The following is a 57149-nucleotide window of genomic DNA, read 5'->3' on the forward strand; positions in this document are numbered from 1 at the left end:
GCAGCGTCGCCGTCGGCGACCATGTGGCGCATCAGCTCGGCATCGTCGGCCATCAAACGGTTCCGTGTGCGATGGTCCAGCAAGATTCTGGCGTGGGTTTCCGCCATGGCTCCGACCTGCTCGGCCAGCGTGTTCTTCTTGGCCATGGCGGAAGCGACCTCTCGATAAAACCGCTGCGCACCGAATTCGATCGCGGCGTCGATGAGCACGTTGCGGTCTTCGAAGTACCGGTACACCGTGCCCCGCGACACGTTGGCTTTCCGCGCGACGTCCTGCACGCTGGTGCGCTCGATGCCGAGCTGGGTGAAGCATTCGTTCGCCGCCTCGAGGATCTGGTCCCGGCGATCGAATTCCCCGTCCGACTCCAGATCGGACGGGGCCGGTTTCGTCGACATGTCGCTCCATGCTACGCGACAAATTCGCGCCTGGTGTTCCATTCAGAGGCTCAAACGTAGCCGGACGGCGGCCGCAAAGTAGTCATTGCAACACATGGCGTACGTCTGTTTAGTATGGCTGTCACCGGCGGTGACGCCAGAAACGAGGGCAGCGCGTGGAGCTTGGTGTGGCGGGACGCAACTTCGTTCTCGTCGGCGGGACGACCGGGATCGGGTTCGCCGCCGCCGAGGAGCTCGCCGCCAATGGTGCCAACGTGGCGCTGCTGGCTCGGAATCCAGAGCGCGCCCGAGCGCGGGCCGAGCAGTTGACCGCAGACTACGGGGTGGGTGCGGTCGGGATCGCCGTCGACGCCGCCGCTTCCGGTGATGGGGTGGATCGCGCCATCGACCGCGCGGCCGCAAGCCTGGGCCCCTTGCGCGGTCTGGCGGTCACCGCGGGACCGATGAAGCAGCAGGGGCCGTTCCTCGAACACGGTGACGAGTCGTGGGACTGGTATTACCAGTTGATTCTCATGGGAACAGTGCGGTCCTGCCGCGCCGTCATCCCGCACCTGCAACGCAACGGCGGCGGAACCATCGTGACGACGGCCGCGTATTCCGTTCGTGCGCCGAAGGTTCTGATTCCGCCGTACAACGCGCTGAAGGCTGCGGTGTTGACGCTGTCAAAGATCCTGGCGAAAACGCATGGGCCCGACGGCATCCGGGTGAACACCGTGTGCCCGGGACTGTTCGACACCGAGGTGAACGACTTCATCCGCGCCAAGCGGGCAGAACAATACGGGGTGGCGCTAGAGGACGCGATCTACACGCACCTGGCCAGCAACCCGGACTGGAACATGCGTGTCGCCCTCGGCCGTGGCGGTCGTCCCGAAGAAGCGGGCGAGCTGATCGCGTTCCTGCTCAGTGACAGGGCAGGGTTCATGACGGGCGCGGCCGTCAACATCGACGGCGGCACGGACTTCTGACGCTCTTCAGATCCCGATCTCGTCGGCGAGCAGCTTCCGGTGATACGAGGCGTCGCCCAGCAGATGTCCCGACGATTGAGCACGCTTGAAGTACAGATGGGCAGGATGCTCCCAGGTGAACCCGATGCCGCCGTGGACCTGGATGTTGGCGGCAGCGGCCCGGGCATACGCCTCCGAACTGCAGGCCTTCGCCAACGACGCCACCGCCGGCAATTCGGGCGAGCGTTTGGCCGCGGCCTGCACCGCGTAATAGGCCGCCCCGCGAGCACATTCGACATCGAGGAAGATATCGGCGCACTTGTGGCGGATGGCCTGGAATGAGCCGATGGGCTTGCCGAACTGCCTGCGGGTCTTCGCGTAGGCGACGGCCATCTCGAGACATCGTTGCGCGCCGCCGACCTGTTCGGCGGCCAGCGCGGCAGCGCCGAGCGCGAGGGTCGAGCGCAACACCGCCTCCGCGCCGCCCGAATGACCGACGAGCGACGCCGGCGTAGCACTGAATTCGATGCGGGCTTGTCTTCGGGTCTGGTCCAGGGTGGACAGTGCGCGGCGGGTGACGCTGTCGAAGCGGTCGACGGCGAACAGCGACAATCCGGAGTCGGTATGGGCGGCCACGAACAGCAGATCGGCGCTGCAGCCGTCGAGGACATAGGTTTTGGCTCCATCCACCACCCAGCCGCGGGCCGTTTCTCGCGCCCGCGTGCGGATCGCCACGGCCTCCCAGCGGCCCGACTCCTCGGTGACCGCCAGGCTCGCGATCGTGGCGCCGGATGCGATTCCCGGCAGGTATCGCCGCTGGGCCGCGTCGTCGCCCGAACCGAGGAGCGCGCTCGACGCCAGCACCGCCGACGCGAAGTACGGGCAGGGCACCAGGGCCCGCCCGAGCTCCTCGGCGACGACGCCGAGTTCGACAAAAGTGAAGCCCTGCCCGCCGAATTCCTCGGGGATCGCGAGCCCCACCAGGCCCAGCTCGTCGGACATCTGCACCCACAGCGAGGGGTTGTAGCCCAGCGGTGATTCCATCTGGCGGCGCACCTGCGCCTCGTCGGCCTTGCTCTCGAAGAAGGAACGCACGATGCGGCGCAACTCGTTCTGCTCATCGGTGAATCCGAATCTTATTTCCTGGCTTGACATCTCAAGACTCCGCAGTCCCGCGCCCGGTCGGGCTGACGCGCGGTGCTTGGACACCCCGGCGCAAAGTGCGCAACCACTCACCGACGGCGGCGGGGGCTGGGACCGGTGCGTCGAATCGTCCGGGATTGGCGGCCCAGAACTCTTCCCACGAGGGAAACGCGTCGTGGAACGAGCCGTCCTGGCCGGAGCTGCCGGGCCAACGCACCTTCTGTGGACCGACAGGCGGGTCGGTGATGTCGCTCCGGTACCAGAACAGCGGGGTGCGGCGCGCGAAATACCAATGGCCGGCCCGCCGTTCGTAGCGGTCCAGATAGGCAAGCATCTCGATGAACCACGCGGTCTCGGTTTCCAAGTCGTTGCGCGAGTAGACAAGTCCGCTGGCCGTGTCGGCATCGTGGACGTCGATGACATGGCCGAGGACACCGTGCGCGCTGCCCAGCAGCGTCGGACGCACCTCTGAGTCGTACCATTGGCGCATCGCGTCGCGGCCACGGCGTTTGCCCGGCACCCCGACGTCGTCGACGAAAAGATTTGCCAGGGAATCGAAGTCACGCATGTCCAGCGCCACCGCGTACCGTGCCGCCAGCTGACGAATCTCCTCGATGGCCTCCAGTCGTGCGACCCGCGCCTCCAACGTGGTCATGCCAGCTCCCCCGAGGTGACAAGCTGCACCAGCCGGGGCTTATCGATCTTGTTCGTGGTGGTGTACGGCAGCCGGTCGGCGTCGGGGAGGATCACCCACCGCTTGGGGATCTTGTACGCGGCCAGTTCCTTTCGGCACGCCGCGATGAGCTCGTCTTGTGAGGTGTGCCGCCCTTGATTGAGCACGACGACGGCGCAGACGACGGCGCCCTTGTCCGCGTCCGGAACGCCGGCGACATAGGCGATCCGGACGCCGTCGACGCCGCAGATCACCGCCTCCACCTCCACCGGTGCGACGTTGGCGCCCGAGGTCTTGATCATGTCGTCGGTGCGCCCGGCGAAATACAGGAACCCGTCATCATCGAGGTATCCGGCATCCTTCGTGTGATACCAGCCGTCGGCGTCGAACAGCTCGCCGTGCTGCCGTCCGACCATGCCGCGCATCATGGCCGTTCCCCGCACGCAGATTTCCCCGACCATCCCGTTGGGCACCTGTACGCCCGACTCGTCGATAACCTTGTGCTGATAACCGGGTGCGGATACTCCGAGCGAACCGCGCTTGGTTTCGGGCACCGGTTCGTGTGGGGGCCACCAGGTGTGCGAACTGCAGGTTTCGGTCATCCCAAGCTGTGTGACCAGCAGCGACGGGTCCACCGCGCGCAGTTCCGGCGGTAACAGGACCTGGTGGTATCCCGCGCGCAGACTTGACAGATCGGTGGACGAGAAGTCGGGATGATTCGCCAGTGACCGGCCCACGTGGGGGAATCCCGTTGCGTAGGTGGCCCGTTCGGATTCGAGCAGGCGCAGCACGTCGCCTGCGTCGAACTTGTGCTCGGTGAGAATGGTGGCGCCGGTCTGCATCGGTCCGAGCAGGCCGAAGACCAGCCCGGCAACCCAGAAGAACACCATCGGGATGTAGACCCGGTCGTCGGGCTTCCACTCGTGCTGCGTGGCGACGAAGCGAGAGTGTGTGATCGCGGTGCCGTGTGTGTGGATCACGCCCTTCGGGTCCGAGGTGCTTCCCGATGTGTAGATGACGACCAGGTCGTCGGACGGGCGGACGGTGGATTCGCATGCGCGCAGAAACGCCTCGGACACCGGCTCCGGCCACGTGGAAGGCCACCGCCGATCGGTGTCGCCCAGGGCGAAGATGTTGCGTAACTGAGGTACTCGTTCGATGGCGAGGGGTTCGTTTCCTACCGAAGGATCGCCGGTGGCCTCCGTGATCCGCGCCAGCATGTCCTTGCCGAGCAGCGAGTCGACCGATAGCAGGGTGTGGATATCGGCGTCGCGAAGCAGCCACCTCAACTCTGTCGGCTGAAAGAAGGTGTTGATCGGCACCGCGACCGCGCCGATCCGGGTGGCCGCCAGGAAGGCGGTCGCGAAGTCGGGCCCGTTGGGCGCCAGGATGCCGACCCGAACGCCTTTGGTGACGCCCGCCGCGAGCAGCCGCCGCGCCATCTCGGCAGACCTAATATCGGCTTGCCCGTACGTGATTCGCTCGATCGTCCCCGGACCGGCCGAGCTGACGACGAAGTCGTTGTCGCCGTACGCCCCGACCAGGCTGGCCAGCATCGACGGGACGACGGGTGCATACGGCAGCGGGTCGTAGCTGAACGTTCGTGCGGATTCACCCATGGCGCGTCATTCCACGACCCACCGCGGTTCCCGCTTCTCCGCGAACGCGAGCATCCCTTCCCGGTAGTCGGGATGGGTCAGCTGGTGTTGCAGCACATAGCGGTACGCGACGTCGTTGGCCGCGCGCAGCCCGACGTCGAGGCTGCTCCACATCGCCTTGATCGACGCCTGGACCGTCGCCGGCGAGAGTTTCGCGATGTCCAAGGCGATTTCGCGCGCCCGCTGTTGCAGCCGGTCGGCGGGAACGACCTCGTTGATCAGACCGACCTCGTAACCCCGCTGCGCGCTGATCCGGCCCTGCTTGGTCATCAGCCCGAGCTGCATCACCATCGACAGCGGCATCCTGCGTAACAGCACCGCGGGCTCGAGCGCGAACACGTTGCCCACGGCCAGATGCGTGTCGATCAGCTCCGCGTGTTCGGCCGCGATGATGAGGTCGGCGTCGGCGACCTGATGCAGCCCACCGCCGACGACCATCCCGTTGAGGGCGCAGATTACCGGTTTCCACACGTTGTGGTGCAGCCGCGAGCCGGGAACCTTGTTGCGGATGCCGCCCTCGGCCGTTGCCCGGATGTCCTGGCCCGCGGAGAATGCGCGGTCGCCGGCCCCGGTGATGATGGCCACCCGAATGTTGGGGTCCTCCCGCACCCGAGCCCACGCTAGGCCGAGTTCGGTGCGGGTCAGGTCGTCGGTGGCGTTGAGCCGCTCCGGTCGGTTGATCGTGATGGTGGCGACCTGCTCGCTGACGTCGAACAGGATTCTCTTCAGTTCCACGACATCCCCTGGCATCGATTCGTAGCAGTAAACACTACATCAGCATCTGTCTTGTCGTTCCGCATCGACGTCATGGCATCCACTGCCCACCCGACACCGAAATCAGCTGGCCGGTGACGTGTTTGGCGGCGGGTGAACACAAAAATGCCACCACGCTGGCGACATCCTCCGGCTCCCCGATGTTTCCGGTCAACGTCGTCAGGCGCATCTGTGCCAGCTCGTCGGACGTCTTGCGCGACAACAGCCACGGTGTCGCGGTAGTGCCAACGACGACGGTGTTGACCCGGATGGCGTGCTGACCGAGCTGAACGGCCATCAGCCGGCTCAACCCCTCAACTCCGGCCTTGGCGGCCGCATAGGCCGGCGGCCCGGTGCGCACCCCGTGGGCCGACACCGAGCTGACGTTAACAATGGCCCCACCGCCGTGGGCCACCATCTGCCGTGCGACGACCTGTGCCATCACGAAGGTGCCCTTGAGATTGACGTCGACAATGCGGTCCCAGTCCTCGTCCGTCTGCTCGAGAAACGTTCCGGGCAGCGTCATTCCCGCGTTGTTGACCAAGGCTCGAACGGGCCCGTGCCGCTCCGCCAATCCCTCCAGCGCTTCCTCGACCGCCCCACGGTCGGTGATCGACAGGTTCATCGGGACAAGCAATCCCGCCCTCGCCTCGTCTGTATCGTTCGCGCGTCCAATGGCCTTCGCATTCACATCGATCGCCGCGACCCGGTGTCCGCCGCAAATCAGTGCGGCCACAATGGATTCCCCGATGCCTCGCGCTCCCCCGGTGACCACCGCGAGGGGACGTGAGTCACCCGACACGCTGCTCACTCCCCCGCCCCGGTCCGGCAGCCGTGCCGGCGCGCTCGATCCCGGCGATCGAGGGCCGCACAAGCTCCACGGATTCGGTCATCAGTTGCGACAAGTCACCCTGGCCACCGGCGGCGACCCATGAATCGATCGCGGCGCGGTTGGCGGCGTTGATGAGAGCGGCGGCCAGCCGGGGGCGCAAGTCCGCTTGGACGTCGCTCCCCAGCCAGCGCGCGACCTCGGTGGTGAGCTGATCGATCCAGTCCTCGTTGATCCGCAGCATCGTCGCGCGCAGCGCCGGCAGGCTGTGATACATCCGCGCGCGGACCAGGAACATGTCGGGCTGCTCGACGATCGCCTGCGCCACGGCCGTCGACGTTTCGGCGAGGGCGTCCCACAGGGAGTCGGATCGCGCGGCGCGGAAGCGGCGGATCGCCTCCTGTAGCCGCTCCGCATAGCCGTCGAACAGGATGTCTTCCTTGTTCGCGAAGTGATGAAAGAACGTGCGCGGCGCGACCCCGGCGACCGCCGAAATCTGGTCGACGGTGGTCGCCTCGTAACCCTGGGTGGCGAACAGCTCGATCGCCGCATGGATGAGTGCCTGTCGGTTGCGCAACCCGCGGGCCCGTCGTTGGTCCATGCTCATACCCCTGCCAGCGTGGCGGTTCCGGAGCTCAGGGCGACGGCGTCGCCCTGCAGCGTCCGGAAGCGCACCGAATCTTCGGTTCGCCAGATCTCCGTCCGCAGCGGCGCATCGAGCTTCACCTGCTTAGAGAACCGGCAGGCCAAGGATGTCAGCGACCGCGGATCCCCGTCGCCGATCCGGCCGATCACCGCCCGGGCGGCGAATCCCAGCGTGCACAACCCATGCAGGAATACGTCGTCGAAGCCGTACTTGCGGGCCGCATCCGGGTCGATGTGCAGCTGGTTGCGGTCGCCCGAGAGCCGGTAGAGGGCGGCCTGCTCGGGCCGGACGACGTCGTCGAACACAGCGTCCGGTGGCCCGTCGGGATCCGGTTCGGCAGCGGGCCCACGCTCACCGCCAAATCCCCCCGCACCGAGGACCATGGTTTGGGATTTGGCGACGAACACGGTCCCGTCCTGGTCGGCGCCGCGGCTGGTCAATTCGACGGCGGCGTGTTTGCCCTTGTCCCACACGGCCGACACCTCCGCCTGCACGCACACTTCCCCACTGGCACCGATCGGCCGGCGCATTTCCAGCGACTGCGCCGAGTGCACGATCGGATACGTCCCCAGGTCGAGCACACCGCGCAGGTCCTTGACGGCCCACCAGTTCGCCACCAACGCAAACGTTGGCAGCACATCCGGACCGCAGGCCTCGTTGAGCATCCGCAGCTCGGCCGGCGGGCGGGCGCCCACGCCCAGCGCGTAGAGGATCACGTCAGTGTCGTCCCAGCGAAAGGTGCTCGGCGGCAGTGCAGTTCCGACCGCAGAGTCGAACGGCGCCACGGAACCTCCTACTAGACGGATTGACGATATGTGTTCAATCGTGCAGTATTGTCGCAGTCAGTGCAACTACTTTTCGAAGCGGACAACGGGAGGGACCGACATGAGGTTCGGCGTGTTCATCCTCGGCGACAAGCCCAACCACCTCAGCGAGCGGGAGGTGCTGGCCAACGTGCTGGAGGAGGCGCGCTGGGCGGAGGAACTCGGTTACGACGAGATCTGGCTGGCCGAACACCACTTCTCCCCCTACGGCATGCTCCCGGACCTGCCGCAGGTGGCGACGGCCATCGCCGCGCAGACCGAACGCATCCGCATCGGTACCGCGTGCATGGTGGCGCCCTTCCACGAGCCGATCCAGTTGGCCGAACGGATCGCCTTGGTCGACGTCCTGTCCGGCGGGCGCTTCGACGCCGGCTTCGGGCGCGGCTATCAGGCCCACGAGTTCAAGGGCTTCGGCATCTCGATGGAGGAGGCCACCGGGCGATACCAGGAGTGTGTGGAAATAGTCAGCCGCCTCCTGACCGAAGAAAGCGTCAGCTTCCAGGGCAAGTACTTCCAGGTCCAGGACGTCACGATTTACCCGCGGCCCGCGCAACAGCCGATCCCCGTGTGGGGCACCGTGATGAAGACGCCGTCGAGCTTCGAGTGGCTCGCCGAGAAGGGTTTCGGCGCGATCATCGGCAACCCCTATCAGGTCGACCCGGATTTGCAGGGGGCCCTGGACATCTACCTGAAGGTGCAATCCGAAAAAGGGCTCGACGCGGCCACCGGTAACGTGTGGGCGCTGCTCAATGCCTTCTGCCACCAGGACGACGCATTCGCCCGCAGTTACCCGCGTGAGAGCGTCGAGCTCTCCATTCAGACCCATCGCAAGTACTCGAGCCCGTTCGAGCGCGGCGGGGAGATACCGGCCGACTACAAGGCCTACTCGGACTGGTTCGACAAGCACGACAAGCAGAGCTACGAACAGGTCCTGAATTCCCACCTCACGCTGATGGGTGACCCGGACCGCATCATCGGCAAGATGCGCACGGTCATCGACATGGGCTGGCGGAACATCATTTTGCGGATGTCGCGCGGCGGCGCAATGGAGCGCACAAAAGTCTACGAGTCGATGAAGTTGTTCGCCCAAGAGGTGATCCCTGCGGCGACCGAGCTCGCGGCAGCCGCGGCTTGAGTCAGCAACTCGCCGACCGCATCCGCGCGGTGCTCGCCCTCGACCCGCGGGCGCCCGCGATCGAGCATGAGGGCCGGTGGGTGGATTGGCAGGCGTTGTCGGACATCGCCGCGGGCGCTCAAACGTCTTTGAGGCGAGCAGGTTTGGGGGAGGGATCCTCCGTCGGGCTGGTGCTGCGCAATCATCCCGCGATGGTCGGGGCCCTGCTCGGCGTGCTGCTGACCGACGGTTGCGTAGTCACGATCAATCCGGCACAGGGCGACGCCGGGCTCTGCGCGGACATCCGCGGGCTGCGGTTGCCCGCGGTGGTGGCCGTGCAGACCGATTGGGAGCGTCCAGGAATCGTCGACGCCGCCGCCGGGGCCCTGGGTGTTGCGCTGTCAAATGACATGGCCGGCGCCACCCTGGTGGCCGGGCTGGAACATCCCGGACCGGGCCCCTTCCGCCCGCCCGGTGACGGCATCGCCGTCGAGATGCTGACGAGTGGCACCACCGGCCCGCCCAAGCGGATACCGCTGTCCTACAGCTCCTTTGAGCACACCGTCGCGGCGGCGAGCGCGCATTACCGTGCTGGCGCCGGGCAGGACCCGGAACCGAGACTGCGTTCGGGTATCGCCATCGTCTCCTCGCCGCTGGTGCATATGTCCGGGCTGTTCCGCACGCTGCTCAACATCTGCGAGGGACGAAAGATCGCGCTCCTGGAGCGATTCCGGGTTCCCGACTTCGTGGATCTGCTACTCCGGCACCGACCGAAGGCCGTGAGCCTGGTGCCGTCGGCGATGGCGATGGTGCTCGACGCCGGGGTGGATCCGGAAGCGTTCTCGAGCGTCGAGGTGGTGACCTCGGGCACCGCACATCTGCCGGTCGACGTCCAGACGAGGTTCGAGTGCCGCTACGGCGTCGCGGTGCTGCCGTCCTACGGGGCAACGGAATTCGCCGGCGGGGTGGCCGGTTGGAACCTCGCTCTGCACCGGCAATGGGCGACCGCCAAACGCGGAAGCGTGGGGCGCCCGCAACGCGGCCGGGAGATCCGAGTCATGTCCCTCGAGGACGACACCGAGATGCCGCCCGGCGAGCAGGGCCGCATCGAGGTACGCACCGAAGGTGGGGACTGGGTGCGGACCACCGACCTCGGCCGGGTCGACGCCGACGGGTTTGTGTTCATCGACGGCCGCACGGACGACGTCATCATTCGCGGCGGTTTCAAGGTCAATCCGGACGACATCGTCGGCGTGCTCCGTAACCATCCGGCTGTCCGCGATGCTGGGGTCACCGGCCTGCCCGATGAACGGCTCGGCCGGGTGCCGGTCGCGGCGGTCGAGTTGACCGACGGCGGCCGCGCCACGGCGGACGAGCTGCTCGCGTACGTGCGTGAACGATTGAGCCGTTACTACGTCCCCGCCCGCCTGATTATCGTCGAGGAGTTGCCCCGCACGCCGTCGCTCAAGGTCAGCCAACCCGCGCTGCGCGAACTCTTCGAAGGGACAGCAAGTTGACGACACGTGGTGTGGCTGCCATTGCCGGTGTGGCCGATGAGGTTTCGGCGAGCGGGGTGATCGACGTTCCGCTGCGAGAGCTCGAGGCGCGCGTGATCACCGCCGCCCTGGCCGACGCGGGCCTGTCGCTACGTGACGTCGACGGGCTGTGCACCTGCACCGGCGGAACGCTCATGCACTCGGTCGAGCTCGCCGAGTACCTAGGAATAGCGCCACGCTTCACCGACGCGACGCAGACCGGCGGCGCCAGCTACGGGTTGTACGTCGAGCACGCCGCCGCGCCGATCGCGGCCGGCGAGGCGGAGACGGTGGTGATCGTCTACGCGTCGACGCCGCGCGCCGCGCGCAAGCGTGGCGAAAAAGGCCTCGGGGTCTTCGCAACCCCCGAGCGGCTGGAATGGGAGACGCCCTTCGGGGTCATGCTCCCGATCAGCGCCTACGCGCTGGCGGCCAATCGGCACATGGCGACCTACGGGACGACGCCCGAGCAGCTGGCACAGATCGCCGTCGACACCCGGCGGTGGGCGGCAATGAACGAGCGGGCTCACCTGCGCGAGGCGATCAGCGTGCGGGACGTCCTTGAGTCCGGCTTCGTCGCCGAACCGCTGCACAAGCTGGAGTGCTGCCTGGTCACCGACGGCGCCGCGGCGCTGGTAGTCACCAGCGCCGAGCGTGCCCGCGACCTGGCCAGGCCGCCGGCCTTCGTCCTGGGTGCGGCGTCGGCGGCCTCGCACGCGATGATCTCTCAAATGCCCGATCTCACCGTCACGCCCGGGGCGGTGTCCGGGCCGGCCGCCTTCCGCGCCGCGGGCCTCACCCCGGCCGACATCGACGTGGTCGAGCTGTACGACTCGTTCACGATCACCGTGTTGCTGGCGCTCGAAGACTTGGGCTTCTGCGGCAAGGGCGAAGGGGGTCCGTTTGTCGAGGACGGCGCATTGGGACCCGGAGGGACCCTGCCCGGTCAGACCTCCGGCGGCGGGCTCTCCTACACCCACCCCGGCGCGTTCGGGGCCTTCCTGCTCGTCGAGGCAACGCGCCAGTTGCGCGGCGAAAGCGGCGAACGGCAGGTTTCGGACGCGAAAACGGCTGTGGCACATGGCACCGGCGGGGTGCTCTCGGCCACCTCGACGGTCATCTTGGGAACGGAGGCGACGCTGTGACCGATACGCTGCCGGTCCCGGAGCCCAGCCCGGTGTCCGCGCCCTTCTGGGACGCGGCCCGGCGGCGCGAGTTGACGGTCCAACGATGCGAATCGTGCGCGCGGCTCGTCTGGTACCCACGGTTCGTCTGCCCGCACTGCGGCGGCTCATCGCTGGTGTGGGAAAAGTTGAGCGGCGACGGCGTCGTCTACGCGGTCAGCGTCCACCACCGCGCCGCTCTCCCCGCCCTCGCCGACAAGGTGCCCTACTCGGTGGTGCTCGTCGATTTGGACGAGGGGGTCCGCATGATGTCGAACGTGTTCGGTCCCCCACCCGCGGTCGGCGACCGCGTCACCGTGGCGTGGGTGCCGCTCGAGGACGGCCGCAACCTCCCTGTCTTCGAGCCGAAGTGAGTCCCGACACCGCGCTGCGGCGCGCCCGCGAAGAGCTCGTGCTCCGGCACGTCGCGGCCGAGAATGCGCGCGACCTGGAGGCGGCGATGGCCACCTTCACCCATCCCCGTTACGAGATCATCCCTGCCGGAACCGTTTTCGACGGCGACGAGGCGGTCCGCGCGATGCTGTTGCAACAGTGGGCGGATCTCCCTATGCTGCGATATGCCGCGGAGGCGATCTACCACGGCGACAACGGTTTGGTCGTGGAAACCCGAACGACCGCGCCCGGCACACCGCTCGACATGTTGAGCATCAACATCTTCGGGTTCCGGGGGCCCGATCTTGTCTTGGAACGGTGTTATTTCGACCGGATGCTGCTCGCTGCGCAGCTCGAGTCGATCCGCACGCCCTAGGCGTCGACAGCGTCACGGACCGCGCGGACGAGTGCGGGGATGTCACGGTCCCGGTGGGCGGAGGGCAAGGGCCAGTGCGTCATCCGCAGGTCGGTCACGCCGGCGTTCGCCAGCGAGGCCGCTTCCGCGGCGGCCGCCGACAGGTCGGGCCGGTCATCGGCACTCGTCTGGATGCGCAGCGTCCCGACAACACCGAACCCGTCCGGGTCGCCGCCGGCGCGCTCGACCGCGGCGCGCATTCGACTTATTCCCCCGGCGACATCCCGCGCGTCCGGGCCCCACGGGATCCAGCCCCGTCCAAAACGAGCGAGCCGGCGAGCGACGGCTCGGTTCACCGTCCCGCTCACCCAGACCGGCACCCCGCCGGGCTGAACGGGTTTGGGCATCTGGTGTATCCGCTCGAAACTCAAATCGGCGGAGTGGTAGCTCACCTCGTTCTCCCGCCACAACCGCTGGCATACCTCGAGCGTCTGGTCCAGGATCGGCCCGCGCCGGTCGAAGTCCACCCCGGCTGCGTCGTATTCCTCACGCTGCCAGCCGACGCCCACCCCGACATCGAGGCGGCCATCGGACAGCACGTCCATCGTCGCCAGGGTTTTCGCAAGGACCGCGGCCGGGCGCAGCGCGGCGAGCAGAACGTTTGTGCCCAGCCGGATTCGCTCCGTCCTCGCCGCCAGGTACGTCAACGTCGTGAGCGGTTCCAGCCAGTGCCCGTCCGGCCCGGTCGGTTGGCGACCGCCTACGGTTCCGCCCGTCCGTGGATCCGCGTACGCGTCCATGTTCATGCCGAACGCGACGTGCTCCGACACCAGCAGGCGGTCGAATCCAGCGCCCTCCAACAGCTGCGCCCATTCGGTGAGGTGATTCCAATTGGACGGCGCCGCCGCCGAGTACGACGGAATCCCCATGGAAAGCTGGATCGATGCTGTCAACTGACTCCTCCGATCGACGCGCGCCGGTCTTCGGTGGCATCGACGACGACCCTGCGGTGTGCGATCCGCCACCGCCCCTCGGCGTCGATTACATACTCGTCCAGATAGCGGATGTGCATGACGTGGTTGCGACCGTCCTGCTCGTCAACGCGAAAGTGATTGGCGGTGCAGTAGATTTCGCCTACCGCAGATCCCCCCTCGATGACGTACAGGCCCTGGGCTATGAGGTGAGCCGTCCGCGCCCAGCGGGCGACGATGCCGATGACTCGCTGGATCTCGTCGTGACCGGTCAGCGTTCCGGGTTCGCGCCCCGGTCTTTCGACGAGCATCGAAGCGTCGGGCGTGAACACCGCCAGGAGCGCGTCGCGATCTCGGCGATCGACCGCCGCCGCGTACCTGCGGGACAGCGCTTCGAGTTCCGCATGGGGAACCGCCCGCGAGATATCCATCTGCTTCCCGTGCCGGCCGGACAGAGACCCGTCGACGATACCCCCCAGAGGTTGTCGGGTCAGCGGCCGGCGGTTTCGGTGCGCGCCTCGTCGGAGGGTCGTGCGCCGAAGCGGGGCACGGTGACGAGCCCACTGCCGTGTGCCTGGTTGACGGCACGCTGCAGCGGTACCAGCAACGGCACGAAGATGAGTTGGTCGGCGATCATCGGCGTCAGCAGGCGGTTGTGCACGAAGCCGAATGAGCTCCTGGTGATCGGGTCGGCCCAGCCGATGGTCCCGCCCAGACCGGCATGCCCGAAACCCCGCAGCAGGCCCGGCACTGGTGAACCGTGGTAGCCCAGGTGAAAGGACATCGGGAAGAAGACGTTCAGGTCCGGCCGAAAACTGCGCCTGCCAGTCAGCGACGTGACCAATTCCTCGGACAGGAATCGCTGCCCATCGATGCTTCCGCCGTTGGTGAGCGCCCCGTACATCTTGGCCAGCCCCCGTGCGGTCACCACGGCATTTACCGCGGGCATCTCGCTGTCCAGCAACGCCATGTCGCCCTGCAGCAGGGAGGTAATGCCGGGCACGTAGGTCGCACCAAGCGGGCCCGGAACCGGCAGTTTGGCGATCATGGAGATCAGCCGGCCGATGACCGGACCGCCCGAGAAGCGTTGGGGGAACATGGTTTGTGCGGCCTTCGTGGGCCCGTCGGCGGGCGGGCGCCCCAGGTGGATACCGTCCGTGTCCAGGGGTCCCGCGATCTCCGTGCGGAACAGCTCCCGCATGCCCTTGCCGGTGATCGCGCGGGCCAACCCGGATGCCAACCATCCGAAGGTGAACGCGTGATACGCCGCGCGCCCGGCGAGGCGATCGACCGGCGCCGCGGCGAGCCGCTCTTCCATGAACCGGTGATCGAGCAACTGCTCGGTGGTAATGGTCCCGAGCCGGGACAGGCCCGTCGTGTGCCGCATCATGTCGCGCACCGTGATATCGGACTTACCGTTGGCGCCGAACTCGGGCCAGTACTGCGCGATCGGGGCGTCGTACGACAGCAATCCACGGTCGACGAGCCGGTGCAGGACCGTCGATGCCACGCCCTTGCCGGCGGAGAAGACCATCGCGCCGGTGTCCGCCGACCAGGGCACCCGTCCGTCGCGATCGGACCAGCCGGTCCACACGTCGACGACGGGTTCCCCATCCACATACACGGACAGCGCGCCACCGCCATACCGTGGGCCGGGAAACAGCTTGGCAAACGTTCTTACTGCGCAGGCAAATCGGGGGTCGGCGGCACCGTGGACATGGGCGGGCAGACCGTCACCGGCCCGCAGGGCTGGTCGCTCGGGCATGGCAGTTGGAGTTCCCCTCGATAGTCAAGCGAGTCGCCCATCGGACGACTGAACAGATATCGTCATATTGTATTGTATGCTCGTCGGCGGAGTCCGCATGCGAAGGAGGGGTGATGGCCACGCAGGTAGACAGCCGAACCCGGGCTTTGAGCAGCGAACGGGCCGTCGAGTTGTACCGCCTCATGAGCAAGGTGCGCCACAGCGACCAGCGCGTGCGAAAAGGCCTGTCTTCCGGTGAGATCGCGATGAGCTACTGGCCGGTCGACGGCCAGGAAGCGATGTCCGCCGGGGCCGCGCTGGCGCTGTCGAGCACCGACCAACTCGTCACCACCTATCGCGGACTCGGCGACGTGGTGGCCAAGGGCATCGACCTGCCCGGGTACTTCGCCGAGATTTTGGGCCGTGGCACCGGCCTGTCGAAGGGCAAGGCCGGCGCCATGGGCATCTATGACCCCGAGCACGGCATCGCGTGGACCACCGGCATCGTCGGCGCGGGCCCCCTGATCGCGAACGGGATTGCACTGGCGGAGTCCATCAAGGGCAGTGATCGCGTCGTATTGGTGAGCTTCGGCGACGGGGCGACCAGCATCGGCTACGTCCACGAGGCCATGAACATGGCGGCCCTGTGGGCGCTTCCGGTCGTGTTCTTCTGCCAGAACAACGCGTGGGCCGAATGCACGCCGGTGGCGGGTTACACCCGCTCGGCGCGGCTGTCCGACCGGGCCGCAGGCTACGCGATGCCCGGCGTCACGGTCGACGGCACGGACCCGCACGCGGTTTACCGGGCCGTGGCCGACGCCGCCGAGCGCGCACGGTCCGGGGCTGGCCCGTCGTTCGTCGAAGCCGTCGCCTACCGGCTCCAGGGGCACTACTTCGGCGACCAGATGGTCTACGCCGACCCCGACGAACTGGCCGCAAAGCGCGCCGACCCGCCCTTCGCGAGGTATCGGCGGCGGCTCATCGAAGAGGGTCTGGCCCAAGAAGCCGACCTGGACCGCATCGACGCGGATCTGATCGCAGAGATTGACGCGGCCTTCGCCGCCGCCCGCGACGCCGACCCCCCCGATGCCGATGAATTGACCCGCGACGTCTTCGCCGGGCACGGCATCGAGCTCGCGCCACCGGTGACAGAGCGGGCCGCTATTCCCGAGGGTGACACCGAGACCCTCGGCCTCGTGCAGGCGATTCACCGCACGCTGGACCGCGCGATGGCGGCCGACGATTCGATCGTGCTGCTCGGCGAGGACATCGCCGACCCGTCGGGCGGCATGTTCAAGATCACCGCCGGGCTGTCCACCAAGTACGGCGCCGACCGGGTGCGTGACACCCCGATCGCGGAGTCCTCGATCATCGGCGCCGCGGTGGGTGCGGCCCTGGGCGGGCTGCGGCCGGTGGCGGAGCTCATGTTCGTGGACTTCCTCGGCGTGGCCATGGATCAGATTGCCAACCACGCCGCCAAGATCCGGTACATGTCCGGCGGCCGGCAGGGCGCACCGATGGTCATCCGCGCCATGATGGGGACAGCGGCCGGCCCGCAGCACTCGCAAGCGTTCGAGGCGTGGGCGATGCACACACCCGGCATCAAGGTCGTCTGGCCCAGCACCGCCGCCGACGCGGTCGGGCTGCTCAACGCCTGCCTCGGAGAAGACGATCCCTGTTTATTAATCGAGTCGATGAAGCTCTACTACGGCGGCGGCAAGGGACCCGTGCCGACGGCCGACTACGTGATCCCGCTCGGGCAGGCCGACGTCAAACGCGCCGGCACCGACGTAACGATCTGCACCTACGGCAGCCTGGTGCACGCCGCGCTCGCAGCCGCCGAACAGCTTGCCGCCGAAGGGGTTTCGGTCGAGGTGGTCGACCTGCGCACCCTGGTGCCGTTGGATCTGGCCACCGTCCTCGAATCCGTCCGCAAAACCCGTCGCCTGGTCGTCGCCCACGAGTCCGTCGGGTTCTGCGGGCCGGGAGCCGAAATCGCGGCGGCCGTCGGGACGGAGCTTTTCGGCGTGCTGGCTAGCCCCATTCAGCGCGTGGCCGGAACGTACACGCCCGTGCCGCGGGCGGCGACGCTGGAAGCCGCCTGCCGCCCCGACGCCGCACGCCTCGTCGAAGCCATCAGGAGGATCGTGTGACGGAGGTGCGGATGCCGAAACCGGGCGACGCGATCACCGAAGCGGAGGTCACCGAGATCTACGTCGCGGACGGCGCCCACGTCTCCGAGGGGGATCCCCTCTACCAGATCGCCACCGACAAGGTCGAGATGGACATCGAAGCGCCGGCCAGTGGCATCGTCACCTGGAAGGTCAGCGCCGGGACGACCTACGACGTCGGCGAACTGCTCGCCGTGATCGAGGCGCGGTGAGCGCGCTACCGGCTTCCGTCGACGTCGACCTCGGTGCCGCCGAGCTCGACGGGCGCATCGACGGCGACACCCTGACCGTCACCATCAACCGGCCGGAGAAGAAGAACGCCGTCACCGCCGACGGCTATCACGGGATCAAACGGGCCGCGATGATCGTCGCCGACGAACCGGACCTGAACTTCCTGGTGATCACCGGGACCGGCGATGTCTTCTGCGCGGGCGGCGATATGAACGCCGTGGAGAATCCGGATCGCACCTGGGATGCGTTCACCGAGTCCTACGACGGCACGCCATTCGAAACGCTCGGTAAGATACCGAAACTCGTCGTCTGCGCCGTCAACGGCATCGCCATGGGTGGCGGCTTGGTGATGACGTTGTTTGCCGACCTCGTCGTCGCGTCCGACCGTGCCCGGTTCCGGGTCCCCGACCTGACCCGCGGCGTGTACGAGGCGTTCGTCGCCGCCCGCCTGCCGCAACGACTGGGCACGCTGAGGGCCAATCACCTGATCTACGGCAATGATTGGATCGATGCGGCCGAGGCCGAGCGTCTCGGGCTGGTCGGCAATGTCGTGGCGCACGACAGCCTGGGGTCTCAGGTCGATGCGTTGCTCGAGCGAGTCCGAAAGACTGGCCCCGTCGCCCGCGCGGCCGTCAAACGCGAGATGGCACGCGCGCTGCCGCCCGTCGACGTGACCGGTTACTGGTCGTCGATCGGAACCGCCGAACAAATCGAGGCCTTTACGGCGTTCCTGCAGAAGCGATCGCCGGATTGGGCGGTCAGCCATGACCGCGACGCGTTCGTTCAGACCAGACGATCGGCGTGGCTGGCGCCGCGCGAGGATGGCTGACCGCCCATGACCGAGCTACCGCAGGGCACGTCGGAGTTGACCGGGTGCGAGGAGATCCTCGTGGCCGCCGACGGTCCCGTCCGGATCGTGACGCTGAACAACCCTGACGACGCCAACGCGGTCAACAATAGAATGCACACCGCATTCACCAGACTATGGGCGGATCTCGCTGAGGATCCCGAAGCGCGCGCGGTGCTCATCACCGGAACGGGCGACTACTTCTCCGCCGGTGGAAACCTGGTGGAGTGGTTGGAAACTCACGTGAACAACCCGGTGACACGCCGCGCCGGGATGCGGGACGCCCGGCGCATCGTGCGCGACATGATCGACTTCCCGCTGCCCGTGGTCGCCGCCGTCAACGGGCCCGCGGTCGGTTTCGGGTGCAGCATCGCGGTGTTGTGCGACATCGTCCTGATGTCCGACCGGGCGTTCTTCGCCGACACCCATGTCGCGAGCGGGCTGGTGGCCGGCGATGGCGGGTCGGTGCTGTGGCCGTTGCTGATGAGCCTGTTGAAGGCCAAGGAGTACCTGATGCTCGGCGAACGCATCAAGGCCGACAAGGCGGTCGAGTTGGGCTTGGCCAACCGAGTCGTGCCGCACGCGGAGATCAAGCAGGAGGGGCTGTCGATTGCACACCGGCTGGCCGCGTTGCCACCACGGGCCGTGCAGGACACGAAGCGGACGTTGAACCTGCACGCCCAGCGGGCGATCACCGGCATCCTCGAATACGGGATCTCCGCAGAGACTGAGTGTTTCACCACCCCCGAGCATCGCGCCGCCATCGACAAGTTTCTCGGCCGAGGGTGACTGTGAGCGATCCGCTGATTCGCCGCGAAGAACAAGACGGCATCGCCGTCCTTTTCCTTAACCGGCCACACCAACGCAACGCCCTGTGTTACGAATCCTGGACCGAGCTGTCGATCGCGCTCGGCGGGGTTGTCGCGTATGGCGATCGCGGCGTAGTCCTGGCCGGCGCGGGCGACTTTTTCAGCGCCGGAGGAGATTTGAAGACCGGGCCGGCACGCGGCAGCGGTCCGCTGGGGCCGGCGGCCCGCGTCGAACACGCCCAACGGGTAATGGAGCAACTCAAGGCGGTTCCCGTACCGACCATCGCAGCAGTCGAGGGCGCCGCCGTTGGCCTCGGCTGGAGCCTGGCGCTGTCTTGCGACCTAGTCGTATGTGCTTCCGATGCATTTTTTGCCGCCCCGTTCGTCGCGCGAGCGGTGGTGCCCGACGGCGGATTGGCCTGGCGCTTAACCCAGCAGCTGGGCCGCAACCGCGCCGCTTCGTTACTGCTACGGGGAACACGACTGCCGGCCACCCAGGCCGAACAGCTTGGGCTGGTGACCGAGATCGTTGAACCCGGATCCGCCGTCAGCCGCGCGCTGTCGATCGCTGACGAACTTTCTCAGGCCGACGCGGGCGCGATCGAAATGACCAAGCGGCTGATCAATTCGGCCGAGGCGGCTCAGCTCGCCGCGTTTCATCCGCTCGAGCTGGCGATGGCGACCGTGGCGCAACAACGTTCGGCGGCCGCCGAAGGACGAGCCGCCTACTCCTGACGTCAGCGCGGCATGCCCAAACCGACAGTCGAGATCAAGTCGCGCTGGATCTCGCTGGTGCCACCGCCAATCCTGTGAAGCAGGGACAGCAAGAGGCCTTCGGAGAAGTGCCCGTCGAGTACGGCGTCAGGGTCATCGGGCATGAGTTCGCCTGCCGGACCCAGGATTTGGGCCCCGAGTCCGCGTAGCTCGGCGGTCAGTTCGGAGTGATACAGCTTCGACAACGACGGCAGCGCGGGATCCAGCGCGCCGGCAGCCTGTTGGTGCGCAACCCGATACGACAGGGCGCGGCCCACCTCCACGCGTTCGACGGCTCGGGCCAACGCGATACGGTTGGCCGGATCGGACAGGGGATCGTGCGTTGAGCCCTTCCGCGCATGGCACCAGTCGATCAGCTCGTCGAGATAACGCTGCGCCTGGGCCGCCCTGGTGATGTTCGACCGCTCGGCGTCGAGCAGCGCTTTCCCGACCGTCCAGCCCTCCCCCTCGGCCCCGACAAGATTTGTGGCGGGCACGCGCACACCGTCGAAGAATTCCTCGGCGAAGGTCGGATAGCCTGTCATGGATCGGATGGGCCGGCGCGTGATGCCCGGACTTTCCAGGTCCACGAGGAAGAACGAGATGCCGGCCTGGCGCTTGTCGGACACCGGCGAGGTGCGGGCCAGGACGAAGATCCAATCGGCGAGCACGCCGTTGCTGGTCCACGTCTTCTGTCCGTCGAGGACGTACTCGTCGCCGTCTCGCCGAGCCGTCATTCGCAGCGACGCCAGGTCCGAGCCGGCCTCAGGTTCCGAATAGCCTTGTGCCCACATGCGTTCCGATCGAGCGATGGCCGGCAGGTGCTCGGCCTTCTGTTCGGGCGTGCCGTATTTGAACAGCACCGGTGCCAGCATGTTGACTCCATTGGTGTTCACCAGCGGTGCGCCCGCATAAGCGAGTTCCTCGCGGATGACCACCTGTTCGACGATCCCGCTTCCGCCTCCCTCGTACTCGGCGGGCCAGTGCGGCACGAACCATCCCTGCTCGTGCAGCGACTTGCAGAACGCGACCGCACGCTCGTGGGCATCGCGCGGCAGGTAGTCGGGATTCGCGGCGGTGCGGCGGAATTCGTCCGGGAGGTTGGCTGCCAACCACCGGCGGACGGAGGCCCGCAGTGACTCGGTGCTCTCATCACCGCCGAAGCGAATGATCGGCTTTAACGGCATGGCTAGATGCGCTCGGTCGGTTTGGAGCCCTTCTTCATCAGCTCCGCCATGAACTCCTGGAACTCCTTGCTGCCGGTCACCATCGCCTGCAGGTCGTTGGTGGCCTGTTGGTGGGTGCGGAACCCCATGGTCTCCCACGCGCGGATGACGCCGGACTTGACGGCCTGCAACGTGATCAGCGGCGCCTTCGCGATCTGTGCGGCCAGTTCCTCGACGGTGGCCTCGAGCTCATCGGCCGGGACCACCCGGTTTACGAGACCGAACTCGAGCGCTTCCGCCGCGCTCAATCGCTGCGCGGTGTAAAGGTATTCGGCGGCCCGCTTGTAGTTCATGAAAATCCACGGCTCGAACATGGTCTCGGCGCCCGGCAGACCGAACCCCGGCACAAGAGGCATCTGAAACCACGCGTCCTCGGAGCAGACAGTGATCTCGGGGATCAGCGCCCAGGTCGTGCCCCCGCCGATCGCGTACCCGTGCACCTGGGCGATCACCGGCTTCGGGAATTCCCACAACTTCAGCACCGGCCACAGGAACAACTGCGCGGCGGAGCGCCACACCTTTCCGGACGCTTGCAGTTCGGCCATGAACTCCGGATACGCGCCGGTGGGGATGTGACCGGAGCAGAACCCCTTGCCGTTGGCCTTGATGATGACGACCTTGATGTCATAGTCGTACTGCGCGTCGTCAAGCGACTGGTTGACGCTGTGGACCATTTCCGAGCTCTGGGCATTGGCGGCGTCCGGGTTGTTGAGGATGATCCGCGCGATCGGGCCGTCCTTCTGGTAGATCACGTGCTCGAGTTCCCGCGTTTCCATCGTTCGTCCTCCTCAACACCGGGCAGACGATCACCACGCCGTCAGCATGGTGCAACTATACAGATAATGTATTAGTGTTCTCCGGGAAGGGACGGTGCCGATGACAACGATGGAGTTACGTTGGGATCCGTTCGACCACGCGTTGCACCAGAATCCGTACGGCGTCTGGAAACGGCTGCGCGACGAAGCGCCAACTTACTACAACGACCAGTACGGCTTCTACGCTTTGAGCCGGTTCGCTGACGTGATGGAAGCGTCGCTTGATACCGAGACGTTTTCCTCGTCGCACGGGATCACCCTCGACGCGATCACCGACGAGCCCTGGCCGCCGCCCCGGGCGATGATCATGATGGATCCGCCCGACCACACCGCACTGCGAAAGATGGTCAATCGCACCTTCTTCCGCACCCAGATCGCCCAGCTCGAGGACCGGGTACGCTCACTGTGCTGCGCCTACCTGGATGCGTTCGTCGGCACCGACGGCTTCGATTACGTGCGCGACTTCTCGATGAAGCTCCCGGTGATGGTGATCAGCTCGCTGCTGGGTTTCCCCGAGGAAGACCACGACAACCTGCGTGAGTGGTCGGATGCCCAGCTGCATCGCGACGAGGGCACGACAGAGCTGAATGAGGAGGGTCAGCAGGCCAACGCGAAGCTGCTGGGCTACTACGCCGATCAGATTCAGCGACGGCGGACCGCACCGACCGACGACATCGTCGGCAACCTGATGAGCTCCGACCTGGTCCAGGCGGGCCGCGAGACCCGTCGCCTGGACGATGGCGAAGTGTTGATGTTCATCGCGATGATCAACGTCGCCGGCAACGAGACCGTTGCCCGCCTGCTGGGGTGGGCCGCGCTGACACTGGCGCGATACCCCGACCAGCGGGCCAAGCTGGTCGACCGCCCCGACCTGATCGGCAACGCCGTCGAGGAACTGCTGCGCTACGACGCCCCGTCGCCGGTACAGGGCCGCTACACGAAACGCGACGTCACCTACCACGGCACGCTCATCCCGGCGGGCTCGCGCGTTGCCCTGCTGACCGGGTCGGCGGGCCGCGACGAACGCCAATACGAGAATCCCGACGTGCTCGAGGTCGAGCGCACGGGGATCCGGCACATCAGCTTCGGCCATGGTTCACACTTCTGCCTGGGCGCGGCGCTGGCCCGCCTCGAGGCCCGGGTAGCGCTCGAGGAGACGCTGAAGCGTTTCCCGACCTGGGACGTCGACCGTCACGCGGTGACGTACGTGCACACCAATTCCGTGCGCGGCCCCGCCAGCGTCCCGATGCGGCTGTGACCCCCGGCCTTACCGTCCGCACCGAAGGTGCGGTGCTCTGGTTGGTATTGGACCGCCCCGAGGCCGGCAATTCGGTGACGCGGGCGGTGCAGCAGGCCCTCATCGAAAACCTGCGCTCCGCGTCCCACGACGCGGGCGTCAGGGCGGTGGTGCTCACCGGCCGCGGTGACAAGCATTTCTGTACGGGGCCGAATCTTCGGGATCCCGGAATGCAGCCCAAGAAAGACCGGGTCGCGGGCGACGCCGCCCGCATCCTGCGCACCGGGTCCCAGGCGGTGGTGTCGGCGTTGCTGGACTGCGAAAAGCCGGTGTTGTGTGCGCTCAACGGGACCGCCGCCGGGGTGGGCGCCAGCATGGTGCTGGCCTGCGACCTCATCGTGGCCTCCGAAAGTGCCCGCATCATCGAGCTTTTCGCGCGGCGCGGGCTCGCGCCGGACGGGGGGGCCGCCTATCTGCTGGCGCGCAAGGTCCCGTTCAACGTCGCAAAGCAGCTGCTGTTCTTCGGCGAGGAGCTGTCCGCAGCGGAGGCCGAGCGCCTCGGTTTGATCAACAAGGTCGTCGCCGCCGACGACCTGGAGGCCGAGACGGCCGCGTGGGCCCAACGGCTCGCCCGCGGGCCGACCCGGGCGCTGGCGGCGGCCAAGGCGATGCTGAATCAGGCATTCGACGTCGACCGCGATGCCGCTTTCCGCACCGAGGCGCTGTTGGTGGAGCAGGTCGCGGCGACCGACGACGTCGCGGAGGGCATGGCGGCCTTCACCGAGCGACGCGACCCGGACTTTCGTGGACGCTGAATGACGCTGCATCGGAACGCCGCATCGCTGGACGGCCGGGTCGCCGTCGTCACTGGCGGGGGCGGCGGGATCGGAAGCGCCATCGCCGCGGCCTTCACCGAATTCGGCGCGCGAGTGGCGATCTGGGAAAGGGACCAGCAGAGTGCGGCGGCGGTGGCCGCGCGCATCGGCGGCCTCGCGTGCGTCGCCGACGTACGCGACGCGGAGCAGGTCGATGCGGCACTCACCACCACCGTCGACGCGCTGGGGGTTCCGACCATCCTCGTCAACAATGCCGGCGGGGTCTTCTGGTCCGGCCTGCTGGACACCTCCCCCAACGGCTGGGATGCCCTGATCCGGATCAATCTGACCCAGGTCCTGCTCTGTACGCAGCGCGTAGCGCGGGCCTTGGTCGAGGCGGGACGAGGCGGCAGCGTCATCAACATCAGCACCATCGAGGCGGTACGCGCCGCGCCCGGGTTTGCCGCCTACGCCGCGGCCAAAGCGGGCGTGGTCAACTTCACCAAGACCGCGGCCCTGGAACTGGCGCCCCACAATATCCGCGTCAATGGGCTCGCACCCGACTTCACGCTCACCGAAAGCCTGGAGAAGATGGCACCGAACGGCGTGGAGAACGCCAAACTCATGGTGCCGATGGGTCGGGCCGGCCACGTCGACGAAATGGCCGGCGCCGCAATATTCCTCGCGAGCGACCTCAGCGCATACGTGACCGGGCAGACGCTGCACGTCGATGGCGGCACATCGGCGGCCGGCGGCTGGTATCACGATCCGCAATCGGGGCGCTACATACTCGGCCCGCCGACCCCGGTGCCCTAGTCCCGATGCACGACGCCGAAGTCCGGGACCTGTTGGCGAAAGAAGAGATTCGTCAACTGCCCTACCGTTACGCCGCCGCGATCGAGACGCGGGACGTCGGTGCGATGGCCGAATTGTTCGTCCCGCACGCCCGGTTCGGCGAGCACGGTGAAGGTCGCGAGGCGCTCCACCGGCTGATGTCGGCCAGCATCGACGCGAGCGTGTTCGCGGTCATCCTTATCGCTAACCACCTCGTCGAGCTGGACGCCGACGACCGCGCTCACGGGCAGGTCTGGGCCCAGTGCTTTGCGCAGACCCACGCCGAGGGGTTTGTCGAACAGCTCATCAAGTACGAAGATCGCTACGAACGACACTGCGGGCGTTGGCTTTTCCTGCACCGGAGGCATCGCCTGTTCTACGGCGTGAGCCGCCGGTCGTCGCCCCTGACACAAGAAGCCGCATCCTGGCCACGAAAGCAGACCGGCGTCGGTGACCTGCCGCTGACCGATCCGGTCTTCACGGCTTGGTGGCAGAGCAAAGCCGACGGGGAAACGCGGCCGTGAGCGCCCACCGCCGCTTAGCCGAGGGGCTGTCCTTCCCCGAAAGCCCGGTCGTCTACGACGACGGTTCCGTCGTGGTCTCGGAGATGGCGGCCGGCAGGATCACCCGCGTCCGCCCGGACGGCGTCACCGAGACGGTGGCCGAAACCGGCGGCGGCCCCAACGGGGTGGCGCGGCTTCCGGACGGTCGGCTGGTGGTCTGCCAGAACGGCGGTTCTACTTTCGGCCTCGGCCCGTGGCCGTACGACTTCGCCGGCTGCGCAACACTTTTCCGGCCGGTGGGGCCGCCCGACCACCCCGTCCTTCCCGCGCTGCAACTGGTCGAAGCCGGTGGTCAGGTCAGCACCCTGTTCACCGAATTCGTCACGCGCTCCGGCAGCACGGTGCCGCTGATGCGGCCCAGCGACATCTGCGTTGACGGCGACGGGGGCTTCTATGTCACCGACGGCGGAGCCACACGCGACCGCAATCGCAGCATGACGGGGCTGCTCTACGGCACCGTCGACGGCATGCTGCGCGAGATCGTCTACCCACTAGAGATGCCCAACGGGGTGGCCCTGTCGCCGGATGGGACGTTGCTCTACGTGGCCGAGACGCGCACGCGCCGGATCTGGGAATTCACGCTCGACGGGCCCGGCGCGGTGTCCCGGGCGCGCGGTCTGGCAACGGTGCCCAGCGGTGGTCCGCTGAATATCGGAGGCGCCGATGGCCTCTGCGTGGACGCGGCCGGCAGGATCCTGGTCGCGACACTCGGGACCGGCGGTCTCACCGTCATCTCCCCGACCGGCGAACTCTTGGGCACGATCTCCGCCGACGACCCGATGACGACCAACGTCGCACTAAGCCGCGATGGCGAGACGTTGTTCATGACGCTCGCCTCGTCGGGACGACTGGTCATGGTGGAGAACTGGCGCGAACACGTGGGCGCCGCGCAGGCGTCGCCGTGAAGCTGGTCCGGCGCCGGCTGCGTTCGCCGTTCGCTCCCACCGGCAAATCACTGGTGATATCGGCGGCGATCGTCCCGACTGCCATTGGCTCAGCCCTGATCGCAGCACTGACCGCCTGGGCTCTGCCGACCGGTGCGGCGCTCCGCGAACACCACGTGATGTTGGTCAATATCGTCGCAGGGCTTTGCTATTCGGGCATTGCCCTGCCGCTAGCCGGACTATGTGGATACATCTTGTTGAGCCTGCCGGCGGGGGCAAGCGATGCCACCGCGCGCCGCGTCGTCCTGGCCATCCCGATGAGGATGGCCGTGATCCATGGAACCGTATGGTCGGCGGCGGCCGTCGTTTTCGTGCTCACGAATTTCGATACACCCTGGCTGGCCGCAACCCTCGGAGTGTCGATTCTGCTCGGAGCCATCGTGACAACCGCACTGTCCTATTGGATGTGCAGGATTGCGCTGCGGCCGGTTGCGGCCAGGCTGCTCACCGAAGACCCGCCGACACGGCCGCGGGGGCCCGGTCTGCGGCTGCGCGCGGTGAGCGCCTGGGTGATCGGAACGGGCGTTCCGGCGCTGATGGTCATGCTCGTCGCCGCAAGCGCCCTCTTCGTCGAGTACTCGGCGCATCGGCTGGCGCTGGTTGTCCTCGTCCTTGGGGGCTGCACAATGGCCTGTGGCCTGGTGGTCGCCGCATTCAACGCGTCATCCATCGCCGATCCCATCGACGAGGTCAGGGACGGCATGCAACGGGTGCAGCGCGGCGAATTCGACGTGTCCGTAGCCGTTTTCGACGCCTCCGAGCTGGGCCTGTTACAGGCGGGCTTCAACACGATGGCGACCGGACTGCGTGAACGAGAACGGCTCCGCGACCTGTTCGGCCGCCACGTCGGCAAGGACGTGGCTCGGTTGGCCGAGCAACTGGCCGCCGCCGGTGACCAGATTGAGATGGGCGGAGTCAACCGCGACGTGGCGGTGCTGTTCGTGGATTTGGTCGGCTCGACACGACTGGCCACCACACTGGAACCACCCGAGTTGCTGGCGACGCTCAACGACTTCTTCACGATGGTCGTGAACGCGGTCGAAGCGAATCGAGGCTTTGTCAACAAGTTCGAGGGGGACGCGGCGCTGGCGGTCTTCGGCGCTCCCCTCGACGACGATGACAGGGCCTCGCATGCACTGGCGACGGCGCGTGAACTCAACAGGTTCCTGAATCCGCCAGGGGCACCGATCAGTGCCGGCATCGGAGTGTCGGCCGGCATGGCGGTGGCCGGCAACGTCGGCCACCCGGGCCGTTACGAATACACGGTGATCGGCGACCCGGTCAACGAGGCGGCAAGGCTCACCGAGGTCGCCAAGCTCTCGGTCGGCGTCGCCGCGTCGGCCGCGGCACTGGTCATGGCCGGCCAGGAGGAGTCACGGCGGTGGCGAGTCGTCGACTCCAAAGTGCTACGCGGCCGGGCCGATTCGACCGAAATCGCCGTCCCGGTCGACTGACGTTCAGGGCCTGAAGCTGCTCAGACCTTACGGGCCTTCTGCTCCTCCATCTTGTTCATGAAGGCCTCGAGGCCGACGCCGCCGTGGTCGGCCATGACCTCGTCGTAGTCGTAATCGGGCGCGTTACCGCCGTTAGGGCGCCACCCGGCATCCGCGGTACAGGATTTGAAGCCGTCCTCGGGGAAGGCGTACCAGCGCCGCGTGTTGAGTTCGACGATCTTGGCGGCCTCCTCGTCGGGCACGTCCGCGAGCATCTCCTCGGCGCGCGCCCGACTTTTGGGCCAGAACGAGTCGGAGTGCGGATAGTCGCATTCCCAGGTGATGTTGTCGATTCCAATCTGGTGGCGCATCGACATTCCCACCTCGTCCTCGATGAAGCATCCAGAGATGTTGCGCCGGAACAACTCCGACGGCGCCACCGTGGGGTGGATGTTCTGGTAGAACTTGTGCTTGCGCCAGACGTAATCCGCGCGCTCGACGAGGTACGGCATCCAGCCGACGCCGCCCTCGGAGAACGCGACTTTGAGGTTCGGGTGCTTGTGAAACACCGGCGAGAAGATGAGCTCGGTCGCCGCGGCCATGGACGTGGTGCCCATCAAGGTGATCATCACCGCGAAGGGTGCCTCGGGTGCGGTCTGGGGTGGGAACCCGCCACTGCCGAAATGCATCACCGCGGTCAGGTTGGTCTCTTCGAGCGCCGACCACACCGGCTCCCAATACGCGGTGTGGTAGCTGGGCAGCTTCAGGTTCGTCGGGTTATCCGGCAGTCCGATCGCCCGCGCCCCTTTGGCCGCCACCCGCTCGATCTCGGCGACGATCAACGCCTGGTCCCACAGCGGCGTGATCGCCATCGGGATGAACCGGGCCGGGTCGGTGGCGCACCATTCGTCGAGTGAGAAGTCGTTCCACGCCTGGACGGACAGCTGCGCGAGTTCCTTGTCCTCGCCTTCCAGGAAAACGGTGCCACAGAAGCGCGGGAAGGACGGAAAGCACAGCATGGCGTGCACGCCGTCGATGTCCATGTCCGCCAGTCGGGCCTTCGGGTCGTAACACCCGGGAATCATGTCGGCGTAGCGGATCGGATCAACGCCGAACTCCTCCGGTGACTTACCGGCGACAGCATTCAGTCCGATGTTCGGATACGGCCTGCCCTCGTAAACCCACTGCTGCACAGGCGGAGCACCGTCGCGCGGAAAATCGACGATGCGGGGACCGTCGTCCAGGAATTTCTTCGGCAGCCTGTCCGCCCAGACCTGCGGTGGCTCGATCAGGTGGTCGTCGACGGACAGGAGTTTCATCGAAGGTTGCAGCGGCATTGTGGGCGTCGTCTCTCGAAGTCGTGCGATACGGTACAAGTGAACAGATTGTGACTAGTTGACTATAGCCCCGATCCTGGCCGGAGCTCAAACGATCAGGGCGCATCGAGGAGGACCATGACAGAACCCGAAACCCCGCCGTCGCGCATCCCACACGACGATTGGGCGGACCAGGACCTGCTCACCAAAGGCGAGGCGGCCGAACGCCTCGCCGCCGAAATCGCCGAGGTCACTGCCAAACTCGACGCGTCGGACGGCAAGGACGAGACCCAGATGCGACGACTCAAAGGGCTCCAAGAGGCCTATAAGCACCTGTCCGGGGACCAGCAGGGCTGAGTGGGCGCGCTCAGGTCCGCGGCAAGCCCAGCACCCGCTGGGCGACGATGTTGCGCTGGATCTGGGCCGTTCCGCCATAGATGCCGGCGGCCCGCGACCACACGTAGATGTCCCATTCCAGGCCTTCGGTGAGCAGCGGGCCGCTGGCCGACAGATCCATCATGGTGCGGGCGAAGAACTGGTCGGCACGTGTCATGAGCAGCTTGTCCACCGAACCCTCGGGCCCGGGAAGCTTTCCGTTTTGACGCTCCGTGAGCGACCGTAAAACCTTGATCTGCAGCGCGCGCAGCTCCACGTAGGCCTGCCCGAGCCGGGCCCGGGCCGACGGCGAGTCTTCGAGCCACCCGACGCGAACGTCGTCCTCGAGGCGCCGTAACTGCGTTTTCAGCCGGCCTATCCAGTTGATGTCGCTGGGACCGCGCTCGTAGGCAAGCAGCTGGTTGGCAATGGACCAGCCCTCCCCCCGCCCGCCGAGCAGGTTGCTCGCAGGTACGTCCACATCGTCGAAAGTGATCTCGGTGAATTCGCGGTTGCGCGCGGCGTTCACGATGGGACGCACCTCGATGCCGGGCGTCGACATGGGCACCAGCAGCACTGAGATGCCCGCGTGCTTCGGTGCGTTCGGCTCGGTGCGGCACAGCAGGAAGCACCAGTCGGCGACCGCCCCGAAGCTCGTCCAGATTTTGCGGCCATTGACGCGAAACATCTCGCGCCCGTCGGTGTCGATGAAATCGGCCCGGGTCTTGAGACCGGCGAGGTCGGACCCGGCCTCGGGTTCGGAAAACCCCTGGCACCAGCGCACGCGGCCGGACAACAGCCCGGGCAGCAGCGTGTCGCGCTGCTCGTCGGTCCCGAACAGGCGCAACGCGTTGCTGAGGTGACCGACCCCCTCGATGGGCGCGGCGCCGGCCCGACCGAGCTCGTCGTTGAGGATCGCCTCGTATACCGGCGCCTTACCATGTCCCCCATACTCGACGGGGAAGGACAGCCCGATGTATCCGGCTTCATAAAGCGTTTGGTGCCAGGCGTTTTGCGCGTCAGCCCGCGCAGCCGGGTCGTCGGGGATCGCGGCATCGGCAGCGTGGTCGGACAGCCACTGCCTGAGGTCGGCGCGGAACTGCGCTTCCGGTGCGGTGTCGTTGAAGTCCATGGCTAAGCGAGCTCCCGGTTCGCCAGTCGCAGCGCGGCGATTGCCGCGTAGTGCACCGCCTCGTCGCCGAACAACCGCCGGTCCAACAGCGCCCGGCGTAGCCGCAGATGCGAAACGTGCTCCCAGGTGATCGCGATGCCGCCGAAGACCTGAACCGTGGTCTCCACCACCTCCCGGCCCGCGGCCGACGCGTATGCCTTGGCCGTCATCGCCGCCAGTCGCGCCTCGTCGGCCGGCGCGTGGTCGATCGCCCACGCGGCGTGCCAGAGGCAACTCCGGGCGCCTTCGACTTGCACCAGAGCATCGGCGAGCAGATGACCCACGGCCTGAAACGAGCCGATCTTGACGCCGAATTGAGCCCGCTCGCCCGCATAGCGGACCGCGTCGTCCAGGGCACCCTGCATGATGCCGACCAGGTCGGCGGCGACGGCTGTCATGGCCAACGACTCCACCCGCCGCCACCGTTCGTCATCGATGGCCTCGCCGGTCACCACCCCCGATGCGACCGAATCGGCTGGCAAACAATGGAATTCACGGGTCAGGTCCAGTCCGCGAGGGTCGGCGCCGCACAGTGGTGCGCACACAAGCCGACGTTGTCCGTCGGTGCGGGCGGTCAGTAGTCCGTGGGTGGCGCCCGCGGCGTCGAATGCCACCCCAGGTCGGTGAGCCGAGCCGAAACCCATCAGGTCGGGGCCCAGTACCGGCGCCAGCCGAAGGCTGCCTTCCGCGATGAGCTCCAGTTCCTTCTCGGCTCCGGCCGCCTCCAGGAGTTCGGTGGCCAGCACCGCCTGACCCGTCACCGGAACGGCGCTGAGGGTTCTCGCGAGTTCTTCGATCACGATGACGGTTTCGACGCCGCTCGCCTCGAGCCCGCACAGGCGCGGCGAACGCAACGTCGGCACACCGAGATCCACCAGGCGGCGCCACTGGGCGTCGAGCGCTTCGCCGGTCGGGATCTCGTCCGCACTGGAAACCCCCACGCTCTCCCCCAGCTGCGCGGCGGTGTCGCGGAGCAGTTGCTGCTCGTCGGTGAAAGCGATCTCCATGGTCAGCGCAGGGTCATCTCCACGCTGGTGTATCCGCGCACCGTCGCGGTGAGCACGCGTTCGCGCGCGCCGATGGCGTAGTCGGGGAACCTGTCGGCGATGTACTCGAACACCAGCTGCGCCTCCCGGCGCGCCAACCATTGCCCGAGACAGATGTGGATTCCCCACCCGAAATACACGTCGGTGCCGCGCGGCCGGTCGATGATGAAGCGGTCGGGATCGTGATAGCGCCGTTCGTCGCGGTTGGCGCTGCCCAGGAGCAGCAGCACCCAGTCGCCGGCGTCCATGGTGACGCCATGACGATCGATCGGCCGGGTCAGGGTGCGGGCCACCCAGTGGCTCGGCGTGTCGTAGCGCAGCGCCTCGTTCACCGCGGCGGGAATGAGGCTGCGGTCCTTCACGATGCGCTGCCACTCCTCGGGGTGCTCGGCGAGCGCGACGAGGCCATTGGAGATCAGCTTCTGCGTGGTTTCCGAGCCGGCGGCGGACAGGAGATTGCAGAACATCAGCACCTCGTGCGCGGTCAGGGAGCGGTGGCCGCCGGCTTCGGGGTCGTCGAACGTGGCTTGCAGCACGACGCTGATCAGGTCGTCACCCGGGTCGGTGCGGCGCCGTTCTATCAGATCACCGATGTACTGGCTGATCAGGCGGTTGGCCTCGATGGCTTTGGCCGGCATCGCGACCTGCCCTTCCTCCCGGGTGAGGAAGGCCTCCCACCAGACGCGCAGCTGCGCACGGTCGCTGTGCGGCACGCCGAGCAGATCACCGATGACGTCCGTGGGCACCGAGAACGCGAAGGCCTCCATCGCGTCGACGGTGGTACCCGGTTGCAGCCGGCCCAGGTGCGTGTGGACCACCGCCCGCAGGGCAGACTCCATGGCGGCGACCGCTTTTGGCGTGAAGAAGCCCTTGAGTACCCCACGAATGCGGTCGTGGCGAGGCGGGTCCATCGAGATGACCGAGTACTTGCGTCCGTCGTTGTCCGGGTTCTCCGGTGCCGGACCACTCTTGGACGAGAACGTCTCCCAGTCCCGCAGAGCCCGCGACACATCGTCGAACCTGGACAGGACCCACCAGCGGTTTTCGGGATCCCGGTAGACCGGCGCCTCGTCGCGCAATCTCCGGTACACCGGGTACGGATCGTCGAAGATCGCCTTGGAGAACGGCGAATACATCAACTCGCTGGTCGCTGGCACAGCCACGACTCTATCATCGTGATGAACAATCGGACGCTGAGTGACTAACTGCTCAGTCGCTCGGCGGCGTGCGTTCGATCAACTCGATCCAGTTGCCGTCGGGGTCGGTGGCCATCAGTCCCCGGTTGCCGCCGTCGAATGTGACCGTTCGTTCCGGTCGGGCTTGGCCACCCAGGCGCTCGATGCCTGCGACGAACGCGTTCGGGTCGTCGACGCGGAACGACAGGTGCGTGAAGCCCACCGCGTTCATCCGGCGCGGCCGGCGCTTCTCGCGTACGCCCGGCGCCGGATAACTGAGCAACTCGAGGCGAAAACCGTCGCGCTGCAGGTAGACGAGGTCCAGCACCAGCCCGGGTACACCCAGCAGCCGCGCCGTCTCGGGCCCATCGACGCGCAGCCGACCACATTCGTCGAATCCCAATGCCAGGCAATAGAACTGGACAGACCTTTCGAGATCGCTGACGCACAGCCCGATATGGGTGAGGCGGTCACCGGAGCTCATGCGGTGTCGTCGGCGAGTTCGTCGAGCAGCGCGTTGTGTTCCCCGAGCAGGGGTGGCCGTGCGGGGCCGCCTGCCGCATTGGCGCCGAAGAGGTATGGCGTGCCCGGATAGCGGAAGGTCTCCCCCAGTTCCGGGTGCTCGACCGGCACATGAAATCCGCGGGCGGCGATGTGTTCGTTCTCGAAGGCCTCGTCGGGCGACAGCACCGCTCCGGCGGGGAATCCGCGTCGCTGGCTTTCCAGGAAGTACTCGTTGGCCGGCATCCGGGAAGCGATCAAGGTGATTGCGTCGCGGGCCGCCGTCAGTATCGCGGTGGTCTCGTCGTCGGCGCCGATCATCGCGATGTCGACCGGCTCGTCGCGAGCGGCGGCCATTTCCAAGAACACCGCCTCGGGAAGGTCGTCGGCCAGGCCGAGGTCCGCGAGCCAGTTCAGCAGGTTCGCGAATTCGGGTGGCTTGCGAGGCAGCACGCCGGTGGTGGCGTAGGCGCCGTCCGCGCATCGGACCTGGGTCGGCTGGCTCGGCGTGAAGTACGCGTGACGACCGGTCTGCCGGACGCATGTCTCGTTGTTGACCAACCAGTGGTAGGTCGTCTGTTCGGAGCTGACGTTGCAGGCGGCGTTGACGCTGACGTCGACGAGCTGACCCTCGCCGGTCTGGTCGCGGTGCGCCAGGGCCACCAGCGCTCCGATGGCGCAATACAGGCCGGCGATGTTGGCCGACTGTTCTCCGGCGCCGCGAATTGGCGGCAATGAGTGGTTGTCGTAGCCGCAGTTCCAGACCGGACCGCCGCCGGCGAGCATGGTGAGGTCGGTGACCGGTTGGTCGGCCCGCACGCTGTCGAGCCCGTAGGGGGTGACCGCCACCCAGATCAGCGACGGATGCCGGGCATCGCCGACGGGGCCGGCTCCGGAGATCACGATGTCGGCGCTGGCGATCAGCCGCCCCAGTGCGCTGGCGCCCTGCGCGGCGTCGAGATCGATGGCGACCGACCGTTTGCCCACGTTGCCGCCCCACCATCGCAGGCTGGTGTCCGGCCCAATGTTGTCGTGCGCGAACGGCGGTCGCGACCGATGTGAGGATCCGGAGGGGGGTTCGACGACGACGACCTCGGCGCCGAGTTCGGCGAGCAACCTCCCCCCGACGGGGGTGAACTGGCCGCTGATCTCGACGACGCGGAGCCCGCTCAGCGCGTTCAGATCACACCCTGCTTCGTCAATTCGTCCAACTCCTGATCGCTGCGCCCGAGCAGCCCGCCCAGCACGTCCCGGTTGTGTTCGCCCAGGCACGGCGCGGCGCGCGAAATGCCCCACGGCGAGGCCGACATTCGCAGCGGAAGCCCCTCGACGCGCACCGTCCCGATCTCGGGGTGCGTCACGGGCGGAAAGAGTCCCCACTCGGCCAGGTCGGGGTCTTCGTCGATCCGCTCCCGGGGAGACTTGACGACGCTCGCCGGAACCCCGGCCGCAACGAGTTCGCTTGCCAGCCTGGCCGCTTCGCGGGTCCGGGTGCACGCGCTGACGAGTTCGTCGATTGCGTCGGCGCCGAGCAACCGCTGCTCCAGGGTCGCGAACCGGTCGTCCGTCAAACGCGGTTCGTCGATGACTTTGGACAGCAGCGCGACGTCGCGGTCGTCGCGGCAGGCGATGGCTATCCACCGGTCCTCCCCCTGGCACGGGTAGATCCCATGCGGGGCCATCTCACCGAAGTCGGCGTGGTTACCGCCCGGGAGCCCCGGCCGGCGCGCGGGCCGCTTGTTGACGGTCCAATCCAACACCTCGGTGGGCAGCATCGCGATACCCGCCGGCACCGTGGCCAAGTCGATGTGCTCGCTCTCGCCGGTGCGTTCGCGCCGATGCACGGCCGCCAGAATCGCGACCGTCATGTAGTAGGCGGCGATGTGGTCCATGTACGAGTAGCCCCATCCCGCGGGCTCGTGGTCGGGCAGCCCCGCGGTGAAGGTCAGCCCGCTGAGTGCCTGGACGATCGGGCCCCAGGTCTTGAAGTCGCGGTACGGGCCGCTGTGGCCGAAGCCGCAGTTGGAGACGTAGATGATGTCCGGCTTGATGCGGCGCAGCTCGTCATAGCCGAAACCCATCCTGTCCAGCACGCCGGCCGCGAAGTTCTCGCAGACGATGTCGGAGACGGCGATCAGCTCACGCAGCAGCTCCTTGCCGGCCTCCAGACGCAGGTTGATGGTCACTCCGAGCTTGCCCACGTTGTGGTTGTTGAAGCCGGCGCCCAGATTCACGCCCCGGCGCTCATCGACGAACGGGCCGACGCCGCGCAACGCGTCCCACATCCCACGCGTTGCGGGATCTTCGACGCGAATGACCTCGGCGCCGAACGCCGCGAGGATCTTCGTCGCCCCGGCGCCGGCCAGTTGACCGCCCAGGTCGCACACGCGAAGGTGGGACAAACCAGCGGTCACCATGCAACAATAGAACATTATTTGTTCTGCTGCCAACGCGAACGAATGGCTCCGAACCGAAGGGTCCCTGCTCGCAGATTAACAGTCGATGTTCTATTGTTCAGTCTTATGGTGACGATCACAGCCGCCCGGTTCGACGAACCGGCGTTCTACCTCGGCGACCCGAACGCCACGTTCGCGCAGCTGCGCGAGCACGATCCGGTGCACTGGTACGACGAGGGCAAGTTTTGGGTGATCACCAAATACGATGACATCAAGAACATCTCGGCTCGACCCGAGAAGTTCAAGTCGGAGCGCATCGGGATCATGATGGACCTGATCGCGCACCGGGAGGGCCGCGACCCCCAGGGGTACGGCAACCGCGGCATCATGTTCATGGATCCGCCGGTGCACCGGGTGCACCGCAAGGCCGTTGGCGTGCGGTTTACACCGGCCGCGGTCGCCAAGATGGAGGCCCGGGTACGCCAGGTCGTCAACGATGTGCTCGACGACCTGCCGAACGGTGAATTCGACTGGATTCAACGGGTCGCCGAGCCCATCCCCGTGTATGTGTTCGCCTACCTGCTGGGAGTGCCCGAAGAAGACTGGCCCAAGGTCGCGGGCTGGGCGACCACCATCGCCAACGTCGGTGGGGGGGCCGCGAGCGATGAGGACTACGCGTTCATCTTCGAACACATCGGGCCCTATCTGATGGGCCTCGTGGCCCAACGCAAGGAGCATCCGCAGGACGATCTGCTCACGATGCTCTCCCAGGTGACCGTTGACGGGGAGCCCTTCGACGACATGCAGGTGATGATCTACGCGCTCACCTTGCTCGCCGCCGGCAGCGAGACGACACAGAGCCTGATCGCGGGAATCGCCGATTGTCTCGACTCTCATCCCGACCAATCGGCGGTGTTGTTCGCCGATCCGGGCCTCAGCGGCAACGCCGTCGAGGAGGTGCTGCGTTACTGGACGCCGGTGATGAGCATGGCCCGGCAGGCGGCCCACGACGTTCGGCTACGCGGTGCGGAGGTCAAGGAAGGCGACGGGGTGCTGCTCGCCTATGCGTCCGCGAACCGCGACCAGGACCACTGGGGCCCGACCGCCGAACAGTTCGACATCCACCGCCCCGACGCCGCCAATCACCTCGGCTTCGGAGTCGGCGAGCACTTCTGCATGGGCGCCGCCCTGGCTCGACGCGAAGCCCGTCTGCTGCTGGAGGAAGTAGCGCGGCGCGCCAAGGGGATTCACGTGGTCGGCGACCGAGTGCCCCGGGTGTCGACATTGGTGCACACGCACGACCACCTGCCTGTCGTGCTCGACTACCGCTGAGGGGCGTGCCCATGAGCGGACCCATGGCGGGCGTACGCGTCCTCGAGGTTGCCCAGTGGACCTTCGTGCCGGCCGCCGGAGCGGTGCTGGCGGACTGGGGCGCCGACGTAGTGAAGATCGAACATCCGCGCACCGGCGATGCCCAGCGGGGCCTACGTCAGCTCGGCAACGTACAGATCGCCGGCGACCGCAACCCCGTCATGGAGCACGCGAACCGCGGTAAACGATCCGTCGCCCTGGATATCTCGACACCGGCCGGCCATGAATTGCTGATGGACATTGCCCGCACGAGCGACGTGTTCCTGACGAACTTCTTGCCCGACGCCCGTGCCAAACTGCGGATCGACGTCGACGACATGCGGACGGCGAATCCCGACATCATCTATGTGCGGGGCAGCGCATACGGACCGCTCGGCGACGAGGCGGGCATCGGTGGCTACGACATGACGGGCTTCTGGAGCCGAGGCGGTAGCGCGGCAAGCGTCACCCCGCCCGATATGGCTGGCGTTGTCGCACAACCCGGCCCGGCGTACGGAGACTCCATGGGCGGCATGACAATTGCCGGCGGAATCGCTGCGGCGCTGTTCGCGCGTGATCGGACCGGTGAGGCCAAGGTCGTGGATGTGTCGCTGCTCGGAGTGGGGGTATGGGCGATGGGGGTGGCCGTCAACGCCGCGCTGATCTCCGGAGAGCCGTGGCAGGCCAACCCCGCCGGCGCCAACGTCGCCCCGCACAATCCGCTGGTGGGCTTCTACCGCACCGGCGACGGGCGTTATATGGGATTGTCGATGATGCAAGGTTTCCGCTATTGGGCGGACTTCTGTGCGCGGGTCGGGCTCCCCGAGCTTGCCACCGACGAACGCTTTGCCAGCCACGAGCTGCTAACCCGCAACGCGGCGCAGGCAACTGCGATCCTGCGCGAGGTGCTTGGGAGCCAAACCCTCGAGCACTGGCGCAAAGCGCTGACCGGTTTCGAAGGGCAATGGGCGCCCGTACAGAACACGATGGATGTCGCGGCAGACGAGCAGGTGAGGGCAAACGGCGTCATCGCGCCCATCCAAGGGAGCGACGGTGTCCTCGAATTAGTCTCGAGCCCCGTGCTCTTCGATCAGACACCGTTTACCCTCGGCCCGACACCGGAGTTCGCCGAACACACCGAAGCGCTGTTGCTCGAAGTGGGCAAGGACTGGGACGACATCATCGCCCTCAAGGACAGCGGAACCATCGCGTGACCCCGATGACCTTCATGGCCTGACGGCGAAAGAGCCAACAACGGAGGAAGCAGATGAATCGAGTCAGCGGCAAAGTAGCGGTCGTCACGGGCGCCGCGCGCGGCCAAGGACGCAGTCACGCAGTCCATCTCGCCGACGAGGGTGCCGACATCATCGCCGTTGACATCTGCGACGACATCGCGACCAACGACTACCCGATGGCACGCAAGAGCGACCTCGACGAGACGGCGAAGTTGGTGGAGAAGGCAGGCCGGCGCGTCGTCACCGCGGTTGCCGATGTGCGGGATCGGGCGGCCCTGAAGAAGGCGATCGACGACGGCGTCGCCCAACTGGGCGGGCTGCATGTCGTCGTCGCCAACGCCGGCATCTGCCCGCACGGAGAACACAAGGGGTATCCGGCGTTCCGCGACGTGCTCGACGTGAACTTTCTCGGCGTGGTCAACACCGTCAACGCCGCGTTTGACCATCTGGACACCGGTGCGTCGATCATCGCCACCGGCTCGATCGCCGGACTGGTCTCCCAACACGATATGTTCAACGGTGGCGGCAACGCGGGTCCCGGCGGGCTCGGCTACGGTCTGGCAAAGAAGTTCGTCCGCGACTGGGTCAAATCCATGGCGATGACGCTGGCGGCGCGCGAGATACGCGTCAACGCCGTGCATCCGACGAACGTCAACACCGCGATGATGAACAACCCGATGATGTACAAGACGTTTCGGCCTGACCTGGAGGCTCCGACCCACGACGATGCCTTTGTGATCTACCCGATGCTGCAGGCGATGCCGGTGCCCTGGGTGCAGCCCGAGGACATCTCGCACGCCGTGGTCTACCTTGCCTCCGACGAATCGCGATACGTCACCGGACTGCAGATGTTCATCGACGCCGGCGCCGCGCTGAAAATGGGCTTCTGACCTCACCTGACATGACACCCGATGAGGCGGTACGAAGCTGGCTCGAGAGTCACCTCGGGCCCGTGCGAGCCTTCGAGCGCCAACCACGTTGGCGTCCTGCCTGGTTCGCCGACGTCGAACGTGACGGCACAATCATGCCGCTGTATGTGCGCGGCGACCGCGCGGGCATGGACTTCTCCTTGTCCACCTATCGGGAAGCGGCCGTCCTTGAAGCCCTGGAGAAGCAAGGAATTCCAGTTCCGCACATTCACGGCCGGATTGACGCACCACCGGCCATCGTGATGGATCGCCTGCCCGGCGCCACCAATCTGTCAACCTCGCCGAGCGCAGCAGAGCGCAACTCGGTCATCGATGAATACATGGAAATCCTTGCGCGGATCCATCGGCTGGATCCGGGTGAATTCTCCGCCGTCGGACTCAAACTACCCAAAACTCCTCAACAGCAAGCGTTGTCGAGCTTCGAAGAGTCCGTCGCGCGGTACCGGTCTACCAAAAAGCGCCCGGAACCGTTTCTGGAATTCGGCATCGGCTGGATCCGCCGCCACGTTCCCGCGCATCGATTCGACCCTCGCTTTGTCCTGGGCGATCCCGGACAGTTCATGTTCGCCGATGGGCGCGTGACCGGACTGCTCGACGTCGAACTGGCCTACCTCGGCGACACCGCGCATGACCTCGCAGGGCTGCGCCTGCGCGACATCTCCGAGCCCTTCGGCGACCTCGAGCGCGCGTTTCGGCGCTACGAGGAGGTCTCTGGCGTAGAACTGGACCTGCCGGTGGTCGAGTTCCACACCGCGCAGTTCGCGCTCACCACGCCTCTCTCGTTGGTGATGATCGTGCACAACCCTTTTCCGATGAGTGACTTGCTGCAATATGAGGAGTGGTTTCAGCAATGCTCGCTCAACGCCGTCGAAGCAATGGCCGCAGTCGAGGGCGTCGTCCTCGGCGATTACCGACTTCCGCAGGCGGCAGATGTCCGGCACGGCGGCCTTATCGACGCATTGGCGCCCATCATCGAGGAATTACCCGCCGAGACCGAGGTTGAGCGCTTTCGCCGCCATCAAACCGCGCAAACCGCACGCTACGTCGCCGACCTCTGCCGGCAAGGCCCCGCAATCGAATCCGAAGACCTCGACGATCTCAAACGCCTGCTCGGCTTCCGATACCCCGACTGGCGCGCAGGGGATGAGGCGCTGGAGGCATTCGTCTTGCGCGCACCCGAGAACATGGATGCCGAACTCATTCGGCTGTTCCACCGCCGCATCATGCGGCAAATGCGTTTACTGGAACCGGTTCTGAACCGCGCAGGCGGCGTGTACCCGCTGACGCCCCTGGCCCGCTTACTCGGCCGCTGACGCCCGCGTGGAAGGAGGCTACCGGGCGGCCAGCTCCAAACGCTTCCGACGCCGAACCAGGATGCTGGGCAGCCAATCTCCGACGTCACACGCGTCGATCCAGGTGGTGCGGTCCAAAAGCATCTTGAACACGATCTGGGCCTCCAACCTTGCCAGGGCAGCCCCGACGCAGAAGTGCACACCCTTGCCGAACGTCACATGCCCTTTCGCGTTGCTGCGGTCGAGACGGAATTCGTCGGCCGACTCGAAGTGCTCGGGATCGCGGTTGGCCGCTCCCCATAAGAGAAGCAAATGCGCATTCGCTGGCACTTCCACCCCACCGAGTGTGGTGTCGCGCCACACATGGCGGTAGTGCCCACGGAACGGCGGCTCGTAGCGCAGAACCTCTTCGATGAAAGCGCCCAATAATTCCGGACTTTCACGGAGCCGCTGTTGGACCTCGGGGCGGTCGGTGAGAATCCATGCCGCACTGCCCAACAACGAGGCGGTCGACTCGCCGGCGGCACTGAACAGCGTGAGCATGATGCTCATCGCCACGGCCTGGTCCACCTCGCCGGAGGCGTAGCGAGCGGCCATGTCCGGTATCAATCCGGATTTGTCCGCGGTATCAGCCTTCTCGAAATGCTCCATGACGTACTCGGCCAGTTCGAACGCCGCAGCCCCGGCCTCCGCGAGCTGCGCCTCGGTGACAATCCCGTCGAGAAGGGTGGTGGTGGCGTAACCCAGCCGGATCAGCTTGTCGACATCGGCGTGGGGCAGGCCCAGCAATTTGGCGACCACCATCATCGGAAGCCGGTTCGCCACCGCGCTCATCCACTCGATGCGTCCGTGGCGCAGGTTCTCCTCCCACAGGCGCTCGGCGGTCTTCGCGGCGAATTCCTCGATGATCCGCACCCTGCGCGCGGACAGGTGTGGAAGCAAGATCTTGCGGTGCAGCGCGTGCGCCGGATCATCGGCAGTGGCCAGGGCGTGGGCGGGGCTTCCCGCCTCCATCATCGGCAACGCTGCGATGCTGCCGTCCTCGCGGAAAATCATGGTTGCCGTGAGATTGGACGAAAAGTCATCGACCCGAGTGACGGCCTCGATCACCGCGTCCCAGCCACACACGGCATAGAAGTCGGAATCGGCGACGCGATGCACCGGAGCCGTCGCGCGCATCCGGTCATACATCGGATACGGATCCTGCAAAGCCTCGGCACCGAAGAAATCGACCGGGTCGCTCAAGACCGCCATAGACCCAGGCTGAATGTGACCGTCGGCGCGGTCAATAGCGCGAGGAAAGGTTGATAAGCCTCCCGTCGCGCCATCCGCGCACCCCAAACCCCTTGCGCGGGAGGACCAGCGCGTTAGCCTGAGAATTGTTAGCGATAATTCTCAGGCTGAGGGAAGTTTCTGTTGGCTGTACGGGAGGGTTGCATGGCACAGAACGACTGGCTGGTGGGCCGGGATCGCCGCAGCGCAGCCGCCGAACGGATATATGCAGCGGCCGCCGATCTCATCTCGCACGTGGGATACGACGAGTTCACCATCGAGAGCCTCGCCGAAGTGGTCCACTGCTCACCGGCGACGATCTACCGGCATGCCGGCGGAAAGGCGGCCATCAGAGACGCAGTGGTTGCTCTCCAGGCGAGCCGCATCGTCGACACCGTGCGCGAGGCCATCAAAGACCTGACCGGCCGCGAACGAGTGGTGACGGCCACCATCCTGGCTTTGCAGCGCATGCGCTCTGATCCATTGGCTCAGCTCATGCAGACGGCGCCGATGCCGCGCAGCGAGTGGCTCACGAACTCCCCCGCTGTCACCGCACTCGCCTACGACATGCTCGGATCCGACGATGCAGATCCCCTTGCCGCCCAATGGCTTATCCGGGCCTTCCTGGCGCTGTGGTGGTGGCCGGTGAGGGACCCCGCCGACGAACGCGCCCTCGTCGAACGCTTTCTCGGCCGGTCTTACCGAGAGTCCAGCTGAGGGCCGAATCATCGACCCAGCACGGCCACCACGCAGGACCCACCGCCGCCCATCGCCTGGGCGAGTCCGACCCGGGGATCGGCGACCTGTCGCGAATTCGCCTCTCCGCGAAGCTGACTCACCACCTCGGCGACTTGGGCCAGTCCCGTCGCACCGAACGCATGCCCGCGGGCAAGGCAGCCGCCGTCGGTGTTGGTCGGCAGCCTGCCTTTGGATCCCAATCCGCCCGACAGGACGAGTTCGGCGGCGTCCTTGACATCGACGAGGCCGAGCGCGATCAGCGCGGTGACCTCTTCGCTGGCGCACATGTCATGTAGGGAGACCACTCCGACGTCGTGCGGCCCCGCCTGCGCCGCGTCGAACGCGCGCCGAGCGGTCAGCGCGATTTGCGAAGGCGGACCGACGCACGGACCGGCCAGTGGCCAGCCCGGGTCGCGGGGCCAACTCGTCTGCTCGATCGCGTTGATCCCCACGGACCGGGGCCGCTGCCCGGCGGTTACGACGATCGCCGCGCCGCCGTCGACCGACGCGTGACACATCATCTTGGTGAGCGGCTCGGCCACCATCCGGGCCGACATCACCTGCTCGACGGTCACCTCGTGGTCGTTGCGCCGCGCCGCCAGCGGATTGAGACGAGCCTGGTTGTACGACTTTGCCGCGACGGCTCCGAAAATTTCGGGCCCGCAACCTGTCTCATACAGCCACCGATTCGCCTCGATGGCGTAGTGGATCTGCGGCGGAAAGGAATCCCAGAAGTCGACCGCCGCCGGCACCACGCCGCCGGGTTCCAGCGCCGTGGTCTTCTCGTAGCCGATGGCCAATGCGGTGGCGCAGCGACCGGAGGCAACCGCCCACACGGCGTGCCGCAGGGCGACCATGCCTCCCGCCGAGGCGCTCTCGATGGCGGTCACTGGAATACCGCTGCGGCCCAGGCGAAGTGCCACCTTGAGGCCGGTCTGGGGCGGCGCCATCGAGGAGGACGTGAACACCTCGCCCACAGCGTCATAGCCGATACCCGCATCGGCGAGGGCGGCCTCCGCGGCCGCCACGCCGAGCGCTGCCAGCGCGGTATCGGCGTGTTTACCGAACGGTATGACGCCGATACCGGCGACGTGCGTACCTGTCATTCTGATTGCGCCTCGAAGAGGGTGATGCGGTTGTCCTCCAACGTCTTTTCGACGACCCGGCCGACGGTGCCCGGCGCCGGACGCGGCCCGGACACCAACACTTGTAGCCGCCCGTCAGAGGTGTCGACCCAGGCGACGCTGTAACCGTCCTGACCGTACCCGGGGATCGGTGACTTTCCCGGAACGAAGGTCGAAGCCCACACGGTCGCGCGGCGATCATCCGACATTCGTCATACCTCCTTCGTGCGCGTTCGCGTTGCCCAGGGCGGGCGGCGGCTTGAGCGGGATGGGGCCGTGACCGACGAATCGCCATGGCAGACCAACTAGGCGGGCGGTTCCGATGTCCGGGTCGGGGTGCGCGATCTCGGGGAAGAATCCGCGAACCGCCAGATGCGGGTCGGCAACCAGGTCCTCCGCCCGCTGCACCGCTGCGGCGCGCACCCCCGACCCGCTCAGGCGCGCGGCCACCTTGTCGGCCGACGCGGCAGCAACCATGTCCGCGAGCTTCTCGGCCACCGTGGGATGCCGCGAATCATCGGATACCGCAGTGATTTCTGCGAGCCGTTTCCACTCATCGGGTTTGGCGATTTCAACGGCGACCCAACGGCCGTCGGCGGCGCGGTAGACGCCGCGATGCGCCGCATCGCCGATGTCTGAGCTACCGGAAGCGGAGGCCGCCGTGACGAACTCGGCCACGGTCGACGCGACGACCTCCGCCATGGAGAGATCGATGACGGCGCCGGTGTCACGCGCGGGCCCGACCGCCCACGCGGCGATCACCGCCGCCGCCACCACCGAGGACAGCGGGTCCGCGATCACCGTGCCCAGCCGCGCCGGTGACCCGTCCGCGCCCGTGGTCAGCCCCGCTAGCCCCCCGTAAGCCTGAACGTTGTTGGCGTAGACGCGATATCCGGCCATGGGCCCGTCGGATCCGAAGCCGGAGACCCGAACGGCGAGTCTCCCCGAACCGGCCACGGCGGTGGGCTCCACATTGAGCCTGGCGAGTCGCGCGCTGCCGACGTTTTCGATGAGGACATCAACGTCCGACAGCGCCGCGGCGACGTCGTTCACCGCGCGAGCCGGATCGATCAACAGGCTTTGCTTGGAATGGTTGGCGACGGCGAAATACGCACCCCGTTCGACGCCGGGCCGCCCCGCGGCGAAGGGGCCGGTACGCCGATAAATGTCAAGGCGCTCGGGATCTTCGAGCCGCAAGACCCGTGCTCCCATGGCGCCGAGCAGCGCCCCGATGATCGGCCCGGCCAGGACGTGAGTCAGCTCGGCGACCCGTAAATCGCTCAGACGACCGGTACGGCGGCGATCCGCCACTCCCCCGCCGTAGGTGAGCCACGGCGGTTCGAGCAGGCACAGGGCGACCCCGCCAAGATGTGCCGCGGACACCGCGTCGCGAAACACGAACTGCGGCGAGGTCACAATTTCTTGAGGCGTGTTCACCGGTGTGGACGGCACGCCGTTGGCCTGAAGCAGGGCCGCACAGCCTTCTTTGTCGTGCGTCGCGGCCCACGCCGCCACGTGTCGGTTGATCAGATCGGCGTGATCGATGCGCGACTGTCGTTCGTCGAGTCCCGTGGCCCAGGCCGGATGGCCCAGCGCCGCAAGCAGACCCCGCCACTGGTGGTTCTCGACCGCCGTGATGCGGACCATTCCGTCGCGACAGGGGAACAGTCCCGACGGCGCGAGATAACGGCCGCTGCCCGCCCGCCCGGGACACCCGTACAGCACGTGGGCGCATTCCGGCAACGCAGCGGTGAACGCGACCGCCTCCTGCACCGACACGTCGACCAGCACCGAACCGTGGCTGTCGTTGCGCCGATCGAGGCCATGCAATGCCGCGAGCGCGGTTACGGCTCCCGCCGCCTTCAGCGCGACAAAACCGGGCGCCGGGACCGGTGCTCCGTCCGACCCCTCGATCGTGGCGAGCATGCCGCCGGCGGCCTGCGCGACGAGCTCGCCGCCGGGCTGCGACGAGCGCGGCCCGTCAATGCCGAACGGATTGACCGTCACGACAACCGCGTTCTCGGCGGCGGGTGGTGCGACGGCGGCGCCGTGGTCGACGATCACGATGTCGTGTTCGTCGATGAATGCCGAGAGGTTTGTCGGTGGGTCGACGATGCGCTTGCCGCGATCGAGGGTGAGGTCCACCGCCGCGACCGGTCCGGCCGGGGTATCGATCACGGGCCCGGCCCGGTGAGGCGGGCAGGCACCAACCACCTTCGTCGTTTCCGCGCCGAGGCCGGCCAGCAGCGCCGTGGCGGCCGAACCGGCGATTCCGTCACCGAGTTGAAGCACCCGCACACCCGATAGGAAAGGCGTGTCGCCCTCTGGATTCACGTCACACTCTCCCGGTCTCGGTCGCCCGGGTGACGCGCCGTCAGCCACCGCGTGGCCACCTCTCGGTGGTAGGCGCGGGTGCCCAGGTTCGCCGCCGCGCTCGCCGCGCGGCGGAGGTAAATGTGCGCGTCGTGCTCCCAGGTGTAGGCGATGCCGCCGAATACCTGGGTGGCGCCCTCCGGCACGGCACGCAGCGCGTCGATGCCCCAGAAGGCGGCGAGGGAGCCCAGTGCGGGGGCCTCGGGATGCCCATGTTGGCACGCGTCGGCGGCTCGATTGACGAGCGCCCGCCCGATCTCGATCGCGCACCGCTGATCGACCAGGCGGTGCTTGATCGCCTGGAATGCGCCGATCGGGCGGCCGAACGCGACGCGCAGCTTCGCGTACTCGGTTGCCCCCTCATTGGCGGCCGCCGCAATGCCAACCAACTCGGCCACCCGGCCGATCAGGCCGCGCAGCGCGGCTTCACCGTGGCGGCGGGCCGCACCCGGCCCAGTCTCGAGGATCTGAATCGGCGCATCGCTCAGCGTGATTCGTGCGCCGGGATTGTGATCCAGGGGCGTCACCGGCTCGCGCACCACGCCCGCCTCCGCCGGGTCGACAACCCCGAGCACGGCGGACTCTCCGTCGCCCGCGCAGACCAACAACTTGGTTGCGACCGCACCGAACGGCACGAGCGGCCACACTCCGGAGACGCCCGCCGCGGTGCGCTCACCGCGCTCGGGTAGCAGCAGACCGATCCCGTCGGCGCAGCGGTTCTCGCACCATCCCGCGGCCGCCGCCATCGCAAGCGGGACAGGGGCCGACGCCGCGCCGGCGGCCTCGGCCAGCACGCACAGATCACGGAGCCCGCCCCCTCCGCCCTCGGCGGCCTGGCTAACCAAGACGTCGGCCCACCCGGCCTCGACGATCGTCTGCCACAGCTTCGGGTCGAACACCGGGCCGGGGCCATCAAGCAGACTCCGAAAAGAGCTGGCAGACCACATCTTTCGGAGGGCGCCATCGGCCGACGCCCGCAACTGCTCGAGTTCGGCCGCGCTGCGTGCGAGTTCGCTCAGCGCCGACGGGCCATCAGGGGTCACGCGGCAACCCCAACAGCTTCTCGGCGATCACGTTGCGCTGAATTTCCGATGTGCCCGCGCCGAATGTTGCGGCCCGCATCAGCAGGTAGCTCTGTGCGACGTTGCCATTCTTCGTCGCCCCTACCGAGCCGCGCTCCAGGGTTCCGGCGCCTCCGGCGATTTCCAGCCCGAAATCGGCCATCGCCTGGTCGACCTCCGAGGTCATCAGCTTGGCCACCGACGCCTCGGGTCCGGGATTGACACCCCGGATGCCGGCGGCCGTTGCCTGCGCCGCAATTTGACGCAACGCCTCTACTCGCGCGGCGAACCCCACGATCCGATCGGCCACGTAGCCGTCGCCGCCCCGGCCCTCGTGTCCCAGCGCCCCCTGCTCCTGCGCCATCCGGACGAGAATCGCTAGCCGCCGTTCGATGCGGTGGGTGCGGCTCTGGCCCACCCGCTCGTAGCCCAGCGTGGATTTGGCCACCTGCCAACCGCCATGCAGTGGCCCGAGCACATTCGCGAGCGGCACCCGCACCGAATCGAAGAACACCTCGTTGAACTCCGCCTGCCCGGTGATCTGGCGGATCGGGCGCACCTCGATGCCGCTCGTGTCAAGGGGCACAAGGATGTAACTGATCCCTCGATGCTTGTCCGCTGCCGGATCGGTGCGCGCCAGGATGTAGATCCAGTCGGCGTACTGGGCCTTGGACGTCCAGATCTTCTGGCCGTTGATGACCAACTCGTCGTCGCAGAGTTCGGCCCTGGTCTTCAGAGCGGCGAGATCACTACCCGCGTCGGGCTCGCTGAAGCCCTGGCACCAGACTTCCTCGCCCGAAAGGATTTTGGGCAGGTAGCGTTGGCGTTGCTCGTCGGTACCCCACTGAATGATGGTGGGGCCGAGCTGATTGACGGCGCTGCGGTTGATGGGCTCCGGGGCGTGCGCGGCGGCCATCTCGGCGTTGAAGACGAGCTGCTGCACGGGGGTGGCGGCGCGACCGCCGAACTGCACGGGCCAGGAGATCGCGGCGAGGCCGGCGTCGTGAAGCCGGCTCTGCCACAGCCGCATTCGGTGCAGCCGGTCGGCCTCGGCGCGGCCGGAGCCCCGGACGTCGTCCGTCAGTGCCGACGCCACGAAGGCGCGGACCTCGTCCCGGAACCGCCGATCGGCCAAGGTGAGGACGACCCCGTAATCCGGTTCGGTCACGCCCCACCGCGAAGGATCGACGCCATCCGTACCTTCATGTCGCCGTAGGTGATTGCCGTGGCGCCGGCTTTCGGTGCGCGTCCGGCATCGACTTTCGGCGCCGAGAGATCAAGGCCGGCGATCCTTCCCCGCAGCGCCGCGACGGTGCAGTTTTCCCTGCCGCGTCGCTCGACGCCGGTGTAGCCGAAGGCGCGAGCCGCATTACGCCAGGTGATCGCCTCGACCTCGTCGGGCGTGCAGCCCTCCAGCTGGGCGGCGAGCTGCTCGGGGGCATCCGGCCAGCTGCTGTCCGAATGCGGGTAATCCATCTCCCAGCAGATGGTCTCCACCCCGATGCGCTCCCGCATCTCGATGCCGACCCGGTCGCGGATGAAGCACGACATGAAGTTGCGACGGTAGACGTCCGTCGGGGTCAGCCCGGCGCCGAGGTCGTCGCCGGTCCACGCCCGTTGGCGCGAGTAGATGTCCTCGAAGCGCTCCAACAGGAATGGGATCCAGCCGATGCCGCCTTCGGACAGCGAGAACTTGATGGACGGAAACTTGGTTAGCACCGGAGAGAACAACAGATCGGCGGTGAACCGCTGGGTGTCCAGGGGGATCATCGCGTTGTACGCGAGGTAGGTGGTCAGGTCGGACGGCACCGGCATCCCGCCGCCCGTCCCGATGTGGATGTTCACCACGGTGTTTTCCTCGCACAGCGCCTCCCACAGTGGGTCCCAGTGCGGATCCTGCCAGGGGGGCTGCCCGTAATTGCCGATGTGCTGAGGCGCCGTCACCGCTCGACAGCCGCGCCCAGCCAACCGGCGCACCTCGCCGGCGGCCAGGGCGGGGTCCCATAGGGGCAGGATTCCCATCGGGATGAACCGGTCGGGATGCCGCCCGCACCAGTCCTCGATGTGCCAGTCGTTGTAGGCGCGCACCATCGCCTCGGACACGTCGCGGTCGCCGCGGTACGTGAACAGCGCGCCCGAGATGGTGGGGAACGACGGGAAACACAGTGACGCAAGGACACCCGACGCGTCCATGTCGTTGACCCGCGCGTCCACGTCGTAGCACCCGGCCCGCATGTCACTGAACCGTGACGGCTCGAATCCCCATTCGTCGTTGGGCCGACCCGCGACCGCGTTGAGCCCGATGTTCGGCAGCTGCAAACCGTCGTACACCCAGAAACACACGCCGTCGGCGTCCTCGACGATGCGCGGGGCGTCCTCGGCGAAGCGACTGGGCACCCGGCCGACGAACATGTCCGGCGGTTCCACGGTGTGGTCGTCGACGCTGATCAGTACCAGATCGAGAGGATCAATCACTTGAAGAATCCTAAACTATTATACATTTTCTGTCTAAGTGTTCTATCGGGGTTCGCGGGATAACGCGAAGTCCTGAACCCAGCCCGCCATCAAGCCGTACACCGACTCCATGGCGTCGCGCGCGGCGGCATCGTCACCGGTGGGCTCGTAGTCGATGTCCCAGACCACGATTGATTCCCCGGCGGCATCCGCGCTCCCGGTTACGGTGTTCACCGCCACGAAGCGGCTGACCGGCATTGGATTGTTGGTGATCTCATACGACAGCGCGCGCTCGTCGGGCTTGATCCAGATGAGGGTCTCGATGACCGGCTTCTCGGTGCTCGCGGCGATGAACCGCCGCATGCCGGGCCCTTCGCCCTCGACCCTGACATCGCTGGGCCCAGGGATCCAGTCGACGTTGCCGAAGTCGGCGAGAACGGCCCAAACCGTGTCCGGTGGCGCGGCGAGCCGCTTGGTGACCGTGAATGTTGGCATTCGCTGACGGTATCACCAGATGTGACAGTTGATCGACTAGTGTATTTATGTACCGTCGATCGCGAAGGAGGGCGTATGGGCACCGACGCCACCGCTCAGGGCGAATTCGAGGTCGATGAGGACTGGGTCCGCTATGAGGTTGTTGAACCCCACATCGCGCAGATCACCATCAACCGGCCCGACCGGCGCAACGCCATCCTGTCGCCCGGAATGCATCGCCTCTTCAAGGACCGACTCGACCGCGCGGAAGACGACGATCAGGTCAAGGTCGTCCTGCTGTTGGCCGAGGGTAAGGACTTCTGTAGCGGCGACGACGTGCGCCGGCTCCCGGTGGAAGAGGCGGGACTGCGCAAGGGCGAGCGACTGCCGCAGACCGCTCGCCTGGGCAACGCCCGGCGCCTGCACCGGCACTTGACCAACTGGCTGGAGTTTCCGAAGACGGTGATCGCCGGCTGCCAGGGTGCCACGCTGGGCGCCGGGATGAATCTGGCCCTGGCCGCCGACATTCTGCTCGTCTCCGACGACATGTACCTCGCCCGCCCCCAGGCCCGGATCGGGTTCGCGGGCTTCTCCACCGCCATGCCCCTCGCGCTGCTCAAGCTCGGACCCAACCGCGGCTACGAGGCGATGATCACCGGCCGCAAGGTCACCGCAACCGAACTACGCGAGTGGGGGGTCGCCGCGTCGGTGGTACCCGCCGAGCGGCTCCGCGACGAAGCGTTGCGGTATGCCCGCGCCATCGCCCACCACTCGGCCGACGGCCTGATGGTGGGAAAGCACGCTCTGATCGCGTTCTGGCACGCCGTCGGCATGGCGCAGTTCGGGGACTGGGTCCCGATGGGCCACACGGTGTTCAGCAACCTCGTGTGGCGCGACGACGAGTTCAACTTCATGAAGGAACGCAGTACCCGCGGCGGCCGGGAGGCGATGGCCGAGTTGGAACGCCGCTATGCCGAGTGGGGGTTCGAGTAGCCCTGACTAAACAGCTATACAGATATTGTATGGATGTTCTGTATGCTCGTCTTTGACGCGAGGCCACGAGGAGTTGGATGACGATGGGTGTGTTGGACGGACGGACCGCGTTGGTGACGGGGGCCGGGCGGGGAATCGGCGCCGCGGTGGCCGAGGGCTTGGCGGCCGAGGGCGCGACGGTCCTGGTGTCCGATGCGGGCGTCGGCGTCGACGGGACCGGACACGACTCCAGTCCGGCCGAAAGCGTCGCGGCGGCGATTACGAGCCGTGGCGGCAAGGCTTTCGCCGATACCACCGACATCACCGACTTCGCTGCGTGCGCGGATCTCATCGGCCGCGCCGCCGAGACGCTCGGGGGCTTGGACGTCGTGGTGAACGCGGCGGGCATCCTGCGGGACGGCATGGTCTTCAAAATGAGCGAGCAGGACTGGGACGCGGTGGTGTCCGTGCACCTAAAGGGAACGTTCAACGTCACGCGTCACGCGGCCGCCTGGTGGCGGGAGAACCGGGGCGGCCAGTACCGGCTGATCACCTTCACATCCATGTCGGGCTTGCAGGGCGCGCCGAGCCAGCCGAACTACGCCGCGGCCAAGATGGGCATCGTCGGCCTGACCTTCTCGTGCGCCAACGCGCTGCGCAACTACGGAGTGCGCTGCAACGCGATCGCACCGATCGCGGGCACTCGGATGACGCAGGGCATCAAGGGCGGCGGAAGCATGGATTACTCGGACTCGAACGTTCGCCTTTCGCCCAAGAATTGCGTCCCGCCGGTCGTGTATCTGGCCAGCGAGCAGTCCGACTGGCTCAATCGGCGGGTGATCTTCGCCGGCAACGGCCGGATCAGCCTGATGTCCAACCCGGTCGTCGAACGCGAAATCGTCTCGGCGTCGGGAACCTGGGATATCCCCACCGCCTTCGCCGAGATCGAAACGTCGTTCAAGGAAGCCATGCTATATCCGAACATCTTTGACAAGCCACCGTCCAGCTGAGCCGACCGAAGAGCCTGACAATGACCGAGCTTGCCACCGAACGCGTGCCCCAAAAGTTCGCCTGCGGTGAGACTTTCGTGCCCAAGAGCCGGTACATCGACCCGGAATTCCTGAACCTCGAGCTCGAGCGATTGTTCACCCAGGTATGGCAGCCCGCGTGTCGCGAAGAAGAAGTCCCGGACGCCGGCTGCTTCTACGAGTACACGATTGGGCGGCAGTCCATCGTGGTGGTGCGTCAAAAAGACGGCAGCGTCAAGGCATTCCACAACACTTGTGCTCACCGCGGCATGAAAGTCGTCCGCGGCAGCGGACGTTCGGCCGATAAAGAGTTGCGCTGTGAATTTCACGGCTGGCGCTACGAGTTGGATGGTCGGTCTTCCTTCGTGCCGTGTCGCGACGAATTCGCACCGCGCCCCCGCCAGCAGTGGGGCCTGCGTCCCGTCGCCGTGGGGACGTGGGGCGGCTGGGTGTTCGTGAGCATGGCTGAGGACCCGCCGGATCTGCTCGAGTGGCTGGATCCGCTGCCGACCGCGCTGGCGCCATTTCGGTTGCAGGACATGCGTTACCGCTGGCGCAAGCGCACGTTCCTGCCGGCGAACTACAAGACCGTTATCGACGCCTTTATCGAGGGCTACCACACGCCCGGCACCCATCCGCAGACGCTGCGATCGGCCGAAGGGCCGCGGCCGTCCGCGAAGCCCGCATCACCCCAGGAATACGTCTACGCTCCCTACACCCCGACCATCACCTATAAGAACCACTCGCGGTTCGTATACACGCAGCGTCCCGAGCATGCCGGCCGCGACAAGGGTCGCCAGGAGCAGGCGGCGCGACCAGAGGTGTTCGCGAATTCGATGAAATACCAATACCTCGAGGTCGGGTCGCTGGTCACCGAGCGTGACTACCGGGCCGCGCAAAAGCTGGCCGCGATGGAGCCCGGCGACATCCCACCCTTTGTTCTGTACCACCAGATGTGCGAGGAACTCGCCCGCGCCGAAGGCGTTGACTTCCCGCGGATGTCGATGGAGCAATACTTCGCGGGGAACGGCGACTGGCATGTGTTTCCCACCATGGTCATCCTGGTCGAGAAGTCCTGCCTGCTGGGATACCGCATGTTGCCCGACGCCGAAGACCCGAATCGGTGCACGTTCGAGATGTTCTCGCTGGAGCATTTCGCGCCCGGCGAGGTGCCCGAGACGCAATGGCAGGTCATCGAGCGGTGGCAGGACCACGACGGCTGGGGCGAGCTGCCCTCACAGGACCTGAGGAACATCGGCGCCATCCACGCGGGCATGCACTCGGCCGGGTTCGAGGGACTCTGGCTCAACACCGCCCAGGAGATGTCCATTCGCAACGAGCATGCGATCGCCGACAGGTTTATTTTCGGTGCCGACGGTGACAAGTAGACGGTGCCGGCAGCTGAAGATGGTGTCGCAAGTTCACATCCTCCCGGCGGCACTCAGGGCCTGATCCCGTAACCCTCACCGTCGTCGGCCAGATAAGTCACCTCGTACCAACGTCGCGGTGGCTGCGCGCCGGCGTCGTACTCCTCGGTCGGGGTCGCCCGCTCCAGCCGGACGTCCGTCAACTGCGGATTGTTCGCGCGGACATAGTCTTCCAGCTCAGCGAGCAACGCGTCGCCCGTCAGGGTCGTATCCGCGAGCGCCCTACCTTCGCGCTTCGCCCAACTCACGCGTTACATCTTGCCCCGAGGGGCGGTCGCGACGCGATTGGCTAGGTGGCAATCCGCCCGTCGAGCACGATGCCCAAGCGGACGGCGCCGTCCCTGCGGTGCACACCCTCGATGCGCACCTCGATGTCCGGCCGCCGCGGCTTGCCGGCGGTCGAGGCGGCCGGGTTCTGGAAGGTGATCATCCTCGATCTCCTCTCTCACTGCGCCCCCGCTTCATCAAGGGTGCGCTTGGTTTACCCACTATTCGGGGTGCGACACGGTCACGATTAGGGCAAGACGGTGTGCATCAGCATCACGTCGTACGCCGACCACAACGACAGGTTGAAGTACAGGTCTCGACCCGACGACCAGGGGTGAATCATCGGCGCGTAGATGCCGCCGGGCATCGAGAACGACGACACGAGTGGCTGCTCGGGGCTCCACGGTCCCTCCGGCGTCGGCGCGGTCCGCGCCACCACGTCATTGCTGCCGCCGTTGGTGTAGAGCACCAGGTACTGCTTCAGATAGTTGTTGTACTGGGCCGACATCTCGCCCACCGGACCCGGGAAGATCGGCGTCGCCGCCCCGGGGTTGTTGGGCACCCAATGGCCGCCGTTGTCACCGTTCCAGTACTGGTACTTGGTCAGGTCGGGCAGCTGCCCCGGGGGCACGCGCGACAGGAACGCCGCGCCGCCGCGCCCGGACGGGGTGCCGAACTGATACAGGTAACCGTCGTTGCCCTTCATGAAGGCGCCCATCTGGAAGTTCTCGTTGCCGGGGGTGTACCCGGCTCCCGGGATGGCGTCCGGGGAGGCCGTACGGATCGAGGTGGGGAAGATCCCCCAGTTCTGGCCGTTGTCGTTGGACCTGGCGATCGCCGAGTAGTTCGTGCTCCATTCGCCGTCACGGCCCCACTGCCGGATGGACATGTAGCTCATGTACTGCGTCCGGCCGATCGAGATGCCGGCGGTCGGGATGATCCCCGTCTCGTGCGCCGCCTTGTGGATGGTGTTGACCACCTGCTTGGACAGGCTCGTCGCCCACACCGGCGAACCGGAGTAGCGGTCGTTGGGGATGCCGTCGGCGATGTGGATCCCGTGCGACAGGTCATGGTCCGAGCTGCGGAACAGGGTGTTGTAGCGCCACTGCTGGCCCTTGACCTTGCAATAGCCGAAGGTGTCGCCGAAGGCCATCAGGACCTGGCGATTCGCGGGATCGCCGTTGTCCCAAGCGATCCCGAGGTCGGTACCCGAGATGCTGAAGCGTTGCAGGGTCTTGTTCGGGCCGTCGGGGCCGGTCACCCAGTCGACGAGCGACGTCGGCGCCCCCGCGATGGAGGGCGGCGGCGCCGGCGCCGGTTGCGGCGGCGGGACCGGGGCGGCGTTGGGCTGCAGCTGACCGGCGTTCGGCGGCTGCGGCAGACCGGGGGCGGGCGGGTTCGGTCCGGGTGGCAGGACCTCGGCCTGCGGCCGCATCGGGGCGACCTGGCGACCGGGAGTCGTCGGTTTGAGGAACTGGGAGATCAGCGGGCCCAGCCTGGGCAGGGGCGCCTGGTCATTGGTGTGGGACGGCCTGCGGCCGGTCGGCGGCTGGACCACCGGTTGCGGTGCGGGCACCGCGGGCTGCGCGGCCGGTGGGTCGATGTTGGCTTCCGGGGCGCCGCAGGGGGTGGCGTTCGCCGACGGCGCCGGGCCGACCACGTAGACGAGCCCGACCGCGGCCGCCGACGCCATCGAGAGCGACACACTTCGAAGAATCGCCGACATGTAACACCTTTCGAGCGGCGGGACACCGCATTGACGTCCGCAGTTGGCTCATGTGACGATAGTGATCAGCGCGGCTGTTGTGACTAGTGATGCGACGATAGGTACGTTTCCGTGACCGTGTCGCAACGAGGCCGATCCCGCCGTCGGCTGGTTTGCTCCAGTCTTGTTTGCGCAGACAGCCCCCACCGAGCCGGTTTCCTGCGCCGGTCCCCCGCGTTATCGCTGCAAGGCGGGCGCCGAGCCGGTTTCCCGCGCCGGTCCCCCGCGTTATCGCTGCAAGGCGGGCGCCGCAACGAAGGCCCGAAGCCCGTCGGGACCCCGTGCGGTCAGCACCGGGGCCGAGTACGCTCCCGTCGTTGGCCGGGTTCGGCAAACGCCGACGTAGGCCTCGCGGCCCGCCAAGGAGGGCGACCGATGCGTGATGCCGTGCAGGACAAGCCGTTCGGAGGCCAGGCGTATCTTCGCCGGGTGGTCGCCGCGTCCATGGCCGGCACGGTCGTGGAATGGTACGAATTCTTCCTCTACGGGACCGCGGCCACCCTGGTCTTCAGCAAGGTGTTCTTCCCGCGCGGCGGCAACGAACTCGACGCGATCCTGGCCGCGTTCGTGACCTATGCGGTCGGCTTCGCCGCCCGTCCGCTCGGTGGCATCGTCTTCGGCCAGCTCGGTGACCGCCTCGGGCGCAAGAAGCTGCTGCAGCTCAGCCTGCTGCTGGTCGGCGTCGCCACCTTCGCCATGGGCTGCCTGCCCACCTACGCCCAGATCGGCTACTGGGCCCCCACGCTGCTGGTGGTGCTGCGCTTCGTCCAGGGCTTCGCCGTCGGCGGCGAATGGGGCGGGGCCGTCCTCCTGGTCGCCGAGCACAGCCCCAGGGCCAGCCGCGGCTTCTGGGCGAGCTGGCCGCAGGCCGGCGTGCCGGGCGGCAACATGCTGGCGACCGTGGTGCTGCTGGTGCTCACCTCGACGCTGCCCGACGCGGAGTTCCTGAGCTGGGGTTGGCGCGTCGGCTTCTGGCTTTCCGCGGTCGTCGTTCTGATCGGTTATTACATCCGCACCAAAGTGACGGACGCACCGATCTTCTACGAGGCGCAAGAACAACCCCAAGCCCTCGGTGCCAACCGGTTCGGCGTTGTCGAGGTGGTGAAGCGTTACCCACGCGGCGTTTTCACCGCCATGGGCATGCGGCTGGGCGAAAACACCATGTACTACCTGGTGGTCACCTTCTCCATCACCTATCTCAAGGTGCACGTGCACGCCGACACCAAGGCCATCCTGTGGTGGCTGCTGGCCGCGCACGCAGTGCACTTCGTGGTCATTCCGCTCGCCGGCAGCCTCAGCGACCGATTCGGCAGGCGCCCAATCTATTTCATCGGCGCCCTCGCAGCTTGCAGCTGGGGTTTCTTCGCCTTCCCGATGATGGACAGCGGGCACCACGCGATCATCCTGTCCGCGATCGTAATTGGACTCGTGTTTCATGGGCTCATGTACGCGGTCCAGCCGGCGGCGATGGCCGAGATGTTCCCGACCCGGATGCGGTATTCGGGGGTATCGCTGGGCTACCAGGTGACATCGATAGTGGCGGGCTCGCTGGCGCCGATCATCGCGGTTCGCCTGCTCGAGACCTACAGA

General features: G+C 66.8%; 58 protein-coding genes (1 of these 58 running past the window's edge). 27 read left to right on the forward strand and 31 right to left on the reverse strand.

The window, feature by feature from the left end; translation table 11 throughout:
- Positions 1-395 (reverse strand): TetR/AcrR family transcriptional regulator (locus A5680_RS03465; RefSeq protein WP_067816186.1); only part of this gene is annotated, 395 nt, incomplete at its 3' end.
- Between the two features lie 155 nt (positions 396-550).
- Between A5680_RS03465 and A5680_RS03470 the strand changes: the two genes are divergently transcribed.
- Complete coding sequence (locus A5680_RS03470) at positions 551-1360, forward strand: SDR family NAD(P)-dependent oxidoreductase (protein ID WP_055405067.1); 810 nt, start codon at positions 551-553, stop codon at positions 1358-1360.
- Between the two features lie 6 nt (positions 1361-1366).
- On the opposite strand, the gene A5680_RS03475 is transcribed toward A5680_RS03470, so the two are convergent.
- The 7 genes from A5680_RS03475 to A5680_RS03505 all read right to left on the reverse strand — a co-directional run bounded on the left by A5680_RS03475 (position 1367) and on the right by A5680_RS03505 (position 7826).
- Complete coding sequence (locus A5680_RS03475; protein ID WP_067816192.1) at positions 1367-2494, reverse strand: acyl-CoA dehydrogenase family protein; 1128 nt, start codon at positions 2492-2494, stop codon at positions 1367-1369.
- A 1-nt stretch (position 2495) separates the two neighbouring features.
- Positions 2496-3137 (reverse strand): nuclear transport factor 2 family protein, encoded by a 642-nt coding sequence (locus A5680_RS03480; RefSeq protein WP_067816195.1) that lies wholly within the window; start codon positions 3135-3137, stop codon positions 2496-2498.
- Complete coding sequence (locus A5680_RS03485) at positions 3134-4774, reverse strand: class I adenylate-forming enzyme family protein (protein WP_067816198.1); 1641 nt, start codon at positions 4772-4774, stop codon at positions 3134-3136. Before A5680_RS03485 ends, A5680_RS03480 begins: the two co-directional genes overlap by 4 nt.
- Positions 4775-4780: 6 nt before the next feature.
- Positions 4781-5548 carry an enoyl-CoA hydratase-related protein gene (locus A5680_RS03490; RefSeq protein WP_082970245.1) on the reverse strand — a complete coding sequence of 256 codons (768 nt, stop codon included), beginning with the start codon at positions 5546-5548 and terminating at the stop codon, positions 4781-4783.
- A 70-nt stretch (positions 5549-5618) separates the two neighbouring features.
- Entirely contained in the window at positions 5619-6377 is a 759-nt protein-coding gene (locus A5680_RS03495) for an SDR family NAD(P)-dependent oxidoreductase (protein ID WP_369827600.1), read from the reverse strand.
- Positions 6358-6996: a TetR/AcrR family transcriptional regulator gene (locus tag A5680_RS03500; RefSeq protein WP_055405062.1), complete on the reverse strand. Its 639-nt coding sequence runs from the start codon at positions 6994-6996 to the stop codon at positions 6358-6360. The genes A5680_RS03495 and A5680_RS03500 overlap by 20 nt, the downstream gene beginning before the upstream one ends.
- A 2-nt stretch (positions 6997-6998) precedes the next feature.
- Positions 6999-7826, reverse strand: a complete 828-nt coding sequence (locus A5680_RS03505; RefSeq protein WP_055405061.1) for a MaoC/PaaZ C-terminal domain-containing protein — start codon at positions 7824-7826, stop codon at positions 6999-7001.
- 100 nt (positions 7827-7926) lie between these two features.
- On the opposite strand from A5680_RS03505, the gene A5680_RS03510 reads away from it, so the two are divergent.
- Genes A5680_RS03510 through A5680_RS03530 form a run of 5 tightly spaced genes read left to right on the forward strand, consistent with a single transcriptional unit; the run spans position 7927 to position 12446 of the window.
- Complete coding sequence (locus A5680_RS03510) at positions 7927-9000, forward strand: LLM class flavin-dependent oxidoreductase (RefSeq protein ID WP_067816204.1); 1074 nt, start codon at positions 7927-7929, stop codon at positions 8998-9000.
- Positions 8997-10496 (forward strand): class I adenylate-forming enzyme family protein, encoded by a 1500-nt coding sequence (locus A5680_RS03515; RefSeq protein ID WP_067816207.1) that lies wholly within the window; start codon positions 8997-8999, stop codon positions 10494-10496. The genes A5680_RS03510 and A5680_RS03515 overlap by 4 nt, the downstream gene beginning before the upstream one ends.
- A gap of 29 nt (positions 10497-10525) precedes the next feature.
- Positions 10526-11659 carry an acetyl-CoA acetyltransferase gene (locus tag A5680_RS03520; protein WP_231977551.1) on the forward strand — a complete coding sequence of 378 codons (1134 nt, stop codon included), beginning with the start codon at positions 10526-10528 and terminating at the stop codon, positions 11657-11659.
- The gene (locus A5680_RS03525) at positions 11656-12051 is read left to right on the forward strand and encodes a Zn-ribbon domain-containing OB-fold protein (protein ID WP_067816213.1); all 396 of its coding nucleotides are present in this window, start codon (positions 11656-11658) and stop codon (positions 12049-12051) included. The genes A5680_RS03520 and A5680_RS03525 overlap by 4 nt, the downstream gene beginning before the upstream one ends.
- The gene (locus tag A5680_RS03530; RefSeq protein ID WP_231977552.1) at positions 12048-12446 is read left to right on the forward strand and encodes a nuclear transport factor 2 family protein; all 399 of its coding nucleotides are present in this window, start codon (positions 12048-12050) and stop codon (positions 12444-12446) included. Before A5680_RS03525 ends, A5680_RS03530 begins: the two co-directional genes overlap by 4 nt.
- Here the strand turns inward: A5680_RS03530 and A5680_RS03535 are convergent.
- The 3 genes from A5680_RS03535 to A5680_RS03545 are packed head-to-tail and all read right to left on the reverse strand — an operon-like array spanning position 12443 to position 15161.
- Positions 12443-13354 carry a TIGR03619 family F420-dependent LLM class oxidoreductase gene (locus A5680_RS03535; protein ID WP_067816220.1) on the reverse strand — a complete coding sequence of 304 codons (912 nt, stop codon included), beginning with the start codon at positions 13352-13354 and terminating at the stop codon, positions 12443-12445. The two genes, A5680_RS03530 and A5680_RS03535, sit on opposite strands and share 4 nt — an antisense overlap.
- 20 nt (positions 13355-13374) lie before the next feature.
- Positions 13375-13827, reverse strand: coding sequence for a nuclear transport factor 2 family protein (locus A5680_RS03540; protein ID WP_067816223.1), 453 nt, complete (start codon positions 13825-13827; stop codon positions 13375-13377).
- A gap of 59 nt (positions 13828-13886) precedes the next feature.
- On the reverse strand, positions 13887-15161 hold the full coding sequence (locus A5680_RS03545; RefSeq protein WP_067816226.1) for a serine hydrolase domain-containing protein: 1275 nt from the start codon (positions 15159-15161) through the stop codon (positions 13887-13889).
- 113 nt (positions 15162-15274) lie between these two features.
- Between A5680_RS03545 and A5680_RS03550 the strand changes: the two genes are divergently transcribed.
- Genes A5680_RS03550 through A5680_RS03570 form a run of 5 tightly spaced genes read left to right on the forward strand, consistent with a single transcriptional unit; the run spans position 15275 to position 19933 of the window.
- On the forward strand, positions 15275-17293 hold the full coding sequence (locus A5680_RS03550; protein ID WP_067816424.1) for a thiamine pyrophosphate-dependent enzyme: 2019 nt from the start codon (positions 15275-15277) through the stop codon (positions 17291-17293).
- An 11-nt stretch (positions 17294-17304) separates the two neighbouring features.
- Entirely contained in the window at positions 17305-17523 is a 219-nt protein-coding gene (locus tag A5680_RS03555; RefSeq protein WP_067816427.1) for a lipoyl domain-containing protein, read from the forward strand.
- The gene (locus tag A5680_RS03560) at positions 17520-18371 is read left to right on the forward strand and encodes an enoyl-CoA hydratase/isomerase family protein (RefSeq protein WP_067816229.1); all 852 of its coding nucleotides are present in this window, start codon (positions 17520-17522) and stop codon (positions 18369-18371) included. The genes A5680_RS03555 and A5680_RS03560 overlap by 4 nt, the downstream gene beginning before the upstream one ends.
- Before the next feature lie 6 nt (positions 18372-18377).
- Positions 18378-19178, forward strand: a complete 801-nt coding sequence (locus A5680_RS03565; RefSeq protein ID WP_082956177.1) for an enoyl-CoA hydratase/isomerase family protein — start codon at positions 18378-18380, stop codon at positions 19176-19178.
- 2 nt (positions 19179-19180) lie between these two features.
- Positions 19181-19933: an enoyl-CoA hydratase/isomerase family protein gene (locus A5680_RS03570; protein WP_231965167.1), complete on the forward strand. Its 753-nt coding sequence runs from the start codon at positions 19181-19183 to the stop codon at positions 19931-19933.
- Positions 19934-19935: 2 nt separating this feature from the next.
- Here A5680_RS03570 and A5680_RS03575 read toward each other — a convergent pair whose 3' ends face one another.
- A complete protein-coding gene (locus A5680_RS03575; protein ID WP_067816235.1) occupies positions 19936-21138 on the reverse strand; it encodes an acyl-CoA dehydrogenase family protein in 1203 nt (400 codons plus the stop codon).
- A gap of 2 nt (positions 21139-21140) precedes the next feature.
- Positions 21141-21953: an enoyl-CoA hydratase/isomerase family protein gene (locus A5680_RS03580; protein ID WP_067816238.1), complete on the reverse strand. Its 813-nt coding sequence runs from the start codon at positions 21951-21953 to the stop codon at positions 21141-21143.
- 100 nt (positions 21954-22053) lie between these two features.
- Here A5680_RS03580 and A5680_RS03585 point away from each other — a divergent pair, with 100 nt between their 5' ends.
- The 6 genes from A5680_RS03585 to A5680_RS03610 all read left to right on the forward strand — a co-directional run bounded on the left by A5680_RS03585 (position 22054) and on the right by A5680_RS03610 (position 27839).
- The gene (locus A5680_RS03585) at positions 22054-23250 is read left to right on the forward strand and encodes a cytochrome P450 (RefSeq protein WP_067816241.1); all 1197 of its coding nucleotides are present in this window, start codon (positions 22054-22056) and stop codon (positions 23248-23250) included.
- On the forward strand, positions 23247-24044 hold the full coding sequence (locus A5680_RS03590; protein WP_067816243.1) for an enoyl-CoA hydratase/isomerase family protein: 798 nt from the start codon (positions 23247-23249) through the stop codon (positions 24042-24044). The genes A5680_RS03585 and A5680_RS03590 overlap by 4 nt, the downstream gene beginning before the upstream one ends.
- Complete coding sequence (locus A5680_RS03595) at positions 24045-24860, forward strand: SDR family NAD(P)-dependent oxidoreductase (RefSeq protein ID WP_067816247.1); 816 nt, start codon at positions 24045-24047, stop codon at positions 24858-24860.
- Positions 24861-24865: 5 nt separating this feature from the next.
- Positions 24866-25402 carry a nuclear transport factor 2 family protein gene (locus tag A5680_RS03600; RefSeq protein ID WP_067816250.1) on the forward strand — a complete coding sequence of 179 codons (537 nt, stop codon included), beginning with the start codon at positions 24866-24868 and terminating at the stop codon, positions 25400-25402.
- Positions 25399-26346: an SMP-30/gluconolactonase/LRE family protein gene (locus tag A5680_RS03605; protein ID WP_067816253.1), complete on the forward strand. Its 948-nt coding sequence runs from the start codon at positions 25399-25401 to the stop codon at positions 26344-26346. The genes A5680_RS03600 and A5680_RS03605 overlap by 4 nt, the downstream gene beginning before the upstream one ends.
- Before the next feature lie 233 nt (positions 26347-26579).
- A complete protein-coding gene (locus A5680_RS03610; RefSeq protein WP_231977553.1) occupies positions 26580-27839 on the forward strand; it encodes an adenylate/guanylate cyclase domain-containing protein in 1260 nt (419 codons plus the stop codon).
- A gap of 20 nt (positions 27840-27859) precedes the next feature.
- Here A5680_RS03610 and A5680_RS03615 read toward each other — a convergent pair whose 3' ends face one another.
- Complete coding sequence (locus A5680_RS03615) at positions 27860-29155, reverse strand: amidohydrolase family protein (RefSeq protein WP_067816256.1); 1296 nt, start codon at positions 29153-29155, stop codon at positions 27860-27862.
- Between the two features lie 117 nt (positions 29156-29272).
- On the opposite strand from A5680_RS03615, the gene A5680_RS03620 reads away from it, so the two are divergent.
- Positions 29273-29491: a hypothetical protein gene (locus A5680_RS03620; protein WP_067816259.1), complete on the forward strand. Its 219-nt coding sequence runs from the start codon at positions 29273-29275 to the stop codon at positions 29489-29491.
- A 10-nt stretch (positions 29492-29501) separates the two neighbouring features.
- Here A5680_RS03620 and A5680_RS03625 read toward each other — a convergent pair whose 3' ends face one another.
- From A5680_RS03625 to A5680_RS03650, 6 genes are read right to left on the reverse strand one after another with little or no spacing between them, the layout of a single operon-like run.
- Positions 29502-30641, reverse strand: a complete 1140-nt coding sequence (locus tag A5680_RS03625) for an acyl-CoA dehydrogenase family protein (protein WP_067816262.1) — start codon at positions 30639-30641, stop codon at positions 29502-29504.
- Positions 30642-30643: 2 nt separating this feature from the next.
- Positions 30644-31687 carry an acyl-CoA dehydrogenase family protein gene (locus tag A5680_RS03630; protein WP_067816265.1) on the reverse strand — a complete coding sequence of 348 codons (1044 nt, stop codon included), beginning with the start codon at positions 31685-31687 and terminating at the stop codon, positions 30644-30646.
- A gap of 2 nt (positions 31688-31689) precedes the next feature.
- Complete coding sequence (locus A5680_RS03635) at positions 31690-32883, reverse strand: cytochrome P450 (RefSeq protein ID WP_082970248.1); 1194 nt, start codon at positions 32881-32883, stop codon at positions 31690-31692.
- Positions 32884-32935: 52 nt separating this feature from the next.
- A complete protein-coding gene (locus tag A5680_RS03640) occupies positions 32936-33385 on the reverse strand; it encodes a VOC family protein (RefSeq protein WP_067816268.1) in 450 nt (149 codons plus the stop codon).
- On the reverse strand, positions 33382-34605 hold the full coding sequence (locus A5680_RS03645; RefSeq protein ID WP_369808475.1) for a CoA transferase: 1224 nt from the start codon (positions 34603-34605) through the stop codon (positions 33382-33384). Before A5680_RS03645 ends, A5680_RS03640 begins: the two co-directional genes overlap by 4 nt.
- A complete protein-coding gene (locus A5680_RS03650) occupies positions 34581-35816 on the reverse strand; it encodes a CaiB/BaiF CoA-transferase family protein (protein WP_082970251.1) in 1236 nt (411 codons plus the stop codon). The genes A5680_RS03645 and A5680_RS03650 overlap by 25 nt, the downstream gene beginning before the upstream one ends.
- A 111-nt stretch (positions 35817-35927) precedes the next feature.
- Here A5680_RS03650 and A5680_RS03655 point away from each other — a divergent pair, with 111 nt between their 5' ends.
- From A5680_RS03655 to A5680_RS03670, 4 genes are all read left to right on the forward strand, one after another.
- On the forward strand, positions 35928-37130 hold the full coding sequence (locus tag A5680_RS03655; protein ID WP_231977555.1) for a cytochrome P450: 1203 nt from the start codon (positions 35928-35930) through the stop codon (positions 37128-37130).
- Positions 37131-37141: 11 nt separating this feature from the next.
- A complete protein-coding gene (locus A5680_RS03660) occupies positions 37142-38362 on the forward strand; it encodes a CaiB/BaiF CoA-transferase family protein (protein WP_067816274.1) in 1221 nt (406 codons plus the stop codon).
- Between the two features lie 53 nt (positions 38363-38415).
- Complete coding sequence (locus tag A5680_RS03665) at positions 38416-39273, forward strand: mycofactocin-coupled SDR family oxidoreductase (RefSeq protein WP_055404272.1); 858 nt, start codon at positions 38416-38418, stop codon at positions 39271-39273.
- A gap of 62 nt (positions 39274-39335) precedes the next feature.
- Positions 39336-40625, forward strand: coding sequence for a phosphotransferase family protein (locus tag A5680_RS03670; protein WP_231977556.1), 1290 nt, complete (start codon positions 39336-39338; stop codon positions 40623-40625).
- An 18-nt stretch (positions 40626-40643) separates the two neighbouring features.
- Here A5680_RS03670 and A5680_RS03675 read toward each other — a convergent pair whose 3' ends face one another.
- Positions 40644-41858, reverse strand: coding sequence for a cytochrome P450 (locus tag A5680_RS03675; RefSeq protein ID WP_067816280.1), 1215 nt, complete (start codon positions 41856-41858; stop codon positions 40644-40646).
- Positions 41859-42041: 183 nt separating this feature from the next.
- On the opposite strand from A5680_RS03675, the gene A5680_RS03680 reads away from it, so the two are divergent.
- The gene (locus tag A5680_RS03680; RefSeq protein WP_067816283.1) at positions 42042-42593 is read left to right on the forward strand and encodes a TetR/AcrR family transcriptional regulator; all 552 of its coding nucleotides are present in this window, start codon (positions 42042-42044) and stop codon (positions 42591-42593) included.
- Between the two features lie 8 nt (positions 42594-42601).
- Here the strand turns inward: A5680_RS03680 and A5680_RS03685 are convergent, their stop codons facing one another.
- From A5680_RS03685 to A5680_RS03715, 7 genes are read right to left on the reverse strand one after another with little or no spacing between them, the layout of a single operon-like run.
- On the reverse strand, positions 42602-43720 hold the full coding sequence (locus tag A5680_RS03685; RefSeq protein WP_067816286.1) for a thiolase family protein: 1119 nt from the start codon (positions 43718-43720) through the stop codon (positions 42602-42604).
- The gene (locus A5680_RS03690; protein WP_067816288.1) at positions 43717-43947 is read right to left on the reverse strand and encodes a hypothetical protein; all 231 of its coding nucleotides are present in this window, start codon (positions 43945-43947) and stop codon (positions 43717-43719) included. The genes A5680_RS03685 and A5680_RS03690 overlap by 4 nt, the downstream gene beginning before the upstream one ends.
- Positions 43937-46120 (reverse strand): CoA transferase, encoded by a 2184-nt coding sequence (locus A5680_RS03695; protein ID WP_231977557.1) that lies wholly within the window; start codon positions 46118-46120, stop codon positions 43937-43939. The genes A5680_RS03690 and A5680_RS03695 overlap by 11 nt, the downstream gene beginning before the upstream one ends.
- Positions 46069-47154, reverse strand: coding sequence for an acyl-CoA dehydrogenase family protein (locus A5680_RS03700; RefSeq protein WP_067816294.1), 1086 nt, complete (start codon positions 47152-47154; stop codon positions 46069-46071). The genes A5680_RS03695 and A5680_RS03700 overlap by 52 nt, the downstream gene beginning before the upstream one ends.
- Positions 47144-48340, reverse strand: coding sequence for an acyl-CoA dehydrogenase family protein (locus A5680_RS03705; RefSeq protein ID WP_067816296.1), 1197 nt, complete (start codon positions 48338-48340; stop codon positions 47144-47146). The genes A5680_RS03700 and A5680_RS03705 overlap by 11 nt, the downstream gene beginning before the upstream one ends.
- A complete protein-coding gene (locus A5680_RS03710; protein WP_055405579.1) occupies positions 48337-49647 on the reverse strand; it encodes an amidohydrolase family protein in 1311 nt (436 codons plus the stop codon). Before A5680_RS03710 ends, A5680_RS03705 begins: the two co-directional genes overlap by 4 nt.
- A gap of 42 nt (positions 49648-49689) precedes the next feature.
- Positions 49690-50121, reverse strand: coding sequence for an SRPBCC family protein (locus tag A5680_RS03715; RefSeq protein WP_055405578.1), 432 nt, complete (start codon positions 50119-50121; stop codon positions 49690-49692).
- Positions 50122-50196: 75 nt separating this feature from the next.
- Here A5680_RS03715 and A5680_RS03720 point away from each other — a divergent pair, with 75 nt between their 5' ends.
- From A5680_RS03720 to A5680_RS03730, 3 genes are all read left to right on the forward strand, one after another.
- The gene (locus tag A5680_RS03720) at positions 50197-51093 is read left to right on the forward strand and encodes an enoyl-CoA hydratase/isomerase family protein (RefSeq protein WP_055405710.1); all 897 of its coding nucleotides are present in this window, start codon (positions 50197-50199) and stop codon (positions 51091-51093) included.
- A gap of 77 nt (positions 51094-51170) precedes the next feature.
- Positions 51171-52082: an SDR family NAD(P)-dependent oxidoreductase gene (locus A5680_RS03725; RefSeq protein ID WP_231977558.1), complete on the forward strand. Its 912-nt coding sequence runs from the start codon at positions 51171-51173 to the stop codon at positions 52080-52082.
- A 20-nt stretch (positions 52083-52102) separates the two neighbouring features.
- A complete protein-coding gene (locus A5680_RS03730) occupies positions 52103-53488 on the forward strand; it encodes an aromatic ring-hydroxylating dioxygenase subunit alpha (protein ID WP_067816298.1) in 1386 nt (461 codons plus the stop codon).
- A gap of 53 nt (positions 53489-53541) precedes the next feature.
- On the opposite strand, the gene A5680_RS03735 is transcribed toward A5680_RS03730, so the two are convergent.
- The 3 genes from A5680_RS03735 to A5680_RS03740 form a co-directional block, all read right to left on the reverse strand.
- On the reverse strand, positions 53542-53775 hold the full coding sequence (locus tag A5680_RS03735) for a hypothetical protein (RefSeq protein ID WP_067816301.1): 234 nt from the start codon (positions 53773-53775) through the stop codon (positions 53542-53544).
- A gap of 41 nt (positions 53776-53816) precedes the next feature.
- Positions 53817-53957, reverse strand: a complete 141-nt coding sequence (locus tag A5680_RS25590; RefSeq protein ID WP_156349630.1) for a hypothetical protein — start codon at positions 53955-53957, stop codon at positions 53817-53819.
- Between the two features lie 84 nt (positions 53958-54041).
- A complete protein-coding gene (locus A5680_RS03740; RefSeq protein WP_055404156.1) occupies positions 54042-55520 on the reverse strand; it encodes a DUF4185 domain-containing protein in 1479 nt (492 codons plus the stop codon).
- A 414-nt stretch (positions 55521-55934) separates the two neighbouring features.
- On the opposite strand from A5680_RS03740, the gene A5680_RS03745 reads away from it, so the two are divergent.
- Positions 55935-57149, forward strand: the 5' portion of a protein-coding gene (locus A5680_RS03745) for an MFS transporter (protein WP_067816304.1). The gene runs 171 nt beyond the window's last position; 1215 of the gene's 1386 nt are visible here — the first part of the coding sequence; the start codon lies at positions 55935-55937; its stop codon lies off the right edge, out of view.

It is taken from the genome of Mycobacterium sp. E2989 (genome assembly GCF_001667595.1).
Lineage (GTDB): Bacteria > Actinomycetota > Actinomycetes > Mycobacteriales > Mycobacteriaceae > Mycobacterium.

Coding starts and splice junctions, on each gene's coding strand:
- A5680_RS03665 (WP_055404272.1), top strand. CDS start 38,416: ATGAATCGAGTCAGCGGCAAAGTAGCGGTCGTCACGGGCGCCGCGCGC.
- A5680_RS03715 (WP_055405578.1), bottom strand. CDS start 50,121: ATGCCAACATTCACGGTCACCAAGCGGCTCGCCGCGCCACCGGACACG.
- A5680_RS03740 (WP_055404156.1), bottom strand. CDS start 55,520: ATGTCGGCGATTCTTCGAAGTGTGTCGCTCTCGATGGCGTCGGCGGCC.
- A5680_RS03630 (WP_067816265.1), bottom strand. CDS start 31,687: ATGGAGATCGCTTTCACCGACGAGCAGCAACTGCTCCGCGACACCGCC.
- A5680_RS03510 (WP_067816204.1), top strand. CDS start 7,927: ATGAGGTTCGGCGTGTTCATCCTCGGCGACAAGCCCAACCACCTCAGC.
- A5680_RS03620 (WP_067816259.1), top strand. CDS start 29,273: ATGACAGAACCCGAAACCCCGCCGTCGCGCATCCCACACGACGATTGG.
- A5680_RS03600 (WP_067816250.1), top strand. CDS start 24,866: ATGCACGACGCCGAAGTCCGGGACCTGTTGGCGAAAGAAGAGATTCGT.
- A5680_RS03565 (WP_082956177.1), top strand. CDS start 18,378: ATGACCGAGCTACCGCAGGGCACGTCGGAGTTGACCGGGTGCGAGGAG.
- A5680_RS03580 (WP_067816238.1), bottom strand. CDS start 21,953: ATGGAAACGCGGGAACTCGAGCACGTGATCTACCAGAAGGACGGCCCG.
- A5680_RS03660 (WP_067816274.1), top strand. CDS start 37,142: ATGAGCGGACCCATGGCGGGCGTACGCGTCCTCGAGGTTGCCCAGTGG.
- A5680_RS03575 (WP_067816235.1), bottom strand. CDS start 21,138: ATGCCGTTAAAGCCGATCATTCGCTTCGGCGGTGATGAGAGCACCGAG.
- A5680_RS03625 (WP_067816262.1), bottom strand. CDS start 30,641: ATGGACTTCAACGACACCGCACCGGAAGCGCAGTTCCGCGCCGACCTC.
- A5680_RS03595 (WP_067816247.1), top strand. CDS start 24,045: ATGACGCTGCATCGGAACGCCGCATCGCTGGACGGCCGGGTCGCCGTC.
- A5680_RS03615 (WP_067816256.1), bottom strand. CDS start 29,155: ATGCCGCTGCAACCTTCGATGAAACTCCTGTCCGTCGACGACCACCTG.
- A5680_RS03540 (WP_067816223.1), bottom strand. CDS start 13,827: ATGGATATCTCGCGGGCGGTTCCCCATGCGGAACTCGAAGCGCTGTCC.
- A5680_RS03555 (WP_067816427.1), top strand. CDS start 17,305: ATGCCGAAACCGGGCGACGCGATCACCGAAGCGGAGGTCACCGAGATC.
- A5680_RS03500 (WP_055405062.1), bottom strand. CDS start 6,996: ATGGACCAACGACGGGCCCGCGGGTTGCGCAACCGACAGGCACTCATC.
- A5680_RS03585 (WP_067816241.1), top strand. CDS start 22,054: ATGACAACGATGGAGTTACGTTGGGATCCGTTCGACCACGCGTTGCAC.
- A5680_RS03730 (WP_067816298.1), top strand. CDS start 52,103: ATGACCGAGCTTGCCACCGAACGCGTGCCCCAAAAGTTCGCCTGCGGT.
- A5680_RS03690 (WP_067816288.1), bottom strand. CDS start 43,947: ATGTCGGATGATCGCCGCGCGACCGTGTGGGCTTCGACCTTCGTTCCG.
- A5680_RS03675 (WP_067816280.1), bottom strand. CDS start 41,858: ATGGCGGTCTTGAGCGACCCGGTCGATTTCTTCGGTGCCGAGGCTTTG.
- A5680_RS25590 (WP_156349630.1), bottom strand. CDS start 53,957: ATGATCACCTTCCAGAACCCGGCCGCCTCGACCGCCGGCAAGCCGCGG.
- A5680_RS03685 (WP_067816286.1), bottom strand. CDS start 43,720: ATGACAGGTACGCACGTCGCCGGTATCGGCGTCATACCGTTCGGTAAA.
- A5680_RS03640 (WP_067816268.1), bottom strand. CDS start 33,385: ATGAGCTCCGGTGACCGCCTCACCCATATCGGGCTGTGCGTCAGCGAT.
- A5680_RS03725 (WP_231977558.1), top strand. CDS start 51,171: ATGACGATGGGTGTGTTGGACGGACGGACCGCGTTGGTGACGGGGGCC.
- A5680_RS03480 (WP_067816195.1), bottom strand. CDS start 3,137: ATGACCACGTTGGAGGCGCGGGTCGCACGACTGGAGGCCATCGAGGAG.
- A5680_RS03535 (WP_067816220.1), bottom strand. CDS start 13,354: ATGGGGATTCCGTCGTACTCGGCGGCGGCGCCGTCCAATTGGAATCAC.
- A5680_RS03485 (WP_067816198.1), bottom strand. CDS start 4,774: ATGGGTGAATCCGCACGAACGTTCAGCTACGACCCGCTGCCGTATGCA.
- A5680_RS03545 (WP_067816226.1), bottom strand. CDS start 15,161: ATGCCCGAGCGACCAGCCCTGCGGGCCGGTGACGGTCTGCCCGCCCAT.
- A5680_RS03720 (WP_055405710.1), top strand. CDS start 50,197: ATGGGCACCGACGCCACCGCTCAGGGCGAATTCGAGGTCGATGAGGAC.
- A5680_RS03550 (WP_067816424.1), top strand. CDS start 15,275: ATGGCCACGCAGGTAGACAGCCGAACCCGGGCTTTGAGCAGCGAACGG.
- A5680_RS03475 (WP_067816192.1), bottom strand. CDS start 2,494: ATGTCAAGCCAGGAAATAAGATTCGGATTCACCGATGAGCAGAACGAG.
- A5680_RS03680 (WP_067816283.1), top strand. CDS start 42,042: ATGGCACAGAACGACTGGCTGGTGGGCCGGGATCGCCGCAGCGCAGCC.